Annotated in this window: 44 protein-coding genes and 2 tRNA genes (1 of these 46 running past the window's edge); 11 read left to right on the forward strand and 35 right to left on the reverse strand. The window is 58.7% G+C overall.

Annotated elements, in window-relative coordinates; genetic code table 11:
- The 9 genes from AC097N_RS09885 to aceE form a co-directional block, all read right to left on the reverse strand.
- Positions 1-803, reverse strand: the 5' end (the start) of a protein-coding gene (locus AC097N_RS09885) for a type I restriction-modification system subunit M (protein ID WP_479580786.1). It extends 805 nt beyond the left edge of the window; 803 of the gene's 1,608 nt are visible here — the first part of the coding sequence; its start codon is at positions 801-803; the stop codon falls past the left edge of the window.
- The gene (locus AC097N_RS09890) at positions 800-1,894 is read right to left on the reverse strand and encodes a PDDEXK nuclease domain-containing protein (RefSeq protein ID WP_479580787.1); all 1,095 of its coding nucleotides are present in this window, start codon (positions 1,892-1,894) and stop codon (positions 800-802) included. The genes AC097N_RS09885 and AC097N_RS09890 overlap by 4 nt, the downstream gene beginning before the upstream one ends.
- A 276-nt stretch (positions 1,895-2,170) precedes the next feature.
- Positions 2,171-3,412, reverse strand: a complete 1,242-nt coding sequence (locus tag AC097N_RS09895; protein ID WP_479580788.1) for an AAA family ATPase — start codon at positions 3,410-3,412, stop codon at positions 2,171-2,173.
- Positions 3,409-4,659, reverse strand: coding sequence for a restriction endonuclease subunit S (locus tag AC097N_RS09900; protein WP_479580789.1), 1,251 nt, complete (start codon positions 4,657-4,659; stop codon positions 3,409-3,411). The genes AC097N_RS09895 and AC097N_RS09900 overlap by 4 nt, the downstream gene beginning before the upstream one ends.
- On the reverse strand, positions 4,649-7,717 hold the full coding sequence (locus tag AC097N_RS09905) for a type I restriction endonuclease subunit R (RefSeq protein ID WP_479580790.1): 3,069 nt from the start codon (positions 7,715-7,717) through the stop codon (positions 4,649-4,651). The genes AC097N_RS09900 and AC097N_RS09905 overlap by 11 nt, the downstream gene beginning before the upstream one ends.
- 198 nt (positions 7,718-7,915) lie before the next feature.
- Complete coding sequence (gene lpdA / locus AC097N_RS09910) at positions 7,916-9,766, reverse strand: dihydrolipoyl dehydrogenase (RefSeq protein WP_479580791.1); 1,851 nt, start codon at positions 9,764-9,766, stop codon at positions 7,916-7,918.
- 18 nt (positions 9,767-9,784) lie between these two features.
- Entirely contained in the window at positions 9,785-10,369 is a 585-nt protein-coding gene (locus tag AC097N_RS09915) for an MFS transporter (protein ID WP_479580792.1), read from the reverse strand.
- 19 nt (positions 10,370-10,388) lie between these two features.
- A complete protein-coding gene (aceF, locus tag AC097N_RS09920; RefSeq protein WP_479580793.1) occupies positions 10,389-12,062 on the reverse strand; it encodes a dihydrolipoyllysine-residue acetyltransferase in 1,674 nt (557 codons plus the stop codon).
- Positions 12,063-12,092: 30 nt separating this feature from the next.
- Positions 12,093-14,804: a pyruvate dehydrogenase (acetyl-transferring), homodimeric type gene (gene aceE / locus AC097N_RS09925; RefSeq protein WP_479580794.1), complete on the reverse strand. Its 2,712-nt coding sequence runs from the start codon at positions 14,802-14,804 to the stop codon at positions 12,093-12,095.
- 218 nt (positions 14,805-15,022) lie between these two features.
- On the opposite strand from aceE, the gene AC097N_RS09930 reads away from it, so the two are divergent.
- From AC097N_RS09930 to AC097N_RS09950, 5 genes are all read left to right on the forward strand, one after another.
- The gene (locus AC097N_RS09930) at positions 15,023-17,533 is read left to right on the forward strand and encodes a PAS domain-containing sensor histidine kinase (protein WP_479580795.1); all 2,511 of its coding nucleotides are present in this window, start codon (positions 15,023-15,025) and stop codon (positions 17,531-17,533) included.
- A gap of 14 nt (positions 17,534-17,547) precedes the next feature.
- Positions 17,548-18,174, forward strand: coding sequence for a response regulator transcription factor (locus AC097N_RS09935; protein ID WP_479580796.1), 627 nt, complete (start codon positions 17,548-17,550; stop codon positions 18,172-18,174).
- Positions 18,175-18,247: 73 nt separating this feature from the next.
- Positions 18,248-19,117: a bifunctional methylenetetrahydrofolate dehydrogenase/methenyltetrahydrofolate cyclohydrolase FolD gene (gene folD / locus AC097N_RS09940; RefSeq protein ID WP_479580797.1), complete on the forward strand. Its 870-nt coding sequence runs from the start codon at positions 18,248-18,250 to the stop codon at positions 19,115-19,117.
- 99 nt (positions 19,118-19,216) lie between these two features.
- Positions 19,217-21,253 (forward strand): M3 family metallopeptidase, encoded by a 2,037-nt coding sequence (locus AC097N_RS09945; protein WP_479580798.1) that lies wholly within the window; start codon positions 19,217-19,219, stop codon positions 21,251-21,253.
- A gap of 11 nt (positions 21,254-21,264) precedes the next feature.
- On the forward strand, positions 21,265-21,909 hold the full coding sequence (locus AC097N_RS09950; protein WP_479580799.1) for a glutaredoxin family protein: 645 nt from the start codon (positions 21,265-21,267) through the stop codon (positions 21,907-21,909).
- A 9-nt stretch (positions 21,910-21,918) separates the two neighbouring features.
- Here AC097N_RS09950 and rpiA read toward each other — a convergent pair whose 3' ends face one another.
- Complete coding sequence (gene rpiA, locus AC097N_RS09955; RefSeq protein WP_479580800.1) at positions 21,919-22,593, reverse strand: ribose-5-phosphate isomerase RpiA; 675 nt, start codon at positions 22,591-22,593, stop codon at positions 21,919-21,921.
- Between the two features lie 62 nt (positions 22,594-22,655).
- Here rpiA and AC097N_RS09960 point away from each other — a divergent pair, with 62 nt between their 5' ends.
- Positions 22,656-23,726 (forward strand): quinone-dependent dihydroorotate dehydrogenase, encoded by a 1,071-nt coding sequence (locus AC097N_RS09960; protein WP_479580801.1) that lies wholly within the window; start codon positions 22,656-22,658, stop codon positions 23,724-23,726.
- Positions 23,727-23,771: 45 nt separating this feature from the next.
- Here AC097N_RS09960 and AC097N_RS09965 read toward each other — a convergent pair whose 3' ends face one another.
- The 6 genes from AC097N_RS09965 to AC097N_RS09990 form a co-directional block, all read right to left on the reverse strand.
- The gene (locus AC097N_RS09965) at positions 23,772-26,135 is read right to left on the reverse strand and encodes a putative bifunctional diguanylate cyclase/phosphodiesterase (RefSeq protein ID WP_479580802.1); all 2,364 of its coding nucleotides are present in this window, start codon (positions 26,133-26,135) and stop codon (positions 23,772-23,774) included.
- A complete protein-coding gene (locus tag AC097N_RS09970) occupies positions 26,132-26,740 on the reverse strand; it encodes a methylamine utilization protein (RefSeq protein ID WP_479580803.1) in 609 nt (202 codons plus the stop codon). The genes AC097N_RS09965 and AC097N_RS09970 overlap by 4 nt, the downstream gene beginning before the upstream one ends.
- A 17-nt stretch (positions 26,741-26,757) precedes the next feature.
- On the reverse strand, positions 26,758-27,663 hold the full coding sequence (locus AC097N_RS09975; RefSeq protein ID WP_479580804.1) for a DUF4394 domain-containing protein: 906 nt from the start codon (positions 27,661-27,663) through the stop codon (positions 26,758-26,760).
- 35 nt (positions 27,664-27,698) lie between these two features.
- Positions 27,699-28,808 (reverse strand): NAD(P)/FAD-dependent oxidoreductase, encoded by a 1,110-nt coding sequence (locus tag AC097N_RS09980; RefSeq protein WP_479580805.1) that lies wholly within the window; start codon positions 28,806-28,808, stop codon positions 27,699-27,701.
- A gap of 68 nt (positions 28,809-28,876) precedes the next feature.
- Positions 28,877-30,451 (reverse strand): methyl-accepting chemotaxis protein, encoded by a 1,575-nt coding sequence (locus AC097N_RS09985; RefSeq protein WP_479580806.1) that lies wholly within the window; start codon positions 30,449-30,451, stop codon positions 28,877-28,879.
- Positions 30,452-30,532: 81 nt separating this feature from the next.
- Positions 30,533-30,994, reverse strand: coding sequence for a cache domain-containing protein (locus AC097N_RS09990; protein WP_479580807.1), 462 nt, complete (start codon positions 30,992-30,994; stop codon positions 30,533-30,535).
- A gap of 185 nt (positions 30,995-31,179) precedes the next feature.
- Between AC097N_RS09990 and AC097N_RS09995 the strand changes: the two genes are divergently transcribed.
- A complete protein-coding gene (locus AC097N_RS09995) occupies positions 31,180-31,506 on the forward strand; it encodes a DUF1488 family protein (protein ID WP_479580808.1) in 327 nt (108 codons plus the stop codon).
- A 49-nt stretch (positions 31,507-31,555) separates the two neighbouring features.
- Here the strand turns inward: AC097N_RS09995 and AC097N_RS10000 are convergent.
- From AC097N_RS10000 to uvrB, 10 genes are all read right to left on the reverse strand, one after another.
- Positions 31,556-31,630, reverse strand: a tRNA-Val gene (locus AC097N_RS10000).
- A 39-nt stretch (positions 31,631-31,669) separates the two neighbouring features.
- Complete coding sequence (dnaQ, locus tag AC097N_RS10005) at positions 31,670-32,374, reverse strand: DNA polymerase III subunit epsilon (RefSeq protein ID WP_479580809.1); 705 nt, start codon at positions 32,372-32,374, stop codon at positions 31,670-31,672.
- Positions 32,375-32,404: 30 nt separating this feature from the next.
- Complete coding sequence (fdx, locus tag AC097N_RS10010) at positions 32,405-32,743, reverse strand: ISC system 2Fe-2S type ferredoxin (protein WP_479580810.1); 339 nt, start codon at positions 32,741-32,743, stop codon at positions 32,405-32,407.
- Positions 32,744-32,765: 22 nt separating this feature from the next.
- Positions 32,766-34,622 carry a Fe-S protein assembly chaperone HscA gene (gene hscA, locus AC097N_RS10015; RefSeq protein WP_479580811.1) on the reverse strand — a complete coding sequence of 619 codons (1,857 nt, stop codon included), beginning with the start codon at positions 34,620-34,622 and terminating at the stop codon, positions 32,766-32,768.
- 25 nt (positions 34,623-34,647) lie between these two features.
- Positions 34,648-35,181 carry a Fe-S protein assembly co-chaperone HscB gene (gene hscB, locus AC097N_RS10020; RefSeq protein WP_479580812.1) on the reverse strand — a complete coding sequence of 178 codons (534 nt, stop codon included), beginning with the start codon at positions 35,179-35,181 and terminating at the stop codon, positions 34,648-34,650.
- Positions 35,178-35,501, reverse strand: coding sequence for an iron-sulfur cluster assembly protein IscA (gene iscA / locus AC097N_RS10025; RefSeq protein ID WP_479580813.1), 324 nt, complete (start codon positions 35,499-35,501; stop codon positions 35,178-35,180). The genes hscB and iscA overlap by 4 nt, the downstream gene beginning before the upstream one ends.
- A gap of 1 nt (position 35,502) precedes the next feature.
- Complete coding sequence (gene iscU / locus AC097N_RS10030) at positions 35,503-35,901, reverse strand: Fe-S cluster assembly scaffold IscU (RefSeq protein WP_304750916.1); 399 nt, start codon at positions 35,899-35,901, stop codon at positions 35,503-35,505.
- 19 nt (positions 35,902-35,920) lie between these two features.
- Positions 35,921-37,141 (reverse strand): IscS subfamily cysteine desulfurase, encoded by a 1,221-nt coding sequence (locus AC097N_RS10035; protein ID WP_479580814.1) that lies wholly within the window; start codon positions 37,139-37,141, stop codon positions 35,921-35,923.
- A 51-nt stretch (positions 37,142-37,192) separates the two neighbouring features.
- Complete coding sequence (locus tag AC097N_RS10040) at positions 37,193-37,729, reverse strand: Fe-S cluster assembly transcription factor (RefSeq protein WP_479580815.1); 537 nt, start codon at positions 37,727-37,729, stop codon at positions 37,193-37,195.
- Positions 37,730-37,909: 180 nt separating this feature from the next.
- On the reverse strand, positions 37,910-40,039 hold the full coding sequence (uvrB, locus tag AC097N_RS10045) for an excinuclease ABC subunit UvrB (protein WP_479580816.1): 2,130 nt from the start codon (positions 40,037-40,039) through the stop codon (positions 37,910-37,912).
- A 234-nt stretch (positions 40,040-40,273) separates the two neighbouring features.
- On the opposite strand from uvrB, the gene AC097N_RS10050 reads away from it, so the two are divergent.
- On the forward strand, positions 40,274-41,470 hold the full coding sequence (locus AC097N_RS10050; RefSeq protein ID WP_479580817.1) for an amino acid aminotransferase: 1,197 nt from the start codon (positions 40,274-40,276) through the stop codon (positions 41,468-41,470).
- Positions 41,471-41,489: 19 nt separating this feature from the next.
- Here AC097N_RS10050 and ygiD read toward each other — a convergent pair whose 3' ends face one another.
- A complete protein-coding gene (gene ygiD, locus AC097N_RS10055; RefSeq protein ID WP_479580818.1) occupies positions 41,490-42,347 on the reverse strand; it encodes a 4,5-DOPA-extradiol-dioxygenase in 858 nt (285 codons plus the stop codon).
- Between the two features lie 243 nt (positions 42,348-42,590).
- On the opposite strand from ygiD, the gene AC097N_RS10060 reads away from it, so the two are divergent.
- Both AC097N_RS10060 and rsxB read left to right on the forward strand, forming a co-directional pair.
- Positions 42,591-44,192, forward strand: a complete 1,602-nt coding sequence (locus AC097N_RS10060) for a polyhydroxyalkanoate depolymerase (RefSeq protein WP_479580819.1) — start codon at positions 42,591-42,593, stop codon at positions 44,190-44,192.
- Complete coding sequence (gene rsxB / locus AC097N_RS10065) at positions 44,192-44,842, forward strand: electron transport complex subunit RsxB (RefSeq protein ID WP_479580820.1); 651 nt, start codon at positions 44,192-44,194, stop codon at positions 44,840-44,842. Before AC097N_RS10060 ends, rsxB begins: the two co-directional genes overlap by 1 nt.
- 16 nt (positions 44,843-44,858) lie before the next feature.
- Here the strand turns inward: rsxB and AC097N_RS10070 are convergent, their stop codons facing one another.
- Genes AC097N_RS10070 through scpA form a run of 5 tightly spaced genes read right to left on the reverse strand, consistent with a single transcriptional unit; the run spans position 44,859 to position 52,244 of the window.
- Entirely contained in the window at positions 44,859-45,335 is a 477-nt protein-coding gene (locus tag AC097N_RS10070) for a VOC family protein (RefSeq protein WP_479580821.1), read from the reverse strand.
- A gap of 2 nt (positions 45,336-45,337) precedes the next feature.
- A complete protein-coding gene (locus tag AC097N_RS10075) occupies positions 45,338-47,392 on the reverse strand; it encodes an acetyl-CoA carboxylase biotin carboxylase subunit (RefSeq protein WP_479580822.1) in 2,055 nt (684 codons plus the stop codon).
- A 22-nt stretch (positions 47,393-47,414) separates the two neighbouring features.
- Positions 47,415-48,947, reverse strand: a complete 1,533-nt coding sequence (locus tag AC097N_RS10080) for an acyl-CoA carboxylase subunit beta (RefSeq protein ID WP_479580823.1) — start codon at positions 48,945-48,947, stop codon at positions 47,415-47,417.
- A gap of 56 nt (positions 48,948-49,003) precedes the next feature.
- Complete coding sequence (gene meaB, locus AC097N_RS10085) at positions 49,004-50,062, reverse strand: methylmalonyl Co-A mutase-associated GTPase MeaB (RefSeq protein WP_479580824.1); 1,059 nt, start codon at positions 50,060-50,062, stop codon at positions 49,004-49,006.
- Between the two features lie 25 nt (positions 50,063-50,087).
- The gene (gene scpA, locus AC097N_RS10090) at positions 50,088-52,244 is read right to left on the reverse strand and encodes a methylmalonyl-CoA mutase (RefSeq protein ID WP_479580825.1); all 2,157 of its coding nucleotides are present in this window, start codon (positions 52,242-52,244) and stop codon (positions 50,088-50,090) included.
- Positions 52,245-52,396: 152 nt separating this feature from the next.
- Between scpA and AC097N_RS10095 the strand changes: the two genes are divergently transcribed.
- Positions 52,397-53,044: a GntR family transcriptional regulator gene (locus AC097N_RS10095; RefSeq protein ID WP_479580826.1), complete on the forward strand. Its 648-nt coding sequence runs from the start codon at positions 52,397-52,399 to the stop codon at positions 53,042-53,044.
- A gap of 7 nt (positions 53,045-53,051) precedes the next feature.
- On the opposite strand, the gene AC097N_RS10100 is transcribed toward AC097N_RS10095, so the two are convergent.
- From AC097N_RS10100 to AC097N_RS10110, 3 genes are all read right to left on the reverse strand, one after another.
- Positions 53,052-54,272, reverse strand: coding sequence for a DUF3443 domain-containing protein (locus tag AC097N_RS10100; protein WP_479580827.1), 1,221 nt, complete (start codon positions 54,270-54,272; stop codon positions 53,052-53,054).
- 22 nt (positions 54,273-54,294) lie between these two features.
- Positions 54,295-54,783 (reverse strand): DUF2844 domain-containing protein, encoded by a 489-nt coding sequence (locus AC097N_RS10105; RefSeq protein ID WP_479580828.1) that lies wholly within the window; start codon positions 54,781-54,783, stop codon positions 54,295-54,297.
- Between the two features lie 39 nt (positions 54,784-54,822).
- Positions 54,823-54,899 (reverse strand) — tRNA-Arg (locus AC097N_RS10110).
- Positions 54,900-55,184: the final 285 nt, after the last annotated feature.

Here is a 55,184-nt window from a genome sequence, read left to right on the forward strand (position 1 = left end):
TTCTTTTCCTGGCCGTAAATCTTGCCAATGCCATGCGGCCCCATGCGCTTGCGCACGTTCAGCAGCAGCGATCCCGAACCGCAGGCAAAGTCCATCACGCTTTCCAGCCGTTGCTTTACGCCCGTTTTAGGCTCCTGGCTATCCAGGGTGACGATGGTGGAAAGAATGTCGGAGATTTGCTGGGGCGTGTAGAACTCCCCCGCTTTCTTGCCCGAGCCAGCGGCAAATTGGCCAATCAGGTATTCATAGGCATCGCCCAGCGCGTCCATCTCCCTGGAGAACCCTGCCAGCCCATCGGCGATTTTTTGGATGATGGTGCAGAGCTTGGCATTGCGCTCGGTGTAGGTCTTTCCCAGCTTGGGCGAGGCCAGGTCAATTTCTGAAAACAAGCCCGCAAACGTGCTCTGGAATGATTCGGTTTCAATGTATTTGAACCCCGCCTGCAGCGTGCTCAGCATTTCGCCATCCTGCGTGCGAGCCATATTGGCAATGCTGCTCCACAGGTGCAGCGGCTCAATAACGTAATGCACCTTGCGGCGCATTTGTTTCTCGAATGCAGGCACATCGTCCAGATTGCCCTCGTACCAGAGCTGCAAGGGTGTCGATACAGAACTGTCGATCTGTGTAGGGTAGTCCGCGCCCAGCTCCCTCTTGGCCGCTGCCTCGTAGTTGTCAGACAGGTAACGCAAGAACAGGAACGACAGCATGTAGTCGCGGAAATCATCCGCATCCATGGCCCCGCGCAGTTGGTCGGCAATGGCCCAGAGGGTCTTGCCCAGTTGTTTTTGGTTTTGTTCAGTCATGTTTCGTTGTCTTCGCCACGCAGGCTATTGTGGGCTTCAATTTCTTCACGGTCCCGTTGCAGTTCCAGCCGCAGCTCTTCCTCACTGGGCAAGACCAAGCGGTACTTGCTGGCAAAAAGTTGTTCGCTGCCGTTCAGCACCGAATAGCGCACCACCGACTGGTCTTTGCTGCCGCACAGCAAGATGCCCACTGTGGGGTTGTCGCCCTCGCCCCGGCGCAGGTCGTCGTACATGCGCACATACATGTCCATCTGCCCCACGTCCTGGTGCGTGAGAGGCCCTGTTTTCAGGTCAATCAGCACAAAGCATTTGAGCAAGTAGTTGTAAAACACCAAGTCAATGTAGAAATCTTGCGTTTCGGTGCTGATGCGCTGTTGGCGGGCCACAAAGGCAAAGCCCTTGCCTAGCTCCATCAAAAACTGCTGTAGCTTGTCCATCAACGCCGTTTCCAGCTTTGCTTCCAATAGCCGGCCCGTGTCGGGCAGACCCAGAAACTCCAGCATCACCGGGTCGCGCACAAAAGCGCGTGGCGATTGGTCCAGCGCAGCCATGTTGGCCTGTGCTTCATTGCTTACGGCTACCTTGTCCTGGCTCAACAGCAAGCGCTCGTAATAGAGGCTGCCGATTTGCCGCTCCAGCGCCCGCGTGCTCCAGTTCTGGGCCGCTGCCTCTTGCACATACCACTGGCGGGCCTCGGCGCTGTCTACCCGCAACAGCAGGCGGTAGTGCGTCCAGCTTAATTCGCGACGCAGTGCGTCGCGAATTGGGAAGGCCAGATAAAACCCACGCATGTGCCGCAAATTGGTGGCATCAAACCCTCGCCCAAACTCCGCCGACAAAGCCTGCCCCAACTGTGGCAGCAGCCGCTTCCCATAGGCCGCCCGCTGCGCACCGCCTTGCTCAAACTCCACAATGTGCTGCCCAATGTGCCAGTAGGTCTGCACCTGCGCGGTGTCCACAGCCCGCAGCACCTGCTGGCGTGAATCGGCAATCAGCTGGCGCAAGGCGCCCAGCAATGGCGCTAAGCCTTCAGCGGGAGTGCTACCTCCGCTGATCTTCTTGCCAAGTTGTTTCTTGTTTTTTCCAGTCATAGGCTGTTACTTATTGTCTTGCCAAGGACGATGAATTTGCTACACAACGTGTAGCAAATCGATCACTCGCCGGCCGCTTCTCGGGCGACGTCTTGATGCCTGAACTGTCAAGCATTCCTTGACAGTTGCCGAGCCGGGTAGGGACGCGGTAGTTCTTGCCGTCGGCGGCAGTTGTCAACCGTTGGTTGACAACTGATTCCTGGAACACCGTGCCCAGATCAGCCCGAAGCCGAATTTGGCTTCTCCCGTCCTCGGTGGTGTAAAGAATCAAGTCGTTCATGGAGTTGGAGCCAGGACGGCTTTGGTGGCGGGTCGCTCAAGGATGTCAGGCAGAGAAAATTTATAGCGGCCCAAAAATGCATCAAGGATCTGCCTGAAAAGCCGCTTGTTGTCGTCCACCATTGCCATAGGCTGATAGATGTCGTACTTGCCGTGGCTCAACAGATTGAGCGCACGAGCATATAGCTCGGTGTCATCAAAACCCTGAATGCAGGCAGAAAAATCATCGTGCCCGAAAAAGGTGGCCGTTTTCTCCAAAATGCTACGCAGCATATTGAAGTGATAGGTGTAGAGCTTTCCATTCCCGGCGGCCTTCTGCACTTCAGCCAGCATCGCCACATGGTGAAAAAACGGTGTGTCATCCGTCGCGCGCAGCGTATAGGTGGCGCCGCGCTCAGGCCGGTGGAGGAAATACTTCTTGTGCGCATCCTTCTTCAGCTCATTGCACACCACATTGAAGAACAGGGCGTGGTGGGATGACACCACCGCCTTGATGGGCGCGGGAACCATGCGCGGTGGGTTGTCGGCCTCACCCGGCCCATCGGCTGCCACCGCTTCCGGGCGGGTTCTGCTCTTGGCCTCGCGCAGCAGCTTGGCCAAATCGCTGGCCACCGCTATGGCATTGTTGTCGTCCAGCGAGGTAATGGGGTCGTCAATGTAGAGGTACTTTACCCACGAATATGTCTCTAGCCCGTCGATCACACGCTCACAAATGGCCATGAACAGGCACCAGATAAAGATGTTCTCTTCACCACGAGACACCTTGATGTGGCGGGCATCCTCACCCTTGCGAAAACTGATGGTCCACTGGTCGTAATCAATGTCGAACAGAAAGTCCGCATAGCGCCCGAGGTAGTAGCCGATGCGCTCGTCGAGGGCCAAGTCCTTTAGGCCCCGAAAGAACTTCGAGCCGGTATTGATGTGCAGTCGCCGCGCGGTGTCGTTTTCTAAATCGTTGTCCCACGAAAATAGGTCTTCGGTAAAGGCGTTGAAGTAGAGCGTGTCGCCCACAGTTTCTGTGATCGTGAGTGGCTGGTTCACATGGTCGCCGACACGAAAAGGCCGCGAAGTCCGCTTCTTGCCCGCATCCTTAAACGCCATTGAAAGGCGGGTCTTGCCTGTGCCGTTGTAGGCATAGAGCAGCACAAAATCCTGGTTGCCACCATTCAGGTCATCGCGCAGCCGGGCAACCAGCCTGCGCATGTCTGTGAAGCGGTGAATCTTTGGCTTCTCGCTCATGCCTCAACCGCCTCCGCCGAGGGGAAAAGCTGCTGCATCAGCCCTTTCTTGTGGGTCTTGAGAGCTTCGAGTTGGTCGGTTTGGGCTGTAATGAGGTCGTCGAGGGAGTTGAGGCAGTTGGCAATGCGCTCTTGTTCAGGCTGGGAAGGAAAACGTGCTTCTAACTCAAGGATGACGACACGCGATAGTCCTGGAATTAGATTGCCTGAACCCAAGTCTTCGAAGCGCGATCTCTTAGTTAACAGAAATTGAAAGATAAATCGGTTAGAGCCATGCTTTGCGCGAACGGCCATGAGTTGTCGCCCCATCGCTACTTCAGGAAGCATTGAATACCATATTTCGCCCACGCCACTGCCCTTGACCGTAATCAGCGTGTCCTCAGCCTGCGAAACGTTCGCAGTCCGCTTTGTCCATTTCGTGACGTTTTGAAGATCGTTTGTGAAATCAGATGGCCCTGTGAAGTAAGGAACCTCTCCGCTGGCGCTGTATTCGTCGGGCGAAAGATGCATCCCAGAAATAAGATCAACCATGCCGGAGAGCCGGTTGGGTACCCACTCCCCAGCATCCCGAAACTCTGGAAACCGCAGGCGGGGTTGGGTTTCGCCTTCGCGGGGGAAAATCTGCTGCATCAGCCCTTTTTTATGGGTCTTGAGCGTGTCCACTTTGCGGACTTGCGCGGCGATCAGCTCATCCAACGAACTTAGGCAATCAGCGATTTTTTGTTGTTCGACCGGGACCGGGAAACAGACGGGCAGAGCCTTGATGATGTCAGCGTTTAAGTTCTGGACACCACTGCCAGCGGCGTTGTCGACGAAGTAGCTTTGGCTGCCCGGTGCCGAAATCAGATAGTAGAGAAAGTCCCGCTCTGTTTCCTCGGCGATGCTCGTGATCGCAATCCAGCCGTCATGAATGCACGTTCTTATCTGAAGTATGTAGGGGCGACCGAAGCTCATCGAATTCGAAAGAATCAGGTCCCCGGGGTTTACGACTCTGGTTTTACTCAGCGCTTCCCTTCGAACTTTCTCAGCGGTTTGGGTAACGAATTTCGCTTCCTTATCAACGTCTCCAATCTTCAACCAGTTGAGGCCATCGGCAGCGGTTGTGAGGAAACCATCAATCGGACGTGGCGAGCCACCGCGAACGACTTCGGACAAGTCGCCCAAGATGGTAGTTTTCCATTCCCTTGCATCTCGAAACTCAGGAAACCTGAGCTTAGGCACCAGCAAAGCCTTTTCCTTATTGCTCATACGCACTCAGCCCAGAAATCTCACGCCCCTGCGCGCGTTTGGTCAGCAAGAGCACCAGCTCTTTCATCAACGCCAGTTCGGCTTGAGCGCGGGCCTTCCAGCCCAGGTCCAGCGGGGCCATCAGATCGCTCAAGGCTTCGCCATCAAAAATCATGCGTTGCAAGATGCCGTTCACAAAGGCTTGCAGGGCGACGGGTGCTAGCTGGTGCCGGGTGGCAATGGCGGCCAGCTCCGTGCTGTCTTTCTCCTTCTTGAAGCGGCTGTAGCCCTCGCGGATGGCGGCCTCGCTCAAGCCCTCGCCCGCCTTCAGGGTGTTGATGTAGGCGGCGATGTCGTCGCGCTCGCTCATGAACTTGGCATCGGCCTGGATGAGGCCAATGAGCTGTTCGCGGCTCATCTTCTGCTTGCCCGGCACCTGCTGCGAGTAGCGGGACATCAGGCCCATGATGTAGTCGTAGTCAATGACGGCGCTGGCGAAGAGCACAAATTCAAAGTCGAGTTGGTCCACATCTGCAGCGTCGCCCCCGCCCTTACCGCCTTTGTCCTGCTGTGCTTGCTGTGCCTTGAGGCGCTGGGCGGTTTCGAGGTACGCGCCGCGAAAGCCTTGCAGGTTCTCGGCGGGCAAGATCTGCTCAATGGCGGTGGCGTTGTCTTCGGTCAGGTCGGTGTACTGGTCGAGCTGGGTTTTGAGGCGCTGCACTTCCTTGAAATTTTTGATGAAAGCAGCGCGTGCCTCGTCGCCCTTGAGGCTGTGTACGGCCTCGGGCGTGCTGGCCAAGCCTTGGCTTTGCATGAAGTCGGCCAGCTTGGTGACGGCAGCATCCAGCTTCTGGATGACGACCGGGGCCTTGTCCACCAACCAGATTTCGCGGGCTTGCTCGCCCGTTTTCTCGCCCGAGAACAGGGCAATAGCGACATCCACAGCGTCTTGCTGCTGACGAAAGTCGAGGATGTTGCCGTAGGGTTTGGTGCCGTTGAGCACGCGGTTGGTGCGTGAGAAAGCCTGTATCAAGCCGTGGTGCTTGAGGTTTTTGTCTACGTACAGGGTGTTGAGGTACTTGCTGTCAAAGCCGGTGAGCAGCATGTCCACCACGATGGTGATGTCGATCTTCTTGGCAGCGGGGTAGTCCGCATTGGGCCACTGCTGGTCTTTGATGCGCTTTTGCACGTCCTGGTAGTACAGGTCGAATTCGCTGATGGTGTGGTTGGTGCCGTACCGGGCGTTGTAGTTGGCCAGGATGGCTTTGAGGGCGGCTTTTTTGCCCTCGGGGTCCACCTGGTTGTCTTCCTTTTCTTGCGGCAGGTCGTCTTGAATCTGCTTCACATCAGCATCGCCATCGGCGGGGGGCGAGAAGACGCAAGCGATGTTGAGGGGTGCAAATGCTGGGTTAGCCGTGTGCTTGGCCTGCTGCAGTTCGGCAAACAGGCGGTGGTATTCGATGGCGTCGTTGATGCTGGCGGTGGCCAATACAGCGTTGAAGCGCCGCCCGGCGGTGGCCGTATCGTGCTTGGCCAAGATGGCTTCTATCACCGCCCGCTTGGCCAGTGCCTCGCCGGGCTTGAGTTGGCTCTTGCCTTCGGGCTTGAAGTAGTCCACATGGAAGCGCAGCACGTTGGCGTCTTCAATGGCGTGGGTGATGGTGTAGGCGTGCAGCTGCTTTTGGAAGAGGTCTTCCGTGGTTCTGAACTGCCCCTCCTCGCCCTCGAACTGTTTGGCTGTTGCGTTTGCTTCAAAGATGGGCGTGCCGGTAAAGCCAAAGAGCTGCGCCTTGGGGAAGAACTCTTTGATGGCGTCGTGGTTCGCGCCAAATTGGGAGCGGTGGCATTCGTCAAAAATGAAAACGATGCGCTTGTCGCTCAGTGGCGCTAGCTGCTCCTTGTAGGTGGCCTTGCCATCCTTCTTTTGCTGTTTGTTGCGCTTGCTGTTTTCATCCAGCGCCAGGCCCAGCTTCTGGATGGTGGTGACGATGACCTTGTCGGCGTAGTCGTCAGACAGCAGGCGGCGCACCAGTGCGGCGGTGTTGGTGTTCTCCTCCACGCAGCCTTCCTGAAAGCGGTTGAATTCCTCGCGGGTCTGGCGGTCCAGGTCTTTTCGGTCCACCACAAAAAGACATTTCTCGATGTCGGGGTTGTCCTTGAGCAGGGTGGAGGCTTTGAAGGAGGTGAGCGTTTTGCCGCTGCCGGTGGTGTGCCAGATGTAGCCGTTGCCGCAGTTCTGGTGGATACAGTCCACAATTTGCTTGACCGCATACACCTGGTAGGGCCGCATCATCAAGAGCTTTTGCTCGCTGGCCACCAGCACCATGTAACGGCTGATGGTTTGGCCCAGGGTGCATTTGACGAGGAACTTGTCCGCAAACTCGTCGAGCTGGGCAATCTTGTTGTTGGCCTCGTCCGCAAACTGGTAGATGGGCAGAAAGCGCTCATCCGCATTGAACGCAAAATGGCGCGCGTTGTTGTTGGCGAAGTAGTAGGTATTGGTGCGATTGCTGACGATGAAGAGCTGCAAAAAGCTCAACAGCGTTTTGGTGTAGCCGTTGCCGGGGTCGTTTTTGTAATCAACGATCTGCTCCATGGCGCGGCGCGGGTTGATGCCCAGCGTTTTCAGCTCGATTTGCACGCACGGCACGCCGTTGATGAGGATGAGCACGTCGTAACGGTGGTGGCTGTAGTCGGTGTTGATGCGCAGCTGGTTGACAACCTCAAAGGTGTTTTTGCACCAGTCTTTGATATTGACCAGGGTGTAGTTCAGCGGCGTGCCATCTTCGCGGGTGAAGGCGTTGATGCCGCGTAGGGTGCGGGCGGCGGTGAAGACATCGGGGGTGATGATTTCGTCCAGCAGGCGGGCGAATTCACCATCCGACAGCTTGACGCGGTTGAGGGCCTCGAACTTTTCACGGAAGTTGCGCTCCAGTGATGCGCGGTCCCGGATGTCAGCCCGATATTCGTATTTAAGGCCTTGGAGCTTGCCGATGAAGCCGTATTCGATGTGCTCCTCTTTGACGACAGAACTCTGCGTACCAGATGGCTGAGCGTAGGTGAACTTGGATGAAGGCATGGGTTGGCAATTGACGTTGTCGACTGAGGTTATCGACTAATTTGGGGCTGTTCGCTGTAGAAATTACCCACGATTGTGACCGCTTGGCCTGTCATGCCAACGACAAGCCTACGCACGCCCCCGTCTAAGCATAAAAAAGCCGCGCAGCCCTTATAGGTCGTGCGCGGCCAGCTATTGAATTAATAGCGTTTTAGCGATCTACTTGCGTGCCGGCGGCAAATCCGTACAACTACCATGCGCCACTTCCGCGGCCATGCCGATGGATTCTCCAAGGGTTGGGTGCGGGTGAATCGTCTTGCCGATGTCCACTGCGTCGGCGCCCATCTCGATGGCCAGTGCAATCTCGCCGATCATGTCGCCCGCGTGGGTGCCGACCATGCCGCCGCCGAGGATCTTGCCGTGGCCATGCGCTTCCGGCGAGTCATCAAACAGCAGTTTGGTGACGCCTTCATCGCGGCCATTGGCAATGGCGCGGCCAGAGGCCGTCCAGGGGAACAGACCCTTTTTGACCTTGATGCCTTGCGCCTTGGCCTGGTCTTCGGTCAGGCCGACCCAGGCCACTTCGGGATCGGTGTAGGCCACGCTCGGAATCACGCGGGCGTTGAAGGCCGCAGCGGCCAGCTCTTTGTTGCCCTGCAGTTCACCGGCAATGACTTCAGCCGCCACGTGGGCTTCATGCACCGCCTTGTGGGCCAGCATGGGCTGACCGACGATGTCGCCGATGGCGAAGATGTGCGGCACATTGGTGCGCATCTGGATGTCGACGTTGATGAAGCCACGGTCGGTCACCGCCACACCGGCTTTTTCGGCGGCGATCTTCTTGCCGTTGGGTGTGCGGCCGACGGCTTGCAGCACCAGGTCGTACACCTGCGGCGCGGGGGCGGTGCCGCCCTCCTCCGCCGGGGCAAACGTCACTTCAATGCCTTCGGGCAAGGCGCGGGCGCCTACCGTTTTGGTCTTGAGCATGATGTTGTCAAAGCGTGGCGCGTTCATTTTTTGCCAGATCTTGACGAGGTCGCGGTCGGCGCCCTGCATCAGGCCGTCCATCATTTCAACCACGTCCAGGCGGGCGCCCAGCGTGCTGTAGACGGTACCCATCTCCAGGCCGATGATGCCGCCGCCCAGAATCAGCATGCGCTTGGGGACTTCTTTCAACGCCAGTGCGCCGGTGGAATCGACCACACGGGGATCGTTCGGCATGAAGGGCAGGCGCACGGCTTGTGAGCCCGCAGCGATGATGGCTCGTCTGAACGCAATGGTTTGCGTCTTGCCGGTTTTCTCTTGCGAGGTGCCGCTGGTTTCTTCAACCGACACGTGGTTGGCACCGACGAAGGCGCCGTAGCCGCGCACCACGGTGACTTTGCGCATCTTGGCCATGGCAGCCAACCCGCCGGTGAGCTTGTTGATGACTTTTTCTTTGTGGCCACGCAGGGTGTCCACGTTGACGGTGGGCGCACCAAACTCAATGCCCAGGGCACCGAGGTGACTCACTTCGTCCATCACGGCGGCCACATGCAGGAGCGCCTTGCTGGGGATGCAACCCACGTTCAGGCACACGCCGCCCAGCTGTGCATAACGCTCGACCAGGATGACTTTGAGCCCCAGGTCTGCAGCGCGGAAAGCCGCTGAATAACCACCAGGGCCGGCACCGAGCACCAGCAGGTCGCAGTCCAGATCGGCCGTGCCGCCAAAGCTGGCGGCGGCGGGTGCGGCTACCGGCGCAGCAGTTGCTATAGTTTGTGTAGCTGCCTGCGCAGGTGCAGCGGGGGCTACAGCCTGTTTTGGCTCTGAAACAGGCGCCGCTGCATCAGCCGCGCCTTCAATCACCAGCACCAGCGAGCCTTCTTTGACTTTGTCGCCGAGCTTGACTTTGAGCTCTTTGACTACGCCGCCGTGGCTGGCGGGGATTTCCATGGAGGCCTTGTCGCTCTCCACGGTGATCAGACTTTGTTCGGGTTTGATGGTGTCGCCCACTTTGACCATGAGTTCGATCACGGTCACTTCGGCGAAATCGCCGATGTCGGGCACTTTGATGTCGATGGATGCCATAAGGTGTCTCTCTCTTTTTTACTTTTTCAATTTGACGGTGAAGATGTCAATCGGGCCAGCGGAGTTTTTATCAAACTCGCAACCTGCCGTGACGCCAATGGTGGCCAGTTCGCGCGCAGTTTTCGTGTGATTCCAGCTGGCGTACATGGCGCCAAGTGCAAAGCCGCGCCCCGAGCCGATGCCCCAGAACTCGTTGAACTCAAACACTTCGCGGTAGCTGTACAGGCCGTAAATGCCAGAGGCATTCGCAATCATCACGCTGAACTGGCTGGACTCGTAGGGGTCGTTGTCGTCTTCCTTGGTTTGCAGGAAAAACGTCTCTTTGAGCAGCGGGTGCAGCTTGGTGAAGGTGTCAAACACCTCGTCCTTGCTGCCCAGCAACAACTGTTCTTTGGGCAAGGCCGTCATGGCCTTGCGCAACACCGGAAAGTGCGCCACGGTACCGGCAATGCCCACATAACTGGGGCCTGCCGGTGTGTCGACCTTGAACAGCTTGCTGTTGGGCTCAAAACGATGGCTGAGCCGCGTGTCGCCAAAGGTGATCAGGGTGTCGGCCGCAATGGCCACCATCCCGGCTTTTTTGACGACGACGACGGTGGTCATGCCCAGCGCTCCGTGTGGATCAAAGCATGACCCGGCGGAAATCGCCCAGGATCTGGCCCAGGTACACGTTGAAGCGGGCCGCTGCGGCGCCGTCGATCACGCGGTGATCCCAGGTCAGGCTCAAAGGCAACATCAAACGAGGCTGGAAAGCCTTGCCGTCCCACACCGGCTGGATGGTCGATTTGCAGACCCCCAGAATCGCCACCTCAGGCGCATTGATGATGGGCGTGAAGTAACGCCCGCCAATGCCGCCCAGGGACGAGATGGTGAACGAAGCGCCCGACATTTCCGCGGGGCTCAGCTTGCCGTCACGCGCCTTTTTGGCCAGCTCACCCATCTCGGCGGAGATTTGCATGATGCCTTTTTTGTCGGCATCCTTGATCACCGGCACCATCAGGCCATTGGGCGTGTCCGCCGCAAAACCGATGTGGAAGTACTGCTTGTAGATCAGCGCGTCGCCGTCGAGCGAGCTGTTGAACTCGGGGAACTTCTTGAGCGCAGCCACGCAGGCCTTGATCAGGAAAGCCAGCATGGTGACCTTGGCGCCCGACTTCTCGTTCTCCTTGTTGGTGGAGACGCGGAAGGCCTCCAAATCGGTGATGTCGCAGTCGTCATGGTTGGTGACGGCCGGAATCATGATCGCATTGCGCAGCAGGTTGGCGCCGCTGATCTTCTTGATGCGCGACATATCCTTGCGCTCGACCGGGCCGAACTTGGTGAAGTCGACCTTGGGCCACGGGATCAGGCCCAGGCCTGCGCCGTCATTGCCAGAACCAGCTGCAGCGCTCTTGGACTGTGCCTGAGCAGCTACAGTTTGAATAGCACCGCTCATCACGGAACGGGTGAAGGACTGCACGTCAGAGTCGGTGATGCGGCCTTTCAAGCCGCTGCCTTTGACTTCATTCAGGGGCACGCCGAGTTCGCGGGCAAACTTGCGCACCGAGGGCGATGCGTGGGGCAAGCCTACGGGAGCGGTGGTCGGGTTGTGCGCCGGTACGGCAAGCGTTGCCGCAGCGGGAGCCACAGCGGCTGCCGCGGCCACTGGGGCAGCAACAGCAGCTGGCGTTGCAGCGGCAGCAGGCACAGCCGCCACGGCACCCGCGGGGGCCACACCTTCAAGCAGGGCGATCAGGTCACCAATGTTGACCTTGTCACCGACCTTGATCTTGAGCTCCTTGAGCACGCCAGCGCTGGACGACGGAATCTCCATCGCGGCCTTGTCCGACTCGACCGTGACCAGCGACTGTTCCACGCGGATGTTGTCGCCCACTTTGACCATGATTTCAATCACGGCCACGTCCTTGAAGTCGCCAATATCAGGCACACGCACTTCAACCGGACCGACAGCTGCAGCTACAGAAACAGGAGCTGCCTGCGCAGGTGCAGCGGGGGCTGCAGCCTGTTTTGATGCTTCAGCAGGCGCTGCAGCAGCGGGTGCTGGCACAGCGGCTACGCCCGCCACCTCCAGCGTTAACACGACCGAGCCTTCTTTGACTTTGTCACCCAATGCAATTTTGAATTCTTTCACCACACCAGCGTGGCTGGACGGGATTTCCATGGAGGCCTTGTCGGACTCCACGGTGATCAGGGACTGCTCGGCTTTCACCGTGTCGCCCACTTTGACCATCAACTCAATGACGGTCACTTCGGCGAAGTCGCCGATATCAGGTACTTTAATTTCTATGACAGACATACGTGTCTCCGTGTTCTTGTTGTGGCGGGCTTAGGCGTAGAGCGGGTTGACCTTGTCGGTCTGGATGCCATATTTGGCAATCGCTTCCACCACTTTGGACACCGGCACGGTGCCTTCTTCGCTCAAGGCCTTGAGCGCGGCGACGACGATGTAATGACGATTCACCTCAAAGTGCTCACGCAACTTGGAGCGGAAATCGCTGCGGCCAAAGCCGTCGGTGCCCAGCACCTTGTAGGTGCGGCCCTTCGGAATGAAGGAGCGAATCTGCTCGGCATAGGCCTTCATGTAATCGGTGGAAGCCACCACGGGGCCGGTTGAGCCCGCCAGTTGTTGACCCACAAACGACACACGTTGCTCACCGGCAGGGTGCAGCAGGTTGTAGCGCTCGGCGTCCTGACCGTCGCGGGTCAGCTCGTTAAAGCTGGGGCAGCTCCAGACGTCGGCCGCAATGCCCCAGTCTTTTTCCAGCAACTCTTGCGCGGCAATCGACTCGCGCAGGATCGTGCCCGAACCCAGCAACTGCACGCGCAGCTTGTTGGCTTCGTCAGAAGAGGGCTTGCACAGGTACATGCCCTTGATGATTTGCGCTTCGGTGCCGGGCTTGAGGCCGGGCATCGGGTAGTTTTCATTCAGCAGGGTAATGTAGTAGTACACATTCTCCTGACGCTCCACCATGCGCTTCATGCCTTCATGCAGGATGACGCCCACTTCATGCGCAAAGGTCGGGTCGTAGCTGATGCAGTTGGGAATCGTGCCCGCCATGATGTGGCTGTGGCCGTCTTCGTGCTGTAGGCCTTCGCCGTTGAGCGTGGTGCGCCCGGAGGTGCCGCCCAGCAAGAAGCCGCGTGCCTGCATGTCGCCAGCAGCCCAGGCCAGGTCGCCAATGCGCTGGAAGCCGAACATGGAGTAGTACACGTAGAACGGGATCATGATCCGGTTGTTGGTGCTGTAGGAGGTGGCCGCAGCAATCCAGCTGCTCATGCCGCCAGCTTCGTTGATGCCTTCTTGCAGAATCTGGCCTGCTTTGTCTTCGCGGTAGTACATCACCTGGTCTTTATCAACCGGGGTGTACTTTTGACCTTCGGGGTTGTAGATACCGATCTGACGGAACAAACCTTCCATGCCAAAGGTACGGGCTTCGTCCACAAGAATAGGCACCACACGGGGGCCCAGGGCCTGGTCGCGCAGGAGCGTGGTCAAGAAGCGCACATAGGCTTGGGTGGTCGAAATCTCGCGGCCTTCGGCGGTGGGCTCCATCACGGTCTTGAACGTATCGAGCGAGGGCACGGTGAACTGCTCGTCCGACTTGGTCCGGCGGTGCGGCAGGTAACCCCCCAACGCTTTGCGACGCTCATGCAGGTACTGCATTTCAGGCGTGTCATCGGCCGGCTTGTAGAACGGCACTTCAGCCAACTGGCTGTCTGGAATTGGAATGTTGAAACGGTCACGGAAGATTTTGATGTCTTCGTCGGTCAGCTTCTTGGTCTGGTGCACATTGTTTTTGCCTTCACCGCTCTTGCCCATGCCAAAACCCTTGACGGTTTTGATCAGCAACACCGTGGGCTGGTCTTTGTGGTTGACCGCTTGGTGGTAAGCCGCGTACACCTTTTTAGGGTCATGGCCGCCCCGCTTCAGGGCCCAGATTTCGTCGTCGCTCATGTGGGCCACCATCTCCAGCGTGCGCGGGTCGCGGCCGAAGAAGTGTTTGCGCACGTAGGCACCGTCGTTGGCTTTGAAGGCCTGGTAGTCGCCATCCAGCGTTTCCATCATCAGCTTCTTCAAGGCGCCGTCCTTGTCACGCGCCAAGAGGGGATCCCACTCGCTGCCCCACAGGAGCTTGATCACATTCCAGCCCGCGCCGCGGAACTCGCCTTCAAGCTCTTGCACGATCTTGCCGTTGCCGCGCACCGGGCCATCCAGGCGCTGCAGGTTGCAGTTGATGACAAAAATCAGGTTGTCCAGGTTCTCGCGGGCCGCCAGCCCAATGGCGCCCAGGGATTCGACTTCGTCCATTTCGCCGTCGCCGCAGAACACCCAGACCTTGCGGTTTTCGGTGTTGGCAATGCCACGGGCATGCAGGTACTTCAGGAAACGGGCCTGGTAAATCGCCATCAAAGGGCCCAAGCCCATGGAGACGGTAGGGAATTGCCAGAACTCGGGCATCAACTTGGGGTGTGGGTAACTCGACAGCCCTTTGCCATCAACTTCCTGGCGGAAATTGAGCAGCTGCTCTTCCGTCAGGCGGCCTTCCAGGTAAGCGCGGGCATAAACGCCAGGCGACACGTGGCCTTGTATATAGAGGCAGTCGCCGCCATGGTTTTCGCTCTCAGCATGCCAGAAATGGTTGAAGCCGGCACCAAACATGTGGGCCAGCGAGGCAAATGAACCAATGTGGCCGCCCAGATCACCCCCATCCACAGGGTGATGGCGGTTGGCTTTGACCACCATGGCCATGGCATTCCAGCGCATGTAGGCGCGCAGGCGCTCTTCAATTTCGATGTTGCCAGGGCAACGGGCTTCCTGGGTTGTCTCAATGGTGTTGACATAACCGGTGTTGGCGGAGAACGGCATGTCGATGCTGCTCTGACGCGCGTGCTCCAGCAATTGCTCAAGCAAAAAGTGAGCGCGCTCGGGGCCTTCGCTCTGAATAACGGCGCTCAAGGCATCCATCCACTCACGGGTTTCCTGGCTGTCCGCATCTTGCGGAATCGAGCCCAATAAATTTTCGGGAATTGCTGACATGCTTGTCTCCTGAGTTTTTCTGACTGATCGCACGCGAGTTTTATCACGCACAAATAAATTTTCTCACATTTTTCTCAAAATTTCAAATGGTGCCTGATGATTTCATATTACAAAATATACAAGTCACATGGACACTTTCCACCAACCTGGAGGCAGGAGGCGCCTCCCCTACACTTGGGCCCATGCCTTGGACCCGTTCGCTCTTTTTCCCCAGCCCCATGACCCTCCCCCCTGTCGCGCGCGTGCAACGCTGGTGGCAGCGACTGGCTCCCCAGCGTCAGGACCGTTTTGCCGTGCTGGCACCGCTGGTGGCCGTGGTGCTGTTTCTGGCCGCCATCGGAGCGGCGTTTGCGTACCTGCGGATTGAAGAAATCGACCGGGAACAGGAGGCCGTCAGGCGTGACGTGGAATACACTCAGCAGCGCCTTCGGCTGCGTTTGCTGGAGCGCCAGGAGCAACTCATGCGCATCGCGCGGGAGCTGTCCAACCGCGAACTGGACGCCGATGATTTCCGCAGCCGAGCAGAGGCGCTGATCAACCAGTACCCCGAGCTGCAAGGCCTGAGCTGGATCGATGAACGCCGGCGCATCCGCTCCAGCGTGGGCACGGCCAGCATGTCGTCCAACCAGCTTCGCCTGGCGGGCAGCATTCTCAAAAGTGGCGAAACCGAAAGCACCTACAACCTGGCCCGGGAAACCGAGCAACCCATTTACTGGCAGCGCAGTGCGGTGAAAGACACCGCCGCGGTGCTGCAGCTGCACATTCCCTTCAGCGACCGCGCCCGCTTCATGGGGGTGCTGCTGGCCGAGTACTCGGTAGACGGCCTGTTCCGATACGGCGTGCCGTCAGAGGTCTCGGCCCGCTATGCCGTGTCGTTCCGTGATGCCAACGACGCGCTGCTGGCGGGCACCAGCGTTCCGGCACGCACGCGGGCCAGCAGCTTACTGCCCTGGGCAACCCCCGCTGTGGTCTATGAGGTGCCGGTGTCGCCTGTGGGCAATGGGCTTGTCATCCGGGCCCAGGCTTACCGGGCCTCGTTGGGGGTCATCGGCAGCGGCTTGTTCTGGCTGGTGGCCGTGCTCAGCGTGATGACGGCCTGGATGCTGATTGCCAACTGGCGCCATACGCGCCGACGCATGCAGGCGCAGCAGGCGCTGATCTCGGAGACCAGCTTCAGGCGCGCCATGGAAAATTCGATGCTGACCGGCATGCGGGCGCTCGACATGCATGGCCGCATCACCTACGTCAACACCGCCTTCTGCGAGATGACCGGCTGGAGCGAGTCCGAACTGGTGGGCAGAACGCCGCCCTTCCCCTACTGGCCCGAAGAGGATATTGACGCCCTGGCCAACCGGCTCAAGGAAGAGCTGGCCGGCAAGACATTGCCTGGCGGCATTCAGGTACGGGTCAAACGCCGGGACGGCATGATCTTTGACGCCCGGCTTTACGTCTCGCCGTTGATCGACGCACGTGGCACGCAAAGCGGCTGGATGACGTCCATGACGGACATCACCGAGCCCACGCGGATTCGCGAGCAACTCTCGGCCTCACACGAACGGTTTACCACCGTGCTGGAAGCGCTGGATGCCTCCATCTCCGTGGCGCCGCTGGGCAGCGACGAACTGCTCTTTGCCAACAAACTCTACCGCCTGTGGTTCGGCACCCAGGCCGGCGGCCACTTGCAACTGGTGGCACAGGCCGGCGTGCCGGCCACGCCACCCAGCGACGAGTCGCTGGACAATGTGGACGCCTTCGCTGGGCTGCCGACCAACCTGCTCCCGGACAGCGATGCCGAAAGTGCCGAGGTGTATCTGGAGACGCTGGGCAAGTGGCTGGAGGTGCGCACCCGTTACCTGAGCTGGGTCGATGGCCGCCTGGCCCAGATGGTGATTGCCACCGACATCACAGCCCGCCGGTTGGCCGAAGAACAGTCGGCCGCACAGACCGAACGCGCCCAAACGGCCAGCCGCCTGATCACCATGGGTGAAATGGCCTCCAGCGTGGCGCACGAGCTGAACCAACCGCTCACGGCCATCAACAACTACTGCACCGGCATGATCTCGCGCATCAAAGACCAGAAGATCAGCGAAGAAGACCTGCTGGGGGCGCTGGAAAAAACCGCCAAACAGGCCCACCGGGCGGGCCAGATCATTCAGCGGATCCGCTCCTTCGTCAAACGCAGCGAACCCAACCGGAGCCTGTCCGAGATTGCAGGCATGGTGAGCGAAGCGGTGGAACTGGCCGAGATTGAACTGCGCCGTCGCAATGTGCGGCTCACACACTACGTGGCCCCCCGCATGCCTCCGTTGCTGGTGGACCCCATCCTGATCGAGCAGGTGCTGGTCAACCTGCTCAAAAACGCGGCCGAGTCCGTTGACGCAGCCCAGCGCAAAACCGACCAGCGCATTGTCAAACTACGGGTCGCGCCCAAAATGGTGGACGACAAGCCGGTCATCGAATTCATGGTGATGGACTCTGGCCAGGGCCTCGCCCCTGAAGTCCAGGCCCGGCTGTATGAAGCCTTCTACTCCACCAAAGCCGATGGCATGGGCATTGGCCTGAGCCTGTGCCGCTCGATTGTGGAGTCGCATATGGGCAGGATGAAAGCGGAGAACATCTACAATGGCGGCGATGTGTCGGGGTGCAATTTTTCCTTTTGGATACCTGTGACAGACGCCCTTCCACTCAAGTCACAACTCTCACAAAGACAACCAAGGACTCCAGGGTAAATCCGGGATAACGCATGAGTTTGATACCTAAAAAAGGCACGGTTTATGTTGTGGATGATGACGAAGCCGTTCGCGACTCGCTTCAATGGCTGCTGGAGGGCAAAGACTACCGGGTGCGCTGTTTTGAGTCCGCCGAGTCGTTTTTGAGCCGCTACGATGCGCGCGAAGTCGCCTGCCTGATTGTGGACATCCGCATGGGTGGCATGACCGGCATTGAGTTGCAAAACCGCCTGATCGAGACCCACTCGCCCCTGCCCATCGTGTTCATCACCGGCCACGGCGACGTGCCCATGGCGGTCGACACCATGAAAAAAGGCGCGATGGATTTCATCCAGAAACCCTTCAAGGAAGACCAGCTCGTGCCCTTGGTCGAGCGCATGCTGGAGCAGGCCAAGGGCTCGTTTGCCGAGCACCAGAGTGCCGCCAGCCGCGGCGCCCTCATGGCCCGCCTGACGCTGCGTGAATCCCAGGTGCTGGAGCGCATCGTGGCCGGCCGCCTGAACAAGCAAATAGCCGACGATCTGGGCATCAGCATCAAGACCGTGGAAGCCCACCGGGCCAACATCATGGAAAAGCTCAACGCCAACACCGTAGCCGATTTGCTGAAAATTGCCCTTGGGCAAAATGCCCCCAAAGCTTGACGCTATTCTTTCTATAGCTACTCCCGCCCGTTCCGCCTAGGCTAGCGGGCTTTTTTATTTAAAAACCAGAATCATGACCGCTCAACCTGAAGCCCAAATCATTGATGGCAATGCCCTGTCCCGCCAACTGCGCGGCGAGGTTGCCACCCGCACCTCCGTGCTCAAGCAAAAGGGCATTACCCCCGGTCTGGCCGTGATCCTGGTGGGCGACAACCCCGCCTCGCAGGTGTATGTGCGCAACAAGGTCAAGGCCTGCCAGGAGGGCGGCCTGCACTCGGTGCTGGAGCAGTTTCCGGCCGACCTGTCCGAGCAGGCGCTGCTGGCCCGCGTGGACGCCCTGAACAACGACCCCTCCATCCACGGCATTCTGGTGCAATTGCCGCTGCCCGCCCACATTGATGCCAACAAGGTCATCGAGGCCATTTCACCTGCCAAAGACGTTGACGGATTTCATGTCGGCAGCGCAGGCGCCCTGATGGTCGGTCAACCTGGCTTCTGGCCCTGCACGCCCTACGGCTGCATGAAGATGCTGGAAAGCATTGGCTACGACCTCAAGGGCAAACACGCCGTGGTGATTGGCCGCAGCAACATCGTGGGCAAGCCCATGGCCCTGATGCTGCTGCAGAAAAACGCCACCGTCACTATTTGCCACAGCGCTACCGCCGACCTCAAGGCCATGACCCTGCAGGCCGACGTCATCGTCGCGGCGGTGGGCAAGGTCAACGTGCTGACCGCGGACATGGTCAAACCCGGCGCAGTGGTGCTCGATGTGGGCATGAACCGCAATGCCGAGGGCAAACTGTGTGGTGACGTGGATTTTGCCGGTGTCAAACAGGTGGCGGGCTACATCACGCCCGTACCCGGTGGCGTGGGCCCCATGACGATCACGATGCTGCTGGTCAACACGCTGGAAGCGGCTGAACGGGTCGCCGCCGGTTCTTGAAATGGCGGCTCACGCCTCCAGCTAACACTACCGAGCCAGCCGGTCTGGCTTTTTGATCTTCAACCAGCGCGTCACCAGCGGCCCCCCCCCCCCCACACCATGAATCCACTCCTCCAGTTCGACGGTCTCCCCCTTTTTGACAAGATTGAGCCCGCCCACGTCGGCCCGGCCATTGAGGTGCTGCTGGCCGATGCCAGCGCCGCTCTGGAGACCGTGACAGCCCCCGAATTCCCTGCGCAGTGGCGCGAGATTGCGCGGGTACTGGATGTGTCCACCGAGAAGCTGGGCACCTCATGGGGCGCCGTGAGCCACCTCAACAGCGTGGCCGACACGCCGGAGTTGCGCGCCGCCTACAACGAGTCACTGCCGAAGATAACCGAGTTTTTCACCCGCCTGGGGGCTGATGAACGCCTGTACGCCAAGTACAAGGCCATCGATGTGTCCACGCTCGACACCGAGCAGCGCCAGGCTCATAAAAACGCCATTCGCAACTTTGTGCTGGGGGGTGCCGAACTGGTGGGTGCTGCCCGGGAGCGTTTTGCGGCTATTCAGGAGCGTCAGGCCGAGTTGGGCCAAAAATTCAGCGAGAACGCACTCGATGCCACCGACGCCTTCGCCTACTACGCACAGGCCTCCGAACTTGAGGGTGTGCCCGAAGACGTCAAACAAACCGCCCTGGCCGCGGCCCAGGCGGACAGCAAGGAAGGCTACAAGCTGACCTTGAAAATGCCGTGTTACCTGCCGGTCATGCAGTTCGCCACCAGCAGCGCCTTGCGTGAAAAGCTCTACCGGGCCTACGTCACGCGCGCGTCCGACCAGGCTGATGGAGAAGCCCTCAAGTTCGACAACTCGGCCCTGATCGCCGACATGCTGGCCCTGCGCCTGGAAGAAGCCAAGCTCTTGGGCTACCAGAACTTCGGCGAACTCTCGGTGGCGCCCAAGATGGCTGACTCGCCACAACAAGTGGTCACCTTTTTGCGTGACCTGGCCACCAAGGCCCGACCCTACGCGGAAAAAGACCTGGCTGACCTGCGGGAATTTGCCACGCAGCACCTGAACCTGAGCAGCCCGCAGGCCTGGGACTGGCCTTTTGTGAGCGAGAAGCTCAAGGAAGCCCGTTACGCCTTCAGCGAGCAGGAAGTCAAACAGTACTTCACGTCGCCCAAGGTGCTGGCCGGCCTGTTCAAGATCATCGAAACCCTGTTCGACGTCAGCATCCAAAAAGACAGCGCACCCGTCTGGAACGCCGGGGTTGGTTTCTACCGCATCGAGCGCGCAGGACAACTGGTTGGCCAGTTCTACCTCGACCCGTCAGCGCGCAAGGGCAAGCGCGGCGGCGCCTGGATGGACGACGTGCGCACCCGCTGGCTGCGCCCCGACACGCAGCAACTGCAAACCCCCGTGGCCCAGTTGGTGTGCAACTTTGCCGAGGGTGTGGACGGCAAACCGGCTCTGCTCACGCACGACGATGTGACCACCCTGTTCCACGAATTCGGCCATGGCCTGCACCACCTGCTGTCGCAGGTCAACGAGCGCGATGTCTCTGGCATCAGCGGCGTGGAGTGGGATGCGGTGGAGCTGCCCAGCCAGTTCATGGAAAACTTTTGCTGGGAATGGGATGTGCTCAAGCACATGACCGCCCATGTAGACACCGGCGAGCCCCTGCCCCGCGCGTTGTTTGACAAGATGCTGGCGGCCAAAAACTTCCAGAGTGGCATGCAGACCCTGCGCCAAATCGAGTTCTCGCTCTTTGACATGCTGCTGCACACCGCCCACGACCCCGCGCAGGATTTGATGCCCCTGCTCAACCAGGTGCGTGCCGAAGTGTCCGTGCTGCAGCCCCCCAGCTGGAGCCGCACGGCCCATACCTTCAGCCACATTTTTGCCGGCGGTTATGCCGCGGGTTATTACAGCTACAAGTGGGCCGAGGTGCTGAGCGCCGACGCCTATGCCGCGTTTGAAGAGACGGTGGGCACCGACGGCTTGCCAAATCTGGAGACAGGCCGAAAATACCGTCAAGCCATTCTGGAAGCCGGTGGCAGCCGTCCGGCCATTGAGTCGTTCAAGGCCTTTCGCGGGCGCGAGCCCAATCTGGATGCCTTGCTGCGCCACCAGGGCATGTCCGGCCAAACTTGAAGGGGTTCATCGTGAAAAAACAAGTCCCACCCACCCGCGGCTGCGCTGCCGCCCTGTCGGCAGCGCTGCTGCTGACGGCCAGCCTGACCCAGGCGCAAACCGTGTACAAGGTGGTGGGCGCGGACGGCAAGATCACCTTCTCGGACAAGCCACCGGCGGCGTCCGCCAATGCCACCGCCACGGGTGCGGGGGGCAAAGTCCTGGCGGGGGGCCCGGCGCTGCCGTTTGAGTTGCGACAGGTCGTCAGCAAATACCCGGTCACGCTCTATACCTCCGGCAACTGCGTACCCTGCGGGTCCGGTCGGGCCTTGCTCAGCAACCGGGGCACGCCGTTCACTGAAAAAACAGTGTCGACCAACGACGACATGGAGGCACTGCAACGCATCAGCGGTGAAAGCTCCCTGCCCTTTCTGACCATTGGCGGGCAGCAGATCAAGGGTTATGCCGATTCGGAGTGGACGCAGTTTCTGGATGCGGCGGGCTACCCCAAGGCCTCCGTGTTGCCTGCAGGTTATCGCAACCCGGCGGCCACGCCACTGGTCGTCGTCCAAAAACCGGCGCCCAAGTCCGAAGAGGCCCCCGCCAAACGTGCGCTGGCTGAACCGGTCCGCCCCGCTGTCGACCCAGCGGCCAACCCGGCGGGCATCCAGTTCTGAAAGAAACGCTTAAAACGTCAAGGTCTTGACGCCGTTGGTGGTACCCAGGAGGCAAACCTGCGCTTTTTGGTGGGCAAAAACACCCACGGTCACCACACCGGGCCACTGGCTGACCTGCGACTCAAAAGCCAGCGGGTCCGCAATCTGCAGACCCAGCACGTCCACAATGACCTGGCCGTTGTCGGTGATGAGCGGCTGACCGTCCTTCAGGCGCACCTGGGCTTGGCCGCCCATCGCGGCAAACTGGCGAATGACCTGCTTGGCCGCCATCGGAATCACCTCCACCGGCAGCGGGAACTTGCCCAGCGTGGGCACCAGCTTGGACTCGTCGGCAATACAGACAAATTGGCGCGACAAGGCGGCCACGATCTTCTCGCGCGTGAGGGCAGCGCCACCGCCCTTGACCATATGGCCCTGGCCGTCAATCTCGTCCGCACCGTCGATGTAGACAGACAGTTCGGTCACGTCATTGGAATCAAACACGGGGATGCCCAGCGCTTTCAAACGCACGGTACTGGCCTCGGAACTGGACACGGCGCCTTTGATCTGGTCTTTCATTGTGCCCAGGGCGTCGATGAATTTGTTGACAGTAGAGCCCGTGCCCACCCCCACGATCTCACCCGGCACCACATAAGCAAGGGCCGCCTGGCCGACCTGGGTTTTCAATTCGTCTTGTGAAAGCATGTTGTTCAAGTAAAAAAGTTGGGTGTCATCTGGGAAAATCAGGCAACTAAAGGAATTATCCAATGTCTCTCGTCCCGTACAGCCTGGCCCGACCGTTTTTGTTCAGCATGGACCCTGAAGCGGCCCATGAACTCACCCTGCACACCCTGGCCCGCGCCCAGGGCACGCCCCTGCAGTGGGCTTATTGCAACGACCGGGTGGACGACCCGGTTCAGCTTGCCGGCCTCACCTTCCCCAACCGCGTGGGCCTGGCCGCCGGGCTCGACAAAAACGCACGCTGCATTGACGGTCTGGGCGCCATGGGCTTTGGCTTTGTCGAGGTGGGCACCGTCACACCGCTGGGGCAAAGCGGCAACCCCAAGCCCCGCATGTTTCGCCTGCCCGCCGCCCACGCGCTGATCAACCGCTTGGGTTTCAACAATGAGGGCCTAGACGCGTTCATTGCCAACGTCAAACGCTCGGCCCTGTACCGCGCGCGCCAGTCCAACACGGCGGCCAAGGGGCCGCGCATGCTGCTGGGCCTGAACATCGGCAAGAACGCCGCCACGCCCATTGAACGCGCCACCGATGACTACCTGATTTGCCTGGACGGCGTCTATCCCTACGCCGACTACGTCACCATCAACATCTCCAGCCCCAACACCAAAAACCTGCGCGCCCTGCAAAGCGACGAGGCCCTGGACGGCCTGCTGGACGCCATTGCCCAGCGCCGCGAAGCACTGACCACCCAGCACGGCAAACGCACGCCCCTCTTTGTGAAAATTGCGCCCGATCTGGACGAGGCTCAGGTCGCCGTGATTGCCACCACGCTGGTACGACACGGCATGGACGGCGTGATTGCCACCAACACCACCCTGAACCGGGATGCCGTCAAAGGCATGCCGCACGCCGAAGAAACCGGCGGTCTCTCGGGTGCACCCGTGTTGGAAATGAGCAACCGCGTGATCACGCAATTGCGCTCAGCCTTGGGCAAGGGGTTTCCCATCATCGGCGTAGGCGGTGTCTTGAGTGCCGAAGATGCCGTGAGCAAGATCCGCGCGGGTGCCGACGTGGTGCAGATCTACACCGGCCTGATCTACAAAGGCCCCGCCTTGGTCAAGCAGGCCGCAAATTTGATTAAAAAGACCTTCTAGCCCTTATGGGACGTGCGGGAGTAGCTATCATTTTAATAGCCATCTCTAGGACACTAACAGCGCATGCTTTTCATTCCACCGCACCCGCCACGCCACAAAGTCTGAGACCGGCACCGGTTTGCTCATGAAGTAACCCTGCGCCTCGTCGCAGGACAGCGCCTTGAGCTTGTCCCAGATCAGGGCGTTCTCCACGCCTTCTGCCACCACGCTCAAGCCCAGGTTGTGTGCCAGGTCAATGGTGGAGCGGACGATTTTGGCGTCGTCGTCATCCTTCTCCATGCCCATCACAAATGACTTGTCGATTTTGAGCTCGTCCACCGGCAGGCGTTTGAGGTAGGCCAGCGACGAGTAACCGGTGCCAAAGTCATCAATCGACAGCTTGAACCCGCTGGCCGAAAGTCGATTGAGTGTCTGCTCGGCGCGCTGCGGGTCGTCCATGATCGCGCTCTCGGTGATCTCAAGACAAAAAGCGCTGCTGGGCACGTGATGCCGGGCCAGCACCACATCGAGCTTGGCGGGAAACTCCTGGTCCAGCAGATCACGGGTTGACAGGTTGATGGCAATGCGCATGGGCTGCGCCTCACTTTGCAGCCCCGCCCAGATACGGGCGACTTCTTCAAACATCCACAAGGTCAGTTGGCGCACAAAACCGGTTTGCTCGGCAAACGGAATGAACGACATCGGTGGCACCAGGCCGCGCTGCGGATGCTGCCACCGGACCAGCGCCTCAGCCGCCACAACACGGTCACTGTCCAGCGCAATCTTGGGCTGCAAGAACAAGCGCAATTCACCGTGCTCCACCGCATGGCGCAACTCGGACAGCAAGGAAAGCGTCTGTGTGCTGGACGAGTCCAGGGCGGCGTCGTACAGCTGGATCACGGTCGTTTTGTGCTTGGCCGCGTACATGGCCACCTCCGCCCGGCTCAGCAGGGCATCGGCATCCTGGGCGTGCATGGGCCAGCAAGCCACGCCAATACCCGAGCTCAGGTCCACCGTCTGGTCTTCCAGAACCAGGGGCACTTCAAACGATTCAACAATGCGCTGGGCCACCCGCATGGCCGCGGAGGCATCGCTGTGCGCCAGGAGAATGGCAAACTCGTCGCCCCCCAGGCGTGCGACCATGCCCTGCGGGCCAAAGTCCTGCGCTTCCAGGCGCTGGGCAACGGCCTTGAGCAGACGGTCGCCAAATGAATACCCCAGCACATCGTTGACGTGTTTGAAGCGGTCAAGGTCCAGCATGAGCACAGCCAATGGGGCATTCGACGGGCTGCGGCTCTCTATCGCCTGTTGCACGGATTCCCGAAAGCGGGCCCGGTTGGGCAGCCCGGTCAAGCGATCCCAGTAAGCGAGCTGGCGAATTTCAGCCTGCTGCGCGCCAATGTTGATGCGCATATGGTCAAACGCAGTGGCCAGCCGTCCAAACTCATCCGGGCGTTGCCTGTGCTTGACGGGAGTGTCGTAATCGCCCTCTGTGAGTCGTTTCGTTGCGCCCACCAGGGAGCGCAGCGGCGTCGTCATCCGCCGGGCCACAATGTTGCTGCCGAAGCCAAACAGCAACACGCCCAGGGCGGTCACCCAGGCCAGCGCCACCTGCAGCTGCCGAAAGGGGGCCATCACCTCGTTCATGGAGCGCATCAAGACCGTGCGCACCTCGCCACCTACAGCGTCCAGATGGACATTTCTCGCCACCAGAATATCGCCGTCGATGGGTAACTCAGCCTGCTGCCCCCCTGTGGACTGCAAGGCCAGCCAATCAGCGGCCGGCAAGGTGCCGCTGACAATCTGGTCTTGCCCGCCCGCCGTACGGCTGACCAAGGCCAGGTGCAGGTCCGACAGATTGCGCATGTCTTTGATCAAGTTCTGGCTGATGGGAAACCCCATCAATACCCAACCTAGCACCACAGGGGCCTTCACAGGCACCAGCACGAACTGGTGCGGCAGACCATGGATCAAGGCAATCTGGCCAAACTGTTCCTGGGTAGACAAACTCCCCAGCATCACTTTCAAGGTAGGCAGCAATGCCGCAGCGTCCTGCCCCTCCCCCACCGCCCGCAAGGCCATGTGGGTGTCCAGCAAAGCGGTGACTGTGGCGCCTATGCGCTTGCCATGGTTGTCGAGCACAGAGCTGATGGTGTCGTTGTCGCCCGAGCCCACCGCTTCACGAAAGCCGTAGTCGGCCGCCAGCAAGGAAGCCCCCTGGCCCAGCTTTTGGGCGTTTTGCTCGAGCAAACGACGCCACACACGCTCGCCCACCACCAGCTCCTGGGCAATCTGCAGCCGGGCACTGCGGTCAATGCTCACGCGAACCACGCTGAACACCGCGGCTTGCACCACCAGCAAGAGCAACAGGGACAAGGCCACAATGCGGGAGGCAAGTCCCCACCCTTCAAACTGGCGCGTGACATTCATGGCTTGAGGCCGTCCAAGCGAACGACCACAGGCGCGTCGGCCGCCCCGACTGTCAGGGCCTGGTCCATCGCAGGCGCCCCGACCGGCAGCGCGGCATGCCACACCCGCAGCCGGTAGATGCCCGTTGGCACGTTGCCCAGAGACACCTTGCCACCATCGCCTGCCACCCCAAAATACGGCGTCTCCACCACCACCACCCAGGCCGCCATGGTGTCGTGGATATTGCAGCCCAGTACCGCAATACCCGGGCGGTCAAAGGTCACGGGATTCGCTGTCGTGCCCGTATAGAGTTTGAGCTCAAACGTCTTGGCGGGCGAGAACGAATACACATGGTGCCTGACCGTGTCCCGGTTGGGAAAGTGCACGGAAGACCCCAGCGTCACCACCGAAACACGGGGCACAAATTGCTTGCCCAGCTGGGCAATCTCAGCCCCCTGCAAGGGCTTGGCCGCATTGCGCGCGTCGCGGGACTCCAGAAAAACAACCGCCTCCGGCAAGGGCTTGCCGGCGCCATCCTGCACCTGCACCTGAACGGATGCCGCGCGGGCCGCACCTGCCGCCAGAGTCGCCAGCATCGCCAGCAACAGCCATCGTTTAACGAACATGAACTGGGGCTCTGACGTCAAGGCTCAACCGCCAGCCCCACCAAAGGCTCACCCTGGCCGACCGTACCGACAACCTGGGCATAACCGGTTTCAAGGTTGATGACATAGAGCCGCACCTGCGGCACCGCGGCGGTTCGCACGGCCGCGAAAGCCGCGCCGGACACATCGGCAATGTCAAAGGAGGCATCCCGAAGCACGCCCAAGCCCAGGGAACCCACCGTTGTCAACAACCCGGTATTGAACGACACAACGGGGGTGACGCCCTCCCGGGAGCCCTGCATCAGCAAGGCGCCCAACTGGCGGTCAATCGCGTAGTTGGTGGTGAGTTTTTCATCTTTCTTGTTGTAGGTGTAGGCCGCAGCCACCACGGCGGGGCTGCGGCCAAAACTGACGTCGCCTTTGGCAAAAGCCAGCGCCGGGTCACCCTGCAGGCCGGGCTCCATGGCATTGCCATCCACGACCGCACCCGTGTCAGGGTGCAGACGCAAATTCAAGCCGCTGTCGCTGACCACCCGGATGCGATCCGCCGCCGGATTGAAGTCAAACCCAAACGAGGACCCCGTCAGCGGCAAAGCGGCAGGCACATCGGACACCGGTTTGACAAGGCCTGTGGCGGTGTCGATGGTGTACAGGCGGCCACTGGCCGTCAAGGTGTACAACACGCCGCGGGCCACCCGGAAGTCAATGCCCAGCAACTTCTCGCCAGCGGGCAAGCCCTGCAGTGGACGGCTTTCCAGGATGAGGCGTGGCTGCCCCGCATTGAACTTGATCAGGTTCAGCTGCTCCGTGACGGCAAAGATGGTTTCCTTGCGCAAGTCGCCTGGTGACTCCACCGTGGTGGTGGTGGCCGCACAGGCACAAAGACAACACGCAACGCCTACCAGCATCATCGTGCGCAGGTTTGAAGCAGGAAGTTGGATCATTCAGAACTTTCAGATTGAGGATGAAAAAGAAGAATTTATACCTTGGCGCGAGACACCATCTGCGCCACATAGTCACCCATGGCCAGTGCGCTGGTCAAACCGGGTGATTCGATACCGAAAAGGTTGAACAAACCCGCAGCGCCGTGGTCGGCGGGCCCCTGAATCAGGAAGTCCCGGCCGGCCTCTTCGGGCGCGTGAATTTTGGGACGGATGCCCGCATAACCGGGAATCAGTGCGCCGTCCTGCAGAGCGGGCCAGTACTTGCGCACCTCGGCATAAAACGCCTCACCTCGGGTGGCGTCCACCACCAGATCGTCGGGCGAGTCAACCCACTGCACATCGGGACCGAACTTGGCCTGGCCACCCAAATCGAGCGTCAGGTGCACACCCAGGCCCGCAGCCTGCGGTACCGGATAAATCAGATGGCTGAATGGCGCGCGCCCTGCGAGCGTGAAGTAGTTGCCTTTGGCAAAATAAGCAGGGGGTACATGCCGAGCGTCCAGCCCCTTGACGCGCCTGGCAAGGGCTGGCGCCTGCAGCCCCGCCGCGTTGACCACGGTACGGGCTTGCAAGCGGGTTCCGTCAGACGCTATTAATTCAATAGCTGCCTGCGCACACTGCGCCTGGGCTACAGCCGAATTCAGCACCACCAGCCCACCGGTATTCTCCAGATCACCCTGCAAGGAGAGCATCAGCGCGTGGCCGTCCACAATGCCGGTGCTGGGTGAAAAGATCGCGCCTTCGCAACTCAGGTGTGGCTCGCGTGCCAGCGCTTCGTCACGGGTCAGCATCAACAAATCGTCCACGCCATTGCGCGCAGCTTTTTGCACAATGCCCGTCAACTGCGCCACCTGCATTGCATCGGTTGCCACGATGAGTTTGCCGCAGCGTTGGTGGCCAATGCCCCGCTCCGCGCAATAGGCATAAAGCAGTGCCTTGCCACGCACACACAAGCGCGCCTTGATGCTGTCAGCCGCGTAATAAATCCCGGCGTGAATGACCTCGCTGTTGCGTGAACTTGTTCCCGTGCCGATGGCATGGGCCGCTTCAAGCACCAGGACTTCACGGCCCGCCAGCGCCAACGCGCGTGCCACCGCCAGACCAACCACACCGGCACCGATCACCACGCAATCGACTTGTTCCATAGATCCGCTGGGGGTAAAGGCTCAAAGCATACGGCAGCCGAAAAAGACAGGCGCTGCGCAGGCCTTTGTCATGTGGCGCCCAGCAAAGTCGGGGCGGTGGCCTGAATGGCCCGGCGAGTGTCGGTGAGTTTGAACATCGACACCACATCTGCCAGCCGCTGCGCCTGCTCGCGCAGGCTCTCTGCCGCCGCAGCCGACTCCTCCACCAGGGCGGCATTTTGCTGCGTCATCTGGTCCAACTCCATCACGGCCCCGTTAACCTGGGAAATGCCGTGGCTTTGCTCGGACGAGGCAGCGGAAATTTCGCCAATGATGTCAGACACGTGCTGTACCGACGTCACGATTTCGGTCATGGTCCGGCCCGCATCCGCTACCAGCCGGGAGCCCGAATCCACCTTGGCAACCGACACACCGATGAGACTCTTGATCTCTTTGGCTGCATCGGCCGACCGTCCTGCGAGACTGCGCACTTCACTGGCGACAACAGCAAAGCCCCGGCCCTGCTCGCCCGCGCGCGCAGCCTCGACCGCGGCATTCAGGGCCAGAATATTGGTCTGGAACGCAATGCCATCGATCACACCAATGATGTCGGCTATTTTTCTCGCGCTGGTATTGATCTCTTCCATGGTCGACACGACCTGCGCCACCACTTCTCCGCCGCGAACCGCCACGGCAGTGGCAGACACCGCGAGCTGATTGGCCTGCATCGCCGAATCAGCCGATTGCCTGACCGTGCCTGTGAGCTGGACGGTGGATGACGCCGCGTTCTGCAGATTGCTGGCGGTGAGTTCGGTGCGGTTGGCCAGGTCCTGGTTACCCATGGCAATTTCAGCACTAGCCAGGCGGATGGATTCGGACGAATCCATCACTGTGGCAATGGATTGATTGAGTTGCAGGGTCATGGCGCCCAGGGCATGCATCAAATCACCCACCTCGTCCTTGCGGTCGCTGGAGACATCCACACGCAGGTCGCCACCCGCCACTTGATGCGCCGCCTGCACGGCCCGGGCCAGCTCGGCAACCAGCTTGCGCTGCATGAGCCATGACAAACCCACCGCAATCGAGGCGACTACCAGGCCCAACACGGCCAGCAACAGATTGGTGTTGCGTGCGCGTAGCTGCGAGGCGCCGATAGCGGCATGAGACCGCGCCTCGCTGCTGGTGACAATCTCATTCATGGCGATGGTCATGGACATGAACGTCTCATCGGCGCCCTGCATCGCTGCTATGCCGGTATTGGGGTCAACCGAAGACAGATCAACGGCGGAATCTGCCTGTTTGGCATATTTGTCAACCTGATTGCCAACCTCCGTCACGGCCATCTTCAATGGCTCATCGGCACCGGCCGCCTCAGACAGAGCGCCAGCCGCCTGCTTGATATCGACCAACTGCTTGGCCAGATCTTCACGAAACGCCTTGATTTTTGGCTCGTCCAATGAGCCGATCAGAGCAACCGTCTTGTACACATTGGCATGCACCTGGCCGAGTTGCTGCTGCACACTGGCCACGGTCTTGAAGTCCGCCAGACTCGCTTTCGAACTGACCTGACCGCTCACAGCGGCTTGCCCCAGCAGAAAGGCATTGACCTGCCCGACCATCAACACAACCACAGCCGTCAACAGCGGCGCAGCCAGCAATTTCATACCCAACTTCATGACGATCCCCCAACATTGCCGCTTGTCAAGCGGCGTTCAAAACCCCAAAATGGCGGACTGTTGCGGGATTTACTTGTAGATACCACCACACACGGCCGCGTCGTCCAGCTTTTCGCAGTACATGCTCTTGGGGGCAATTTTTTTCGTGGTGGGGTCGGTGAACTTGTAGTCTTGCCAGAAAGTGCCCTTGCTCTTGGCCAACTCAACCCGCTCCTTGACGAACTCCTTGCCGTCCACATCCTTGAGATCGATCAGATTTTTTCCGATCATTTTCTCGTTCGCGCCATGAGCACGCACCATGCCGTCCAACGCATACACCACCAAATACAGGTCACGGTCCACGAACTGGCCCGCCTTGTTGCTGATTTCAGCCTGCCCCTTTTCCTTGCCATTGGCTTTTATAAAAGCAACGCCCTTCTTGACCATGGCCGTGGCCTCGGCTGCAGTGGCCTTGCCATCGGCATGTGCCCCAACAGCAAACGTTGTGGACAAAATGCAGGCAAGTGAAGAAATAAGAATAGAGCGTTTCATGGAGTCTCCTTGTGATAGTCGTCGATGCGGGGAAGTTGCCTGACCGGACCAGTCAAACCATTCCCGGTCATGAGAAGTTATCGGCCAAGCAGGAGTGAGCTTGAGCCCAAGCTGCATTAGGGTATATGCTGATCCGGCACCAATCCGGGATGCGTCCCAGACCCAAGACTCGTGAGGACACCAACATGACCGACCTGATCATCGAGAACATCCGCATGGATGCCGACATCGGCGATGGCATCGCATTCACGGTCGATGTGCACGGTGTGGCACACCGCTTTTTTGTGACCCGGGAAACACTGGGGGAGGTTGAACGCTCCCGGCTCACCAATAGCCATGACATGGTGACGTCATTCGAGCGGCAGCGCGGCAAAATCCAGAAAGCGGTGATCGAAACACTCAAGTATGGAAGCAGCCACAGCATCACATTTCTGAAAACTTCTTTGTTTACAACCGTCCCGGCGACGCCCACAGCGGAAGGAAAAATTGAACGTAAGCACGATCGGAAATAAAAAAAAGGACTTTCGATTTCTCGTAAGTCCTTGATTTCAACCAATAATTTGGTGGGCAGTGCAAGTTTCGAACTTGCGACCCCTGCAGTGTGAATGCAGTGCTCTACCCCTGAGCTAACCGCCCTGAATTCTGATCAGGTAAGCCTCGAATTATGCCATATTTTCAGGCCATTGCCCGCCAAAGCGTTTTACTTCCACTGGATTTGTCAATCTGCTTGAGCACATCTTCATGAGCTGCCAGTTCCTGATCGTTGGAGGCCAACACAGGAAGCTTGATCGAATGCAAATCAATCTGAATAACTGCCGGGCGACCATCCGCATCATCTGCGCCAAGATCGATCAACAAAGCGTCCTGACCCCGGGTCAGGTTGATGTAGACATCGGCCAGCAACTCGGCATCAAGCAAGGCGCCGTGCAGGGTGCGCCCGGAGTTGTCCACCCCAAGGCGATCACACAAGGCATTGAGTGAATTGCGCTTGCCAGGGAACATTTCCTTGGCCATGGCCAGCGTATCGGTCACGCTGGCCACAAACTCCTTGAACAACGGACGACCCACGAGCTCCAGCTCCTTGTTCAGGAAACCCACGTCGAACGCCGCGTTGTGGATGATGATTTCAGCGCCTTCCAGGTACGCCAGAAGCTCATCCACCACCCGCTCAAACTTGGGCTTGTCCTTCAGGAACTCGGTCGTGATCCCGTGCACCTTCAAGGCCTCTTCGTGGCTGTCGCGCCCCGGATTGAGGTAGAAATGCTTGTTGTTGCCGGTGAGTTTGCGGTTGAGCAGCTCAACACAGCCAATCTCAATCACGCGGTCGCCGTTGTCGGCCGAGAGGCCGGTTGTTTCAGTATCAAGAAAAATTTGACGCATAGGAACTTAAATACGCAGAAAACTCGAGCCTCAGTGGCCCTCTTTGGCGTGGTTGATCGAGTATTTGGGAATCTCCACCACCAGATCTTTTTGCGCCAAGATGGCCTGGCAACTCAAACGCGAGTTGGGCTCCAGACCCCAGGCGCGGTCCAGCATATCCTCTTCATTGTCATCAAGCTCGTTGAGAGAGGCAAAACCTTCGCGCACGATGACGTGACAAGTGGTGCAGGCGCACACCATGTCACAGGCGTGCTCGATGTTGATGTGGTTGTCCAGCAAGGCCTCGCAGATGGAGGTTCCGGCTGGTGCCGAAATTTCTGTGCCTGTGGGGCAGTACTCGGGATGAGGCAGTATTTTGATAATGGGCATGTGTTGTTCCGTTGGGTCCGATTCAGACCGACTCAATATTTTTGCCTGCCAGGGCTTTCTGAATGCCCCGGTTCATGCGCATTGCAGCAAACGCCTCAGTGCCTTTGGCAAGCGTTTGTGTCGCCGCCTCAATCTGTGCGGCATCTTCAAGGGAACGCGCGGCGGTCACACCCGCCATCAAGCCGTCAATGACAGCGCGGTCTGCATCGGTGAGCAAATCACCATCAGCATCCAGAGCACTTTGCGTCGCCAACAGCATGCGGTCACCATCCACCCGGGCTTCCACGAGGGCACGTGACTTCATGTCGGCTTCTGCCGTGGTAAAGCTGTCTTGCAGCATGCGGGCAATCTGGTCATCCCCCAAACCATAGGTGGGCTTGACATCAATCTGGGCCTCGACGCCACTGATCTGCTCTTTAGCGGCGACGTTCAGGAGGCCATCCGCATCCACGGTGAACGTGACCCGAATCCGTGCGGCGCCCGCCACCATGGGCGGAATGCCGCGCAACTCAAACCGGGCCAAGCTGCGGCAGTCGGCCACCAGATCACGCTCACCCTGCACCACGTGCAAGGCCAGGGCCGTCTGACCGTCTTTGTAGGTGGTGAAGTCCTGCGCCATCGCTGTCGGAATAGTCTGGTTGCGCGGCACGATGCGCTCCACCAGGCCCCCCATGGTCTCAATGCCCAGCGACAGAGGAATGACATCCAGCAGCAACAAATCTCCCGCCGTGTTGTTGCCCGCCAGCTGATTGGCCTGAATGGCGGCACCGAGGGCAACCACCTCGTCGGGGTTGAGATTGGTCAGTGGCTCCCGGCCAAAAAGGGTCGCGACAGCTTTGCGGATTTGCGGCATGCGGGTAGAACCGCCCACCATGACGACCCCCTTGACTTCGTCCACCGTCAGCTTGGCATCCCGCAAGGCTTTGCGCACGGCACCAAGGGTTCGGGACGTCAACCTGCGGGTAGCCGCCTCAAATTGTTCAACATTTACATCAAACTCGACTCTAGCCCCCGCCAATAAAGCGGAGAACGCTACTGATTTTGTAGCGGATAGCGCTTCTTTGCAGGCGCGTGCAGCCACCTTGACGGCGGCTTTGTCGGAGGCGGAGAGTGCTTGGACACCCACTTGCGCCAACACCCAGTCAGCCAGAGCGTGGTCATAGTCGTCGCCACCCAATGCGGAATCGCCGCCGGTGGCAACCACTTCAAACACGCCTTGGGTCAAGCGCAATATCGAGATGTCAAAAGTACCGCCACCCAGGTCATAAATGGCGTAAACGCCTTCGCTCGCGTTGTCCAGGCCGTAGGCAATGGCCGCAGCGGTGGGCTCGTTGATCAGCCGAAGAACGTTCAGACCGGCCAGTTGCGCAGCATCTTTGGTCGCCTGGCGCTGCGCATCGTCGAAATAGGCCGGCACCGTGATAACAGCACCAAAAAGATCATCGTTGAACGTGTCTTCGGCACGATAACGCAAGGTGGCCAGAATATCGGCGCTGACCTCAACCGGTGACTTCTCCCCCTGGACCGTCTGCAAACCCAGCATGCCCGGATGGTCGACAAAGCGGTAGGGCAGTTTGTCATGACCGGCCACGTCAGCCAGACCACGACCCATGAAGCGCTTGACTGAGGCGATGGTGTTTTCGGGATCCAGCGCCAGCGCATCCTGCGCTTCAAAACCAATCTGGCGTGCACTGCCCGCCTGGTAGCGAACCACCGAAGGCAAGATAACCCGGCCCTGTGCATCGGGCAAACATTCGGCAACGCCATGACGCACAGACGCCACGAGAGAGTGAGTTGTTCCCAGATCAATACCCACCGCCACGCGGCGTTGGTGGGGATTGGGAGACTGTCCGGGTTCGGAAATTTGTAAAAGCGCCATGATTATTTTTTTGAGAATCGAGGCGCTATTGTCCCCTGTCTGCAGTGTCCATCCGGTCAAGGCGGGCTTCAACGTCGCTGGCAAAACGCTCAATGAACATGAGCGCCCTCACCTGCTGCACGGCCTGCTTGAAATCTTTTTGCTGGTCTAGCAATTCACCACATCGCTGCAGTGTCTCCCGGCGGGCCCGCAGCACCTGATCGCCCAGTGCGTTCAAAGCCTCCGTTGAATCAGCATCGTCAAGCTCTTCGCGCCAGGTCATTTGCTGCATCAGGAACGACGCGGGCATGGCCGTGTTGTTCTCGGCATTCACCGCGGCGCCATTGAGCTCACACAGGTAGGCGGCCCGCTTCAGCGGGTCTTTGAGACGTTGATAAGCTTCGTTGATGCGTACAGACCACTGCATGGCGATCCGTTGCGCAGCAGCCCCTTGTGCGGCAAACTTGTCGGGATGCGCTTCACGCTGCAGGTCTTTCCAGCGGGCGTCAATAGCCGCCCGATCTTGCGCAAATTGCGGAACAAGACCAAAGAGCTCGAAATCATTGGACTGTAAATTCACACCCGGAACGACTCGCCGCAACCACAGCGATCACGCTCTTTGGGGTTGTTGAATTTGAAACCCTCATTGAGCCCTTCGCGCACGAAATCGAGCTCGGTCCCATCAAGGTAAGCGAAGCTTTTGGGCTCGATCAACACTTTGACACCATGGCCTTCAAATACCATGTCCTCAGGACCGATTTCGTCCACGTACTCAAGTTTGTAAGCCAGGCCCGAGCAGCCTGTGGTTTTGACGCCGAGCCGAACACCCACGCCCTGGCCGCGCTTGGCCAGGTAGCGTGTGACGTGTCGGGCGGCGGCTTCTGTCAGCGTAACGGCCATGTCAGTGGGTCTGTGGTGCGTTGTGTTTTTGTCGGTAATCGTTCACAGCGGCCTTGATGGCGTCTTCCGCCAGGATGGAGCAGTGAATTTTCACGGGCGGCAGGGCCAACTCTTCAGCGATCTCGCTGTTTTTGAGCGCAGCCGCCTGATCCAGCGTTTTGCCTTTGACCCACTCTGTCACCAGAGAAGAAGAAGCAATCGCAGAGCCGCAACCGTAGGTTTTAAAACGTGCGTCTTCAATCACACCCGTCTCCGGGTTGACCTTGATTTGCAGTTTCATCACGTCGCCGCAAGCAGGGGCACCCACCATGCCGGTACCGACGGAGTCATCGCCCTTGTCGAAGGAACCGACATTGCGGGGGTTTTCGTAGTGGTCAACGACCTTTTCAGAATATGCCATTTGGTTTACCTCGTTTGGTTTAGTGAGCAGCCCACTGGATGGTGCTGATGTCAATGCCTTCTTTGTACATGTCCCACAGCGGGCTCAAGTCACGCAGTTTGGCGACATTCACCTTGATGGTGTCGATCGCGTAGTCAATTTCGGCTTCGGTGGTGTAGCGGCCAATCGTCATGCGCAGGCTGCTGTGTGCCAGTTCGTCACTGCGCCCCAGGGCGCGAAGTACGTAACTGGGCTCCAGGCTGGCCGATGTACAGGCCGAACCACTGGATACGGCCAGCCCCTTGATCCCCATGATCAGGGACTCGCCTTCAACATAGTTGAAGCTCATGTTCAGGTTGTGCGGCACGCGCTGGTCAATGTGGCCATTGATGAACACCTGCTCCACATCTTTGAGCCCCGCCAACATACGATCATGCAAGGCGCGAATACGCACGTTCTCCACGGCCATCTCTTCTTTGGCGATGCGGTAAGCCTCGCCCATGCCAACGATCTGATGGGTCGGCAAGGTGCCCGAACGCATGCCGCGCTCGTGGCCACCGCCATGCATTTGCGCTTCAATACGGATACGTGGCTTACGGCGGACAAACAACGCGCCAATGCCTTTGGGGCCGTAGGTCTTGTGAGCGGTGAGGCTCATCAAATCCACCGGCAACTGGCTCATGTCAATGTCAACCCGACCGGTAGCCTGGGCCGCATCCACGTGAAAAACAATGCCTTTCTCGCGACACACGTTGCCAATGGCCGTGATGTCCTGAATGACACCAATCTCGTTGTTGACAAACATGACGCTGGCCAGGATGGTGTCCGGACGGATGGCAGCCTTGAAGGCGTCGAGATTCACCAAGCCATCTTCCTGCACATCCAGGTACGTCACGTCGAAGCCCTGGCGCTCCAGTTCACGACAGGTATCGAGCACGGCTTTGTGCTCGGTCTTGACGGTGATGATGTGCTTGCCTTTGGTCTTGTAGAACCCTGCCGCGCCTTTGAGCGCCAGGTTGTTGGACTCCGTCGCGCCCGAAGTCCAGACGATTTCGCGCGGGTCGGCACCAATCAGGGCCGCCACTTGCTCCCGCGCTTTTTCTACAGCGGCTTCCGCTTCCCAGCCCCATGCATGACTGCGTGACGCAGGGTTGCCAAAGTGCTGGCGCAACCAGGGAATCATGGCGTCCACCACCCGCTCATCGCAAGGGTTGGTGGCGCTGTAATCCATGTAAATGGGGAAATGTGGGGTTGTATCCATCAAGGGCTCGCTGAGGCTGTTGATCTATTGATTGAAATGAAGGGGCGGGGTTCAGATTTTTGAAAATGCATTGCCCAGCGCAAACACCGAGTTTGGCACGTTCATGCGAATCGGCTTGACGGCCGGCATGCTCGAAATGGCTCGCTTGAGTGTGGGCTTGTCCTCAATTTGCAGGCCCTTGGCCAACTGGTCATCAACCAGCTTCTGCAGCGTCACCGACTCGAGAAACTCAACCATGCGGACATTGAGCGAAGCCCACAGATCGTGCGTCATACAACGTGTGCCTTCACCCAGGCAATTTTCCTTGCCGCCGCATTGTGTCGCATCAATCGGCTCATCGACCGACACAATGATGTCGGCCACGGTGATATCAGCTGGGCTGCGTGCCAAGGTGTAGCCGCCACCGGGGCCACGTGTGGACTCCACCAACTCATGGCGACGGAGCTTGCCAAAAAGCTGCTCCAGGTAAGACAGGGAAATTTGTTGACGCTGGCTGATCGCGGCCAGGGTGACAGGGCCATTGCTTTGACGCAAACCCAGATCAATCATTGCTGTGACCGCAAAACGGCCTTTGGTAGTAAGACGCATGGCAAACTCCTTGGATTCGGTTGAACAACTGCAACACCACCATGTCTGCGCGCAACATCACCGATGTCAAGTAGCGCTTTTAGGGCTTAGGCGCGGGTCTTTTCAAGACCCGCTGGTACAAGTATATCAATAAACCCAGCAATTTGCTCGGGTACCTAGACTGATCAGTCACAAAACCGATTACTTCCCACCTTGTGAAATTATGGAGACGTTATCGCTCCCGGACGCACCAAAAGCCTGCTCTTTCAAAATCCCCAATTGATCTCGCACCCTGGCGGCCTTTTCGAACTCCAGGTTGCGTGCGTGCTCCAGCATCTGCTTCTCCAGGCGCTTAATTTCACGGGAGATGTCTTTCTCACTCATGTCCTCTACCTGCGCCCGCTGCATGGCATCGCGTTCCAGTTTTTCGGCCTCTTTGCCCGCTTTCTCGCTATAGACACCGTCAATCAGGTCTTTGACCTGCTTCACAATGCTGCGGGGCGTGATCCCATGAGCTTCGTTATGCGCGACCTGCTTGATACGGCGACGCTCGGTCTCTCCCATGGCCTTCTTCATGGAGTCCGTGACCTTATCGGCATAAAGAATGGCCCGCCCATGCAAGTTGCGGGCAGCACGGCCGATGGTCTGGATGAGCGAGCGCTCGGACCGTAAAAAGCCCTCTTTGTCTGCATCCAGAATCGCCACCAATGACACTTCGGGAATGTCCAGCCCCTCGCGCAGCAAATTGATCCCCACCAGCACATCAAAAGTGCCCAAACGCAGATCCCGCAAGATTTCGACACGCTCCACCGTGTCCACGTCACTGTGCAGATACCGCACTTTCACCCCGTTGTCACTCAGGTAATCGGTCAACTGCTCTGCCATGCGCTTGGTCAGCGTGGTGATCAGGACTCGTTCGTTTTTCTCGACGCGAATGCGGATTTCCTGCAGCACATCGTCCACCTGGTTGCTCGCTGGCCTCACTTCGACCTCAGGGTCCACCAGACCGGTCGGACGCACCAATTGCTCAACGACTTGCCCTGCATGGTCTTTTTCCCACTGGCCCGGCGTGGCCGACACAAAAATGGCCTGGCGCATCTTGGTCTCGAACTCTTCAAACTTCAAAGGCCGGTTGTCCAGCGCACTGGGCAGACGAAAGCCGTACTCCACCAGCGTCGTCTTGCGAGAGCGGTCGCCGTTGTACATACCGCCAAATTGCCCGATCAACACGTGGCTTTCGTCCAAAAACATCATCGCATCCTTGGGCAGGTAATCGGTCAGTGTGGCGGGTGGTGCGCCGGGCGGCGCACCACTGAGGTGGCGGCTGTAGTTTTCGATGCCCTTGCAGTGCCCGACTTCGCTGAGCATCTCCAGGTCGAACCGGGTGCGTTGCTCCAGCCGTTGGGCTTCAACCAGCTTGCCCTGGCTGACAAACTCCTTGACGCGGTCGGACAATTCCACCTTGATGGTTTCCACAGCCGCCAACACTTGATCCCTGGGCGTCACGTAATGGCTGCTGGGGTAGACGGTAAAACGCGGAATCTTCTGGCGGATGCGCCCCGTCAGCGGGTCAAACAGCTGCAACGATTCAATCTCATCATCAAACAGCTCGACGCGGATCGCCATTTCGCTGTGCTCCGCCGGAAAAATGTCGATGGTGTCGCCGCGAACCCGAAAGGCGCCCCGTGAAAAGTCCATGTCATTGCGCTGGTACTGCATGCGAACCAGCTGCGCAATCATGTCGCGCTGCCCCATCTTGTCGCCCGCGCGCAGCGTCATGACCATCTTGTGGTACGCCTCGGGCTGGCCAATGCCGTAGATGGCCGACACGGTGGCCACAATCACCACGTCACGCCGCTCCAGCACGCTTTTGGTACAGGACAGGCGCATCTGCTCAATGTGCTCATTGATGGCAGAGTCTTTTTCAATGAACAGGTCGCGCTGCGGCACATAGGCCTCGGGCTGGTAGTAGTCGTAATAGCTGACGAAATACTCCACCGCATTTTTAGGGAAAAACTCGCGAAACTCGCTGTACAACTGCGCGGCCAACGTCTTGTTGGGGGCAAACACAATAGCGGGCCGGCCCAGCCGGGCGATCACGTTGGCCATGGTGAATGTCTTGCCTGAGCCCGTCACCCCCAGCAGCGTCTGGAACACCTCCCCATCGTTGACACCGTCGACCAGCTGCTCAATTGCCTCCGGCTGATCGCCAGCAGGTGGATAGGGTTGGTACAACTCAAAAGGCGAGTCCGGATAACGCACAAAGGTGCCGGTACGAACCGGTTCGGCTTCACTGGACGGGGCAAGAGCAAGAGGGGCAGATGCAGACATCGCAACTCAATTCAAAAGGAGGACAACCAAATATGGTAGCGGCATATGCCATGGCCGTCCCGAGCGGGCCCATTTGTGCCCAGGCAAGAGGCATCAACGCCCAGCGAAGCACCCACCACGTCACCCCAGACATACCGCTCAAGCGCCCTTGTTTGACGGCCCCGTTAAAATAAAACCGATACCTGCTGCATGCGGCAGCATTTTCCCTCCGACTTCTCCTCACAGGACTCTCTCATGTCTCTCTTTTCCGCTGTCGAAATGGCCCCCCGTGACCCCATTCTTGGATTGAACGAGCAATTCAATGCCGACACCAATCCGGCCAAAGTGAACCTGGGTGTGGGCGTCTATTTCGACGACAACGGCAAGCTCCCTCTGCTGCAATGCGTGCAAGCCGCCGAAAAAACCATGATGGACAAGCCCACCCCGCGCGGTTACTTGCCCATCGATGGCATTGCCGCCTATGACGCCGCAGTCAAAAGCCTGGTGTTTGGCGCAGAAAGCGAACCCGTCAAGTCCGGACGTGTTGCCACGGTGCAAGGCATTGGCGGCACAGGCGGCCTGAAGATTGGCGCCGACTTCCTGAAGAAACTCAACCCGAACGCCAAGGTGTTGATCTCCGACCCCAGCTGGGAAAACCACCGCGCCTTGTTCACCAGCGCCGGATTCACGGTTGAGAGCTACCGCTACTACGACGCAACCAACCGCGGTATTGACTTTGACGGCATGCTGGCAGACCTGAACGCCGCCGCTCCGGGCACCATCATTCTGCTTCACGCCTGCTGCCACAACCCCACCGGCTACGACATCACTGCAGCGCAGTGGGATCAGGTCATCGCCGCCGTCAAGGCCAAGAACCTGGTGCTGTTCCTGGACATGGCTTACCAGGGCTTTGGTCACGGAATCACCGAAGACGGCGCCGTGATCGGCAAGTTCGTCGCGGCTGGCATGGACTTCTTCGTTTCCACGTCATTCAGCAAAAGCTTCAGCCTCTATGGCGAGCGTGTTGGCGCCTTGTCTGTGCTTTGCGAGAACAAGGACGAAGCCGACCGTGTGCTGTCCCAGCTCAAAATCGTGATCCGCACCAACTACTCGAACCCTCCCATCCACGGCGGCGCAGTGGTAGCGGCTGTTTTGGGCAACCCAGAACTGCGCGCCTTGTGGGAAAAAGAATTGGGCGAGATGCGTGTGCGCATCAAGGCCATGCGCCAAAAACTGGTTGACGGCCTGAAAGCCGCCGGCGTGAAGCAGGACATGAGCTTCATCACCAGCCAGATTGGCATGTTCAGCTACTCGGGCCTGTCCAAAGACCAGATGGTTCGTCTGCGCAATGAATTCGGCGTTTACGGCACGGACACAGGACGTATGTGTGTCGCGGCCCTGAACAGCAAGAACATTGACTATGTGTGCGCCTCCATTGCCAAGGTAGTCTGAAAATAAGCGGCCAGAAGGCTCAGCCCCAGATCACCGAACGCATCGAGATCGAGGCGGCCTGAAAGCTGGTATTGAAAAATTGCGGCGGCTCATCCGGGTCGACCGCACCCGCCGCGTACAGCAGCGGCAAAAAATGCTCATAGGTGGGATGCGCCTGTCGGGCCACCTCCCCCAACGATTGAAACGCCTGCAAAGCGGACAGATTGCCACTGATCAAGTAGTCGGCGATGACATTGTCAAACTCAATTGCCCAGTCAAAAGCCTGATCGGAAGTCGCGCTTCTCTGCATGGTGCGCAGGTTGTGCACGATGTTGCCGCTGCCCACAATCAGCACACCCCGGTCCCGCAAGCCTTTGAGCTGTTGGCCCAGCGCATAGTGCTCCGCAGGCGGACGCTGGTAGTCCATGCTGAGCTGGATGACCGGAATATCAGCCCCGGGAAACATGGGTTTGAGGACCGACCAGGCGCCATGGTCCAAGCCCCAGGTGTCCGTATCCAGTGACAGGGGTTGCGACGTATCTGGCTGCATCAGGACCGTCGCCATCTCCTGGGCCGCCAATGGGGCGCCTGGCGCCGGGTACTGCTGATCAAACAGCGCTTTCGGGAACCCACCAAAATCGTGGATGGTCTTGGGCTCGGACATGGCGGTCAGCCACCAGCCCTGCGTGAGCCAGTGGGCCGAAATGCAGAGGATGAGCTGCGGCTTGGGCCAAACCGTGCCGAACTGCTCGCCCAGCGCCCGCCAACTGCGGCGGTACTCGTTGTCTTCGATCGCATTCATGGGGCTGCCATGACCCAAAAAAAGTACGGGCATTCTGGCGGTCTTTTGGAGCGATTGAAATGAATCAAAGCCACTAGCATCAACGAATGAAGTCATTTAATTTTCCGGAAAAAGGTCGAAGGCCGTTCACCGCGGCAACGCAGGGTCCGGCGCGACAGATTGAAAGGCAGTATGCTTATCTTTTATAGCCATAACAGCTAATATTCATGTTGGCCAGCATTTTGAGATCAACCTTGCAGCAGCATGACAGAAATCAAATAATATTGGAGTTCTGCCCCCAGCGCCAACGGCCCAGAACTGTTATGCTGCACTGCAACATTTCCTGAAAGTGAATTAACCGTGCTCTACCAACTTTACGAAGCCCAACGTTCCCTGATGGAGCCCTTCACTGACTTTGCGCAGTCGGCCTCCAAGGTCTATGGCAACCCGATGTCACTGTTCGGGAAAAATCCGTTTTCTCAGCGTATTTCCGCAGGATACGACCTGATGCATCGCTTGGGCAAGGACTACGAAAAGCCAGAATTCGGCCTGCGCACCATTGACGTGGACGGTGTCGACATTGCCATCCACGAACGTGTCGAGATCAACAAACCTTTCTGCGAATTGCGTCGTTTCAAGCGCTTCAGCGACGATCCGGCAACCCTGGGCAAGCTGAAGGGCCAACCCGCCGTCCTGATCGTGGCACCCCTGTCCGGTCACTACGCAACGTTGCTGCGTGACACCGTCAAAACCATGCTGAAAGACCACAAGGTCTACATCACCGACTGGAAAAACGCCCGCCTGATTCCCCTGTCCGAAGGTGAATTTCACCTGGACGACTATGTGAACTACGTGCAGGAGTTCATCCGCCACCTGCAAGGTATTTACGGCAATTGCCACGTGGTGAGCGTGTGCCAACCCACGGTGCCAGTGCTGGCAGCGGTCTCCCTGATGGCCAGCCGCGGTGAAGTGACGCCCCTGACCATGACCATGATGGGGGGGCCGATTGATGCGCGCAAGTCGCCTACGGCGGTGAACAACCTGGCCATGAACAAGAGCCACGACTGGTTTGAGAAAAACGTGATCTACAACGTGCCCAGCAGCTTCCCTGGCGCCGGACGGCGCGTTTACCCCGGGTTTCTGCAGCACACCGGCTTTGTGGCCATGAACCCCAGCAACCACGCGAAAAGCCACTACGAGTACTTCAAGGACCTGATCAAAGGTGACGGCGCCAGCACCGAGGCCCACCGCAAGTTCTACGACGAATACAACGCCGTGCTCGACATGGACGCCAACTACTACCTGGAGACCATCAAGGTCGTTTTCCAGGAGTTCAGCCTGGTCAATGGCACCTGGGATGTGAGAAATCCGGCAGGCGTGCCCGAGCGCGTGCGCCCGCAGGACATCACCACCACCGCCTTGTTCTCGGTCGAAGGCGAGTTGGACGACATCTCCGGCTCCGGCCAAACCGAAGCGGTCCACAGCATTTGCAGCGGCGTGGTCGACTCGGAGCAAAAGCATTACATCGTGGAAGGTGCCGGACACTACGGAATTTTCGCGGGTCGCCGTTGGCGCGACATGGTGTACCCAGAGGTGAGAGCTTTCATCCTGAACCATCAACCCGTGGCCAAGCCCGCCAAAGCCCCGGTGATTGATGTGGCACCAGTGGCGCCCGCGGTGCCTCCTGTTGCGGCCGTCGTCGCAGCCGTTGAGCCAGCCCCCAAGCAAAAAGAACTGGCGCTTGAGCTTGTCAAGGCACCAGCCCAAAAGCCCACCATCGCTGCTGAGCGAGTCAAGGCGGCCGTCGAAGCGGTGAAAACCGTTGCAACACCTGCAGCGAAAGCACTCACCCCGGCTACGGTCACCCCTCCGAAAGCTGTTGCCAAACCGGCCACAGTCCTCGTCAAACCTATGCAAGCAGCTATTAAACCTGTAGCAAGCAAGGCCTCTCGCAGGAAGTAATGGGGTCATTGGCTGCGCAGATTCTGGCGGTATTGCCGCAAACGCAGTGCACGCGTTGTGGCTACCCGGACTGTGCGGCCTATGCGCAGGCGGTGGCGGAGGATGAGGCGGGCATCAACCAGTGCCCGCCCGGCGGCCAACAGGGCATTGAGTGGCTGGCCGCCGTCACCGGCCGCCCTGTCACGACGCTGAACCCTGCCAATGGCGTTGAAGGCCCTCGCACGGTGGCGTTCATTGACGAAGACTGGTGCATTGGCTGCACCCTGTGCGTCAAGGCCTGCCCCACCGACGCGATCATGGGCAGCAACAAGCTGATGCACACCATCATCGAGGCTTACTGCACCGGATGCGAGTTGTGCCTGCCGGTATGTCCGGTGGACTGTATTGAGCTTGAGAATGTCACCGGCACGGCCACGGGCTGGTCCGCATGGTCACGCCCACTGGCTGATCTGGCACAAAACCGCTATGAATTCAATAGCTACCGCCGCACGCGGGACGTGGGCGAGAACGCTAAAAGGCTTGAAGAAAAGGCCGAGACCAAGCTGGCCGATTTGCCAGGCCATTCGCAACACACGGACCCCGTCATCCTCGACAAAAAACGCGCCGTGATTGAAGCCGCCCTGGCGCGTGCCCGCGCCAAGAGAGGCTAAACCGCAACTTGCGGGTTCACGCGCCCGCGAGTTTGGCGAAGGCGCTCACCACCTCCTCTGGGGCTTGCACCAGTTCGATCAACACGCCCTCCCCCGCAATGGGGAACTCATCATTCGCCTTGGGGTGCAGAAAACAGATATCGAATCCCGCCGCGCCCTGGCGGATCCCACCCGGCGCAAAGCGCACACCGTTGGCCGTCAACCATTCCACCGCCTTGGGCAAGTCATCAATCCACAAGCCCACGTGGTTCAGCGGCGTGGTGTGCACCGCAGGCTTCTTGTCGGGGTCCAGTGGCTGCATCAGGTCTACCTCGACCTTGAACGGGCCGCTGCCCATGGTGCAGATGTCTTCGTCCACGTTTTCGCGTTCGCTGCGAAACGTGCCGGTAACCTCCAAGCCAAGCATGTCGACCCAGAGTTTTTGCAAACGGGTCTTGTCTGGCCCGCCAATGGCGATTTGCTGGATGCCCAGCACTTTGAAGGGGCGGGTCATGGTCAGACAAACTCCACAATGGGCTGGTCTACCGTCAGGCTCTCGCCCTTGCTGGCCAACACCTTGCCGACCACACCGTCAGCGGCCGCAAACAGTACGTTTTCCATCTTCATGGCTTCAATCACGGCCACGCGCTCACCGGCCTGAACCTTCTGCCCGGGCTGCACGGCCACCTCTACCAGCAAGCCGGGCATGGGTGACAACACAAAGCGGCTCAAGTCCGGCGGTGCCTTGTAGGGCATCAGCGCATGCAGTTCGGCGGCGCGCCTGGAGAGCACCAGAGCGTCAATCTGGGTGCCGTTGTGCGAGACCCGGATCGCCAGCGGATTCTTGCTGGCCAAACTACCCCGCTCAACCTGCGCGGTGAAAGGTTCTCCATTGCAAGTGCCGCTGACTCGGATTTCACCGAGGCGGTAGTTGCTACATATTTTATAGCTACTACCGCCCACGGTTACTTGGCTAGAGCCTGTTTTTCCTTCAAAATCGGTCACGGTCACCGGGGTGGGGGTGGTGGCACCTTGCTGGCCCAGCGTCACCACCACGAAGTCCTCGCCAACTTCCACTTCATGGCCTTCCATCTGGCCGCTGATGGCGGTGGCACGGTTGCGGAATTTGCGGTTGACAAAGGCCGCCAGGGCAATCAGCAAATCAGCATCGTCATGCGGCACATCTTCAGCCCGAAAGCCCTGCGCGTAGTTCTCGGCAATGAAGCCGGTGTTGAAGTCCCCCGCCACAAATTTGGGGTGCGCCAGCAAAGCGGCCTGGAACGGGATGTTGCTGCTGACGCCGCGAATCACAAAGCCATTGAGCGCTTCACGCATCTTGGCAATGGCTTCCAGCCGGTCTTTGCCATGCACGATCAGCTTGGCGATCATCGAGTCGTAAAACATCGGGATTTCACCGCCGTCCTGCACACCGGTATCCACGCGAACACCCTGCCAGCGGCTGGTGTCCGACGCAAACATGGTCTCTGCCGGGGGCTGAAAGCGCACCAGGCGACCGGTGGACGGCAGGAAGCCACGGAACGGGTCTTCGGCGTTGATGCGGCACTCGATGGCCCAACCATCGCGCTTGACTTCAGCTTGCGTCAAAGGCAGTTTTTCGCCTGCGGCGACACGAATCATCAATTCCACCAAATCGAGGCCCGTGATGCATTCAGTCACCGGGTGCTCGACCTGCAGGCGGGTGTTCATTTCCAGGAAATAGAAGCTCTGGTCCTTGCCGACCACAAACTCCACCGTGCCAGCGCTTTGGTAGTTCACCGCCTTGGCCAGTTGCACGGCCTGTTCGCCCATGGCTTTGCGGGTGGCCTCGGAGATGAAGGGCGATGGCGCCTCTTCAATCACCTTCTGGTGACGGCGCTGGATGGAGCATTCACGCTCGTTGAGATAAATGACGTTGCCAAAGCTGTCGCCCACCAGTTGGATCTCGATGTGACGCGGCTCTTCGACGAATTTCTCGATGAACACACGGTCATCACCAAAGCTGTTGCGCGCTTCATTGCGGCAGCTGGTGAAGCCTTCAAAAGCTTCCTTGTCGTTGAAGGCCACACGCAGGCCTTTGCCACCGCCGCCCGCGCTGGCCTTGATCATGACCGGGTAACCAATGCCCTTGGCGATCTCGACCGCTTTTTCAGGCGTTTCAATGGCATCGTTGACGCCGGGGATGCAGTTCACCCCGGCCGCGCCGGCCAGCTTTTTTGACTCAATCTTGTCGCCCATGGCGGCAATGGAGTGGTGCTTGGGGCCGATGAACACGATGCCTTCCTCTTCCACGCGCTTGGCAAAACCAGCGTTTTCGCTCAAGAAGCCGTAACCGGGGTGCACCGCTTGTGCGCCGGTCTGTTTGCAGGCGGCAATGATCTTGTCAGCCAGCAAATAACTCTCGCGGCTGGGCGCCGGGCCAATGTTGACGGCCTCGTCGGCCAGCATCACATGACGGGCGTCCCGGTCGGCATCGGAGTACACGGCCACGGTTTTGATGCCCATTTTCTGGGCGGTCTTGATGACCCGGCAAGCGATCTCGCCACGGTTGGCAATCAGTATTTTTGTAAACATTTTTGTCTTTCTCCTCAAGCCATCAAAGGGGGATGTTGCCGTGCTTGCGCCACGGGTTCTCAAGCTTCTTGTCACGCAGCATCACCAGCGAACGGCAGATGCGTTTGCGGGTTTCGTGCGGCAGGATCACGTCGTCAATGAAACCCCGGGCACCGGCCACAAACGGGTTGGCAAAGCGGGCCTTGTACTCGGCTTCCTTGGCGGCCAGCTTGGCGGGATCGCCCTTGTCTTCGCGGAAGATGATTTCCACCGCGCCCTTGGCGCCCATCACCGCAATCTCGGCGTTGGGCCAGGCAAAGTTCACGTCACCGCGCAAGTGCTTGGAGCTCATCACGTCATAAGCGCCGCCGTAGGCTTTGCGGGTGATGATGGTGATCTTCGGCACGGTGCACTCAGCATAGGCGTAAAGCAGCTTGGCGCCGTGCTTGATGATGCCGCCGTACTCCTGGGCCGTGCCGGGCATGAAGCCGGGCACGTCTACAAAGGTGATGACCGGAATGTTAAAGGCGTCGCAAAAGCGCACAAAACGCGCGGCCTTGATCGAACTCTTGATGTCCAGACAACCCGCCAGCACCAGCGGCTGGTTCGCCACGATGCCCACAGTCTGGCCTTCCATGCGACCAAAGCCGATCAGGATGTTTTTGGCGTACTCGGGTTGAAGTTCAAAAAAGTCACCATCGTCCAGCGTCTTGACGATGAGTTCCTTCATGTCGTAGGGCTTGTTGGCGTTGTCGGGTACCAGCGTGTCCAGACTCATGTCCATGCGATCGGCCGGGTCGCCACTGCGGCGCACGGGCGCTTTTTCGCGGTTGTTGAGCGGCAGGTAGTTGTACAGGCGGCGCAGCATCAAGAGCGCTTCCACGTCGTTCTCAAACGCCAGATCGGCCACACCGCTCTTGGTGGTGTGGGTGACAGCGCCACCCAGTTCTTCAGCGCTCACTTCTTCATGCGTCACGGTTTTGACAACTTCAGGGCCGGTCACGAACATGTAGGAGCTGTCCTTGACCATGAAAATGAAGTCGGTCATGGCGGGCGAATACACCGCGCCTCCGGCCGAGGGGCCCATGATCATGCTGATCTGGGGCACCACGCCGCTGGCCATCACATTACGCTGGAACACGTCGGCATAACCACCCAAAGATGCCACGCCTTCCTGAATGCGGGCGCCACCCGAGTCGTTCAGCCCAATCACCGGCGCGCCGACCTTCATGGCCTGGTCCATGACCTTGCAGATTTTCTCGGCATGGGCTTCCGACAAGGCGCCGCCGAACACGGTGAAATCCTGGCTGAAAACAAACACCAGACGGCCATTGATCATGCCGTAGCCGGTGACCACGCCGTCGCCCGGAATCTTGTTGTCAGCCATGCCGAAGTCCACGCACCGGTGCTCCACAAACATGTCCCACTCTTCGAACGTGCCTTCGTCGAGCAACAGTTCCAGACGTTCACGTGCGGTGAGCTTGCCTTTTTTGTGTTGCGCATCGATGCGCTTTTGCCCACCGCCCAAACGCGCGAGTTCGCGTTTGGCTTCAAGTTGTTCAAGTATGTCGTGCATGGTTTTCTCTCTTTGCGAAGGTCTGATCGTCTTTGACAAGTTACATCAATTGCTATTTATTTTGTAGCTGCTTGCGCACTATCCATATGGGCTAGAAGCATATTTCGTGCTGCAGTCGAGGCCGGCAGGCGCCCTTCCAAAACATCCTGGGTCAGCTGGGGCAACATCTGCTGCACCTGCGGATGGTGACGAAAGGCCAGCTTCAAACCGGCATCAATGCGCTCCCACATCCAAGCCAGGGACTGTTGCTGGCGGCGCGCGGCCAGCTTGCCGTTGGCGGTTTGCAGCGTTCTGAATTCGGTCACTGCAGCCCAGAAGGTGTCGACGCCCTGCCCGTTCAGGGCGCTGAGCTGCAGGGCCTTGGGATGCCAGTTTTTCTTGTCGTGGCTGCCAAACAGGCCCAGCAATTGCATGGCGGCCGTGATTTGCAGTTGTGCACGTTGCGCGGCGATGGCGTCAATGTCCGCCTTGTTGATCAACACCAGATCGGCCAGCTCCATCACGCCTTTTTTGATCGCCTGCAAGTCGTCCCCGGCATTGGGCAATTGCATCAGCACGAACATGTCGGTCATGTTGGCCACCGCGGTCTCGCTCTGACCCACACCCACGGTTTCCACGATGACGATGTCATAACCCGCCGCCTCACACACCAGCATGGCCTCGCGGGTCTTCTCAGCCACACCACCGAGCGTGCCGCTGCTGGGGCTGGGTCGGATGTAGGCACGCTCATGAACTGAGAGGTGCTCCATACGCGTCTTGTCACCCAGAATCGAGCCACCCGACACGGTGCTGGACGGATCGATGGTGAGCACCGCCACCCGGTGGCCCCGATCAATCAGGTACAGACCCAGCACCTCGATAAAGGTCGACTTGCCCACGCCAGGCACACCACTGATGCCAAGCCGGAACGACTGGCCGGTGTGCGGCAACAAGGCCGTCAGCAACTCGTCGGCCTGCACACGGTGGTCGGCGCGGGTTGATTCGAGCAAGGTGATGGCTTTGGCGATGGCGCGGCGTTGCCGGGCCCCCGTACTTTGGGTGATCCCGCCGACGGAAACTGGGTTGAGCGCCCAATTTCGGTCAGCAGTAGTCGTCTCCGGTGGCATTTTCGTCATGTGCAGGGTTCTGTCCCAACGCTTCTCAGGCAATCGCCTTCTTGATCTGCTCCAGCACGTCTTTGGCGCTGGCCGGAATGGGGGTTCCGGGACCATAGATGCCTTTGACCCCTGCGTCATACAACATCTCATAGTCCTGACGCGGAATCACGCCGCCCACAAATACGATGATGTCGTCAGCGCCTTGTTTTTTCAGTTCGGCAATGATGGCGGGCACCAGGGTTTTATGGCCCGCTGCAAGCGTGGACACACCCACGGCATGCACGTCGTTTTCAATGGCTTGACGGGCACACTCTTCGGGCGTCTGGAACAGAGGCCCCATGTCCACGTCAAAGCCCAGGTCGGCAAACGCGGTGGCCACGACTTTGGCGCCCCGGTCGTGGCCGTCTTGGCCCAGTTTGGAAATCATGACACGAGGGCGACGGCCCTCGGTTTCTGCGAACGCATTGATTTCGGATTTGAGCGCGTCCCACCCTTCAGCGGAGTCATAAGCAGCTGCGTACACGCCGGTCACCTTTTGTGTATCGGCGCGGTGGCGTCCGTAGATTTTTTCCATGGCATCACTCACCTCACCCACCGTCGCGCGCAGACGCATGGCTTTGATGACCAGGTCCAGCAAATTGCCTTCACCTGATTCTGCTGCAGAAGTGATAGCAGTGAGCGCAGCATTGACGAGGGCTGGGTCACGTTTTTTCTTGATATTTTTCAGACGTTCAATTTGGCCATCACGCACCGCGACGTTGTCAATGTCACGCGCCTCAATCGCGTCTTCGATCTTGAGCTTGTACTTGTTGACGCCAACGATCACGTCTTTGCCACTGTCAATGCGCGCCTGCTTCTCTGCGGCAGCCGCTTCGATTTTCAGCTTGGCCCAACCACTGTCCACCGCTTTGGTCATGCCACCCATGGCTTCGACTTCTTCGATGATCTTCCAGGCTGCATCGGCCATGTCTTGGGTCAGTTTTTCCATCATGTAGGAGCCCGCCCAAGGGTCGATCACGCTGGTGATGTGAGTCTCTTCCTGGATGATGAGCTGGGTATTGCGGGCGATGCGCGAGCTGAACTCGGTGGGCAGCGCGATGGCCTCGTCAAAGCTGTTGGTGTGCAGCGACTGGGTACCGCCAAACACCGCCGCCATCGCTTCAATCGTAGTTCGCACCACATTGTTATAAGGATCCTGCTCGGTCAGCGACCAGCCAGAGGTCTGGCAATGGGTGCGCAGCATCAGGCTCTTGGGCGACTTGGCGTCAAAGCCCTTCATGATGCGGCACCACAACAGGCGCGCGGCACGCATCTTGGCCACTTCCAGATAGAAGTTCATGCCAATGGCCCAGAAGAAGCTCAGGCGCCCGGCGAACTCGTCCACGTCCATGCCTTTGGCGATGGCGGTCTTCACATATTCCTTGCCGTCGGCCAGGGTGAAGGCCAACTCCAGCGCCTGATTCGCACCAGCTTCCTGCATGTGGTAACCGCTGATCGAGATCGAGTTGAACTTCGGCATGTTCTTGGCCGTGTACTCGATGATGTCGCCAATGATGCGCATGCTGGGCGCGGGTGGGTAGATGTAGGTGTTGCGCACCATGAACTCTTTCAGAATGTCGTTCTGAATGGTTCCAGATAACTTCTCCTGACCAACACCCTGCTCTTCCGCCGCGACAACATACCCCGCCAGCACCGGCAGCACGGCGCCGTTCATGGTCATGGAGACACTGACCTTGTCCAAGGGAATCTCGTTGAATAGGATCTTCATGTCCTCCACGGAGTCAATCGCGACACCGGCCTTGCCCACGTCGCCTGTCACACGCGGATGGTCACTGTCGTAACCGCGGTGGGTTGCCAGATCAAAGGCCACACTGACACCCTGACCGCCCGCCGCAAGAGCCTTGCGGTAGAAGGCGTTGGACTCCTGCGCAGTCGAGAAACCGGCGTATTGGCGGATCGTCCAGGGGCGCACGGCATACATGGTAGCCTGCGGGCCACGCAGGTAGGGCTCGAATCCAGGCAAGGTGTTGGTATAAGGCAGATCCTGCGTATCAGCCGCGGTATAGAGTGGCTTGACGGTGATGCCGTCTGGCGTATGCCAGTTGAGCGCCTCAACATCGCCCCCCGGTGCTGACTTGGCAGCTGCTTTGCCCCACGCCTCAAGACTGGCGGTTTGGAATTCAGGGTTTTTCTGGGTCATGACGGAAGCCGTTCGCAATCGGGTTATCAAAATAATGCGAGACAAACATGGGAACCAAAGGCCCGCACCAAGTGTCTCTCGAAATTATCGCTAGTTTAGCGTTATTTATAATTATTGATTCAAAAAATTGTTTCAAGCTTACAATTTAAGCCATGGCAGCCTTATCCCTTTCCCCGCGTGCACTTTATGAAGAAGTAGCCGAACTTCTGCGTCAGCGAATTTTCAGCCGCGAGCTCGAACCGGGTAGCTGGATTGATGAACTGAAAATTGCAGAGGCCTATGGCATCAGTCGCACGCCGCTTCGTGAAGCGCTCAAAGTGCTCGCGGCAGAAGGCTTGGTCACGATGAAGGTTCGAAGAGGAGCCTACGTCACAGAAGTCTCCGACAGCGACCTGGTGAATGTGTACCACCTGCTGAGCCTGCTGGAGTCAGACGCTGCTGGCATCGTCGCAGCGAAGGCGAGCGAATCCCAAATCCAGGACTTGAAGATTCTTCATGCAGAGCTTGAGTCATCGGCACAGCCGGGCAAGCAGGACCGGGAGCAGTTCTTTGCCATCAATGAACGCTTTCACATGCGCTTATTGGAAATCGCCAACAATCGCTGGCGCGATCAGATGGTGGCGGATTTACGCAAGGTCATGAAGCTCAATCGCCATAACTCCCTGCTGAAGTCTGGCCGTATTACCGAATCGCTGAATGAACATCGAGCCTTGATGGCCGCCATTTCATCACGCGACCCTGCACGTTCGGTTTTACTGATGCAAGAGCACTTTAAGAACGGCCTTGAAGCGGCCACATAATCATGGCTCAAAACGCGTAAAACGGCCCCGTTCCCAATGAGGATGTTTGGCCTTCGATACCAAAAAATACGCGACGCCCGTAGAAAAATGGCAGGCCCCAGTCAAAAATTCTAGCGTCGCCAATGTCCCCGCCTAAACCAGGAAGCACCGTGTTCATGCCGCCAGCAAACAAAACCGTTGCATTGTCAATTGAAAATGCGATAACGGGGCTTAAAGATGAATTCGCACCAATCAACGTAGCCGAGAAGTTAGTGCGTGACGCCGGGCAATAAAAGTCTGAACTCGTTGCACCACACAACGGAATATTTGCAGAATCAAAATACAAACCATTGGAGCCAGAGTCGATAAAACTCCGGGACATGGTTTGTCCACCGACCTGCGTGGTGATGCGGCCTGCTGAATCTGTCGTCAGGACGACCTCGGTGGCCACTTGATTGTTCGACTGGGTACCAATCCCAAAAATCAACTTGCCTGTGAGAGATGGTAAACCCGCCACTGTTACCGCTGGCAAGTCAATCAACAATCCATTGGCATCTACAGAAAATTGAGATACCGGATTTTTGACCTGTTGGGCAACCGTTGCTGTGGAACCCGCAACCGTTGAGCAACTGCTGGTAGTACAGGTAAAGTAAACGCCATTTCCAGCAGCGCTGACACAGAATGCGCCACAATCCTCTTTGAACAAGCCAATACCGAGAACCCCTTTAGCACCGAGCGTTGACGGCGTTGTAATTGGCGAGCCACCCGTAGAGCAAGCAGACGAGGTAGTGCTAGCAACAGTATCTGCGATGATCTGAATTGGCAACTGGGCGGCGGTACGCCCCGCCAGCACCACATCAGCCAGCGCAACCGGGCCCCATGCAAAGGTGTTGTCAATGAAGTTCACGCAATTGAGAAGCGGCAATCCAGTGGCACCACTGATACGACTCAGATTCAACGCAGGCGCCATCACACTGGCAAGCAACCGCAACCCCGTTGAACCGGTGTCCACCAAAACGTGATCAATAGTCTGACATTGCGTGGTGCTACCGGGCGTACAGATGGTGACATCCGTGTACAGACGATTCACGTTATACCCCGTGCCCGGAACCCCGCTGTCCACGGTAATCTTGAGTTCATTTGCCACCGCAGATGGGCTGGGCAGGCCAGTCAATTGCAGACCATTGACGGGCGCAACGCTAGCCCCACCGCCGCCGCATGCATAGAGCGCGGCAAAGGCAACAAGCATCAGAACATATCTGTGCATACGACTACCGAAAAACATCATCAATTAGCACGCCATGTGGAACCAGCGCGGGAACAAAGGCATGTCCAAAAAAATCCCGCATTCGACCGCTTGACTGAAGTACCAGGCCATCGAATGCAACGCTCAGCGAAGCGCCGCGGCGCCCTGCAGCATGCGCTCGTTCGGCCTCAACTTTGAATGATTTGAAATAGTTTCCTAATAGCCCATTCAAATCAGGCAAGACAGGCCCCCGCCATGCGACCGCGAACACATCTCCATTTGAAGAGGCATATTCCTGAACTCTCGTCCCGCTTTCAAGCGTAGTTTCATGAATTGTGTAGCCACTGATCTGAACGCCAGCCATACGCACAGAGGGCACCGTCAGCGCAGGTGCAGTCCTGAACACGCCAGGAGCTTGCCCCAAAGCACCAATCGCCTGGTCGTTCAAGAAGAGAACAAACAACGTAATAAAAATTAGCCGCATAAAAGCAAGAAGCCCTTTCACCTCAAGCATAACGAACTTACCCACACGGTATTGACACACCGCAACAAATGGTCTGCCCGGAGGGGATCGAACCCCCGACCCACAGCTTAGAAGGCTGTTGCTCTATCCGACTGAGCTACGGGCAGATTTTTTATCGCATCTTTTTGTGATGAATGCTGTTCAGATGAACATGTCATCCCAGATGTCAGAATCTGGCGCCTGAATGATACCTGCTTACTAAAGCCATTCTGAACTTGGACTTGGAGTTCATATTGAGACTCCAAGTGGATCCAATGCTGTAATTTTTCTCAAAAAAAAACGCCCAATCTTTCGACTGGGCGTTTCTGGTTGACTAGCCTGACGATGACCTACTTTCACACGGGAATCCGCACTATCATCGGCGCAGAAGCGTTTCACTGTCCTGTTCGGGA

This window comes from Rhodoferax sp. LS1R11 (genome assembly GCF_056521395.1).

Excerpts from the sequence above, each read along its gene's own strand:
- AC097N_RS09980 (WP_479580805.1), bottom strand. The coding sequence starts at position 28,808 with ATGGAACAAGTCGATTGCGTGGTGATCGGTGCCGGTGTGGTTGGTCTG.
- lpdA (WP_479580791.1), bottom strand. The coding sequence starts at position 9,766 with ATGGCATCCATCGACATCAAAGTGCCCGACATCGGCGATTTCGCCGAA.
- AC097N_RS09960 (WP_479580801.1), top strand. The coding sequence starts at position 22,656 with ATGTCTCTCGTCCCGTACAGCCTGGCCCGACCGTTTTTGTTCAGCATG.
- meaB (WP_479580824.1), bottom strand. The coding sequence starts at position 50,062 with ATGACGAAAATGCCACCGGAGACGACTACTGCTGACCGAAATTGGGCG.
- AC097N_RS09915 (WP_479580792.1), bottom strand. The coding sequence starts at position 10,369 with ATGACCACCGTCGTCGTCGTCAAAAAAGCCGGGATGGTGGCCATTGCG.
- rsxB (WP_479580820.1), top strand. The coding sequence starts at position 44,192 with ATGGGGTCATTGGCTGCGCAGATTCTGGCGGTATTGCCGCAAACGCAG.
- iscA (WP_479580813.1), bottom strand. The coding sequence starts at position 35,501 with ATGGCCGTTACGCTGACAGAAGCCGCCGCCCGACACGTCACACGCTAC.
- rpiA (WP_479580800.1), bottom strand. The coding sequence starts at position 22,593 with ATGCTTTCACAAGACGAATTGAAAACCCAGGTCGGCCAGGCGGCCCTT.
- aceE (WP_479580794.1), bottom strand. The coding sequence starts at position 14,804 with ATGTCAGCAATTCCCGAAAATTTATTGGGCTCGATTCCGCAAGATGCG.
- AC097N_RS09970 (WP_479580803.1), bottom strand. The coding sequence starts at position 26,740 with ATGTTCGTTAAACGATGGCTGTTGCTGGCGATGCTGGCGACTCTGGCG.
- dnaQ (WP_479580809.1), bottom strand. The coding sequence starts at position 32,374 with ATGCGTCAAATTTTTCTTGATACTGAAACAACCGGCCTCTCGGCCGAC.
- AC097N_RS09990 (WP_479580807.1), bottom strand. The coding sequence starts at position 30,994 with ATGAAACGCTCTATTCTTATTTCTTCACTTGCCTGCATTTTGTCCACA.
- AC097N_RS10035 (WP_479580814.1), bottom strand. The coding sequence starts at position 37,141 with ATGGATACAACCCCACATTTCCCCATTTACATGGATTACAGCGCCACC.
- AC097N_RS10070 (WP_479580821.1), bottom strand. The coding sequence starts at position 45,335 with ATGACCCGCCCCTTCAAAGTGCTGGGCATCCAGCAAATCGCCATTGGC.
- AC097N_RS09895 (WP_479580788.1), bottom strand. The coding sequence starts at position 3,412 with ATGAGCGAGAAGCCAAAGATTCACCGCTTCACAGACATGCGCAGGCTG.
- AC097N_RS10100 (WP_479580827.1), bottom strand. The coding sequence starts at position 54,272 with ATGCTTGTTGCCTTTGCCGCGCTCTATGCATGCGGCGGCGGTGGGGCT.
- aceF (WP_479580793.1), bottom strand. The coding sequence starts at position 12,062 with ATGTCTGTCATAGAAATTAAAGTACCTGATATCGGCGACTTCGCCGAA.
- AC097N_RS09935 (WP_479580796.1), top strand. The coding sequence starts at position 17,548 with ATGAGTTTGATACCTAAAAAAGGCACGGTTTATGTTGTGGATGATGAC.
- fdx (WP_479580810.1), bottom strand. The coding sequence starts at position 32,743 with ATGCCCATTATCAAAATACTGCCTCATCCCGAGTACTGCCCCACAGGC.
- AC097N_RS09995 (WP_479580808.1), top strand. The coding sequence starts at position 31,180 with ATGACCGACCTGATCATCGAGAACATCCGCATGGATGCCGACATCGGC.
- AC097N_RS10050 (WP_479580817.1), top strand. The coding sequence starts at position 40,274 with ATGTCTCTCTTTTCCGCTGTCGAAATGGCCCCCCGTGACCCCATTCTT.
- AC097N_RS10040 (WP_479580815.1), bottom strand. The coding sequence starts at position 37,729 with ATGCGTCTTACTACCAAAGGCCGTTTTGCGGTCACAGCAATGATTGAT.
- AC097N_RS10095 (WP_479580826.1), top strand. The coding sequence starts at position 52,397 with ATGGCAGCCTTATCCCTTTCCCCGCGTGCACTTTATGAAGAAGTAGCC.
- AC097N_RS09965 (WP_479580802.1), bottom strand. The coding sequence starts at position 26,135 with ATGAATGTCACGCGCCAGTTTGAAGGGTGGGGACTTGCCTCCCGCATT.
- AC097N_RS09985 (WP_479580806.1), bottom strand. The coding sequence starts at position 30,451 with ATGAAATTGCTGGCTGCGCCGCTGTTGACGGCTGTGGTTGTGTTGATG.
- scpA (WP_479580825.1), bottom strand. The coding sequence starts at position 52,244 with ATGACCCAGAAAAACCCTGAATTCCAAACCGCCAGTCTTGAGGCGTGG.
- iscU (WP_304750916.1), bottom strand. The coding sequence starts at position 35,901 with ATGGCATATTCTGAAAAGGTCGTTGACCACTACGAAAACCCCCGCAAT.
- AC097N_RS10080 (WP_479580823.1), bottom strand. The coding sequence starts at position 48,947 with ATGCACGACATACTTGAACAACTTGAAGCCAAACGCGAACTCGCGCGT.
- hscA (WP_479580811.1), bottom strand. The coding sequence starts at position 34,622 with ATGGCGCTTTTACAAATTTCCGAACCCGGACAGTCTCCCAATCCCCAC.
- AC097N_RS10105 (WP_479580828.1), bottom strand. The coding sequence starts at position 54,783 with ATGCTTGAGGTGAAAGGGCTTCTTGCTTTTATGCGGCTAATTTTTATT.
- AC097N_RS10075 (WP_479580822.1), bottom strand. The coding sequence starts at position 47,392 with ATGTTTACAAAAATACTGATTGCCAACCGTGGCGAGATCGCTTGCCGG.
- AC097N_RS09900 (WP_479580789.1), bottom strand. The coding sequence starts at position 4,659 with ATGAGCAATAAGGAAAAGGCTTTGCTGGTGCCTAAGCTCAGGTTTCCT.
- AC097N_RS09930 (WP_479580795.1), top strand. The coding sequence starts at position 15,023 with ATGACCCTCCCCCCTGTCGCGCGCGTGCAACGCTGGTGGCAGCGACTG.
- AC097N_RS09975 (WP_479580804.1), bottom strand. The coding sequence starts at position 27,663 with ATGATCCAACTTCCTGCTTCAAACCTGCGCACGATGATGCTGGTAGGC.
- AC097N_RS09890 (WP_479580787.1), bottom strand. The coding sequence starts at position 1,894 with ATGACTGGAAAAAACAAGAAACAACTTGGCAAGAAGATCAGCGGAGGT.
- AC097N_RS09905 (WP_479580790.1), bottom strand. The coding sequence starts at position 7,717 with ATGCCTTCATCCAAGTTCACCTACGCTCAGCCATCTGGTACGCAGAGT.
- ygiD (WP_479580818.1), bottom strand. The coding sequence starts at position 42,347 with ATGACTTCATTCGTTGATGCTAGTGGCTTTGATTCATTTCAATCGCTC.
- uvrB (WP_479580816.1), bottom strand. The coding sequence starts at position 40,039 with ATGTCTGCATCTGCCCCTCTTGCTCTTGCCCCGTCCAGTGAAGCCGAA.
- AC097N_RS09945 (WP_479580798.1), top strand. The coding sequence starts at position 19,217 with ATGAATCCACTCCTCCAGTTCGACGGTCTCCCCCTTTTTGACAAGATT.
- folD (WP_479580797.1), top strand. The coding sequence starts at position 18,248 with ATGACCGCTCAACCTGAAGCCCAAATCATTGATGGCAATGCCCTGTCC.